Here is a 53,505-nt window from a genome sequence, read left to right as displayed (position 1 = left end):
GTCCGCGATCTGCGGGTTGCGGGCCAGCACCGGACCGTGCATGTACGTGCCGAACACGGTGTCGTTGAACGCGCCCTCGGTGCCGTCCCCGGTGCCGTTGCCGTTGCCGAAGCGCACCTGCGCGAACGGGCGCGCCGTGGGGCCCAGGTGGGTGATGCCCTGGTGGTTCTCGAACCCGGTCAGCGGGGGCAGGCCGAGCTGCGGGTTGATGTCCGCGAGGACGTCGCCCACGCAGCGGGCGCCCTCGCCGCGCACCGACACCACGTCGAGCAGGCCGAGACCGGGCTCGCGCTGGCCGAGGTCGTTGATGAACTCGTGGCCGAGGATCTGGTAGCCGGCGCAGACCGAGAAGACGATCGCGCCGTTCTCCACGGCCCGGTGCAGCCCGCCGTCACGGCGCAGCCGCTCGGCGGCCAGCCGCTGCGGGCGGTCCTCGCCGCCGCCGATCAGGTAGATGTCGCCGGAGGTCGGGATCGGCTGGTCGCTGCGCACGTCGAGCCGCGCCACGTCCAGGCCGCGCTGCCGCGCCCGGCGCTCGACGACGAGGACGTTGCCCTGGTCGCCGTAGGTGCTGAGCAGGTCCGGGTAGATCCAGACGACCCGCAGCTGGTTGTCGCTCACTTCAAGTCCCCTGAGGTGTCGTGGTCAGTTGCCGACGCGGCGGCGCAGGTCCTGGAACGCGGTGTAGTTGGCGATGACCTCGATCCGGCCCGGCGGCGACATCTGCACCGCCTGGTCGAGGTTCTCGCACACCTGGAACTGCTGGTTGGCGACCTCGAGGCGCACCGCCAGGTCCAGCTTCCGGTCGCCGATGACGCAGATCGGGTGGCCGGTCAGCCGGGTGTAGTCGACGTCCCACAGCCAGGAGGTGTCGGTGCCGTCGGCGGAGCGCGCGTTCACCGACAGGATCACCGGGGTGGGCGGCGGGTCGATCAGCGAGAACGTCTCCAGCCAGCCCGCGGGGTTCTTCGCGAGCAGCAGCCGCAGGTCACGGCCCTCGAACTGGACCACGTCGTAGCGGCCGGCCACGGCCTGCACCTGGTACATGCGCTCCAGGGCCACCTGCGGCGGCACGCCGAAGACGGCGGCGACGGCGGCGGAGGACGCGGCGTTGGCCTTGTTGGCGCGGCCGGGCAGCTGGAGGTGGATCGGCCACGCGGAGCCGTGCGGGTCGAGCACGTGGTCGCCGGAGAGCGCCCAGCTCGGGGTGGGGCGGCGGAAGCCGCACTCGCCGCAGAACCAGTCGTCGCCGGGGCGCTGCATCACACCGCCGCAGGACGGGCAGGACCAGGCGTCGTCCTTCCACATCTGGCCGGCGGCCACCCAGATCACGTTGGGGGAGGAGGACGCGGCCCACACCACCAGCGGGTCGTCGGCGTTGGCCACGACGACGGCCTTGGAGCCGGCCAGGCCCTCGCGCCACGCCTCCGCGAGCATGCGGGTCTCCGCGGCGCGGTCGAGCTGGTCGCGGGAGAGGTTGAGCAGCGCGATGCACTTCGGCTCGGTGGCCTGGGCGACGCCGACGAGGTACTTCTCGTCGACCTCGATGACGCCGTACCGGGCGTCCGCTCCGGCCGCGAGGGCCGAGGTGATGCCGGCCGGCATGTTGGCGCCGAGCGCGTTCGAGACGACCGGGCCGGCCGCCTTGAGCGCCTCGGCGATGAGCCGGGTGGTGGTGGTCTTGCCGTTGGTCGCCGAGACGAGCGTCACGTCCAGGTGCTGGGCGAGCCGGGCGAGAAGATCGGGGTCGAGCTTCAGGGCCACCCGGCCGCCGATCACCGAACCGCTGCCGCGCCCTGCGGCGCGGGATGCCGCTGCGACCGCCTTGCCGGCGGTCACGGCCAGCTTGGCCCGCGGCGTGAGCGGGTCCGAGTTGCCTGCCATCAGTTCTCGATCCTCCTTGCGTACGCGCCGCGTCTGTGCCTGACGGCCACGTGGTGTGGGCTCAGCCTATCGAGATCCACTCACCCTCCAGTACCGCGGCTCCGCCGTGGACGGGGCGGGGATGCAAGGACCGTACCCTTGCCGCCATGCGACACGGCTCCCTCCCCGGCGTCCACGGACGCGTCCGGCCCCTCACCCTGCTCGGCGACCCCGTCCTGCACACGCCGTGCGGGGAGGTCACCGACTTCGGTCCGGAACTGGAGGATCTGGTGGAGGACTTGTTCGCGACGATGTACGCGGCGCAGGGCGTGGGCCTGGCCGCGAACCAGATCGGGGTGCCGCTGCGGGTGTTCGTCTTCGACTGCCCGGACGACGAGGACGTACGGCACCTCGGGCACGTGGTGAACCCGCGGCCGGTGGTGACGGACGGGGTGGTGGTGCGCGGCCCCGAGGGCTGTCTGTCGCTGCCGGGCCTGGAGGCGGGGACGGAGCGGTACGACCACGCGGTGGTCGAGGGCGTCACGGTGACCGGGGAGCCGGTCACCGTGCACGGCACGGGCTTCTTCGCCCGCTGCCTCCAGCACGAGAGCGACCACCTGGAGGGCACGGTCTACGCCGACCGTCTGGCCGGCCGCCGTCACCGCAAGCTCATGCGCCAGGTCGCGCGCGCCTCCTGGCACCGCCCCGCCTGAGCCGGGTCCCGGCCCGGGGTCAGAAGCCCGGGCCTCCCACCTTGTCGCCGGCCGCGGCCAGCCGGCCCCACAGCAGGTCGGCCAGGCCGCGGACCAGCTCGGCGCGGGAACAGGGGCGCTCGCCCAGCCACCAGTCGCCGGCGGCGTGCATCATGCCGACGATGCCGTGGCCCCACACCCGGGCCAGCTGCTGGCTGCCGGGGCCGAGGTCGAGACGCTCCTCGATCACCTGGGCCAGCTCCTCGCCCATCCGGCGCAGCAGCGGCGCCGAGTGCTTGCCCACGTCGAAGCCCTGGTCGCCCGGCGAGCCCTCCGCCGGATGCATCAGGAAGCGGTAGACCTGGGGCCGCGCCTCGATCGCCGCCAGGTAGGTGTCCAGCGTGGCCTCGACCCGCTCCCGCCGCTCCGCGGGGGCGTCCAGCGCGGCCCGCAGCGAGTCCAGCAGGGCGTCGGTGTGGCGTTTGGCGAGGGCGGCGTAGAGTCCTCCCTTGTCGCCGAAGTGCCGGTAGAGGATGGGCTTGGTGATGCCGGCCTCCGCGGCGATGGCGTTCATCGAGGCCCCGGGACCGTCGCGCAGCACCACTCGGTCGGCGGCCTCCAGCAGCTCGCGCCGGCGTCGGTCGGCGGATTGCTGCTGCTCGGTCCGCTGTGTGGTGTCCATGAGCTCTCCCCACCCGTGCTGGTTCGGTGACGCCTGCGCAAACTAACACTGATCACGGCGCCGACATCGAACGGGATGCCGACCTGCCTGGGGAGTTGACTTTTCCTACTTGCCGGTAACAGACTGTGGTTACCGCAAGTAACATGCACGTGCGCCGCGCTGGAGGGGTCATGGCCGAGTTCACCATGGAGCTCAACGACGAACAGAAGGAGGTGCGGGACTGGCTGCACGGCTTCGCCGCCGACGTCATCCGCCCCGCCGCCGCCGAATGGGACGAGCGTGAGGAGACTCCCTGGCCGGTCATCCAGGAGGCGGCCAAGGTCGGCATCTACTCCCTGGACTTCTACGCCCAGCAGTACTTCGACGCGACCGGCCTCGGCATCCCCATGGCCATGGAGGAGCTGTTCTGGGGCGACGCGGGCATCGCGCTGTCGATCGTCGGCACCGGCCTCGCCGCCGTCGGCGTCCTCGCCAACGGCACCGAGGAGCAGATCGGCACCTGGATCCCCCAGATGTACGGCGACGTGAACGACGTGAAGGTCGCCGCCTTCTGCTCCTCCGAGCCCGACGCCGGCTCCGACGTGGCCTCGATGCGCACCCGCGCGGTCTACGACGAGGCCAAGGACGAGTGGGTCCTCAACGGCACCAAGACCTGGGCGACCAACGGCGGCATCGCCAACGTCCACGTCGTGGTCGCGGTCGTCGACCCCGAGCTCGGCTCCAAGGGCCACGCCTCCTTCATCGTCCCGCCGAACACCCCGGGCCTGTCCCAGGGCCAGAAGTTCCAGAAGCACGGCATCCGTGCCTCGCACACCGCCGAGGTCGTCCTCGACGACGTGCGCGTCCCCGGCTCCTGCCTCCTCGGCGGCAAGGAGAAGCTGGACGAGCGCCTCGCCCGCGCCCGCGAGCGGGCGAGGACCGGCGGCGAGCGCGTGAAGAACGCCGCGATGGCCACCTTCGAGGCGTCCCGCCCCGCCGTCGGCGCCATGGCCGTGGGCACCGCCCGCGCCGCCTACGAGGTCGCGCTCGACTACGCCAAGACCCGGGAGCAGTTCGGCCGCCCGATCATCGACAACCAGGGCGTCGCCTTCCAGCTCGCCGACATGCGCACCCAGATCGACGCCGCCCGCCTGCTGGTGTGGCGCGCCTCCTGGATGGCGGTCAACGGCAAGCCGTTCACCGCGGCCGAGGGCTCGATGTCCAAGCTGTTCGCCAGTGAGACCGCCAAGAAGGTCACCGGCCAGGCCATCCAGATCCTCGGCGGCAACGGCTACACCCGTGAGTACCCGGTGGAGCGCATGCACCGCGACGCCGCGATCTACACGATCTTCGAGGGCACCAGCGAGATCCAGCGCCTGGTCATCGCCCGCACCCTCTCGGGCATGCCCATCCGCTGAACCGCCCGTGCGGGGGCGGTCCGGTCCGCCGGGTTGCCCCCGCACGGCCGCCGGGCCAACCTCGGGGTGACCGACGCCTCGGAGGACGCGATGACACGTACGGCCCGTGACCTGCTGAAGACGATCACCGCGGAGCTCGCCCCCGACCCGCGCTCCAACCCCCTGGTCCCACTGATTGCCGCCGGCCGGGCGGACCGGGAGGTCCTCGCCGCACTGGCCCTCGAGCAGATGCGGGTGATCCCCGCCGACCGCCGCGCCTTCCTCCACCTGGCCGTGCGGTCCTCGGCCGAACCGGAGGCCGACGCCTACTTCACCGCCCTGGCCGACGGCGAGGCGATCGCCCAGCGGAAGCTGCCCGCCTTCGCCGCGGCCTGCGGCGTCGACGAGACCCGCGCCGCCGCGTACACCCCGCTCCCCGGCTGCCAGGCCTACCCCGCCTACGTCGCCTGGCTGGCCCTCAACGCCGCCCCCGCCGACGCCGTCCTGGCCGTCAGCGCCAACTTCTCGGCCTGGGGCGGCTACTGCGCCACCATCGCCGGGGCCCTGCGCGCCCACTACGGCTTCGACGACGAGGCCTGCGCCTTCTTCGACTTCTTCGCCGAACCGGCCCCGGACCTGGACCGCACCGCCGAGCGTGCCGTGCAGGCGGCGCTGGACGCCGGCCGCCTGGACGAAAGCCGCGCCCGCGACCACGGACACCTGCTCCAGAGCTACGAAGCGCTGTTCTGGCGGACCCTGGAGCGGCCGGCCTGACCTCCTACGGCGTGGTGCCGCTGCTGTGGGCGATGCACGCCACGTCGATACGGTCGGCGAGCTTCGCGAGTTCGATCGTCAGCGCGGCGACCGTGTCCTCGTCGAGCCCGCCCTCGCCGGCCTCGACGAGCCGGACCCACCGGCCGCCCACCGTGCGCAGCAGCTTGCTGACGTCGGCGGCCGCCACCTGAAGGGTGCCGCGGTCGTCGACGATCAGAGGCAGTGTCACTTCGCGGTTCACAGTCGGGATCGTAGCCGTGCGGGCGTCACGCGCCGTGCCAAACCGTGGTGATGTTGCAGAACTCGCGGATTCCGTGCCCGGACAGCTCACGCCCGTAGCCCGACCGCTTCACCCCGCCGAACGGGAACGCCGGATGGGACGCCGTCATGCCGTTGACGTACACGCCGCCCGCCTCGAGATCCCGTACGAACCGGTCGATCTCGGCCTCGTCGCGCGTCCACACGTTCGAACTCAGCCCGAACGGCGTGTCGTTGGCGATGAGCACCGCTTCGTCCAGATCGTCCACGCGGTACAGCGTGGCGACCGGGCCGAAGGCCTCCTCGCGGTGGATGCGCATCTCCCGGTCGATCCCGGCCAGCACGGTCGGCGGGTAGAACCAGCCCGGCCCGTCGGGGCGTTCGCCACCGCACAGCACCGTGGCGCCGGCCCGCACCGCGTCGTCGACCAGCTCCTCCAGGTCCTTGCGGCCCTGTTCGCTGGAGAGCGGGCCGACGTCGGTGTCCTCGTCCATCGGGTCGCCGACCCTCAGCGCCTTCATGCCGGCGACGAAACGCTCGGTGAAGGCGTCGTAGACGTCCGTGTGCACGATGAACCGCTTGGCGGCGATGCAGGACTGGCCCGCGTTCTGCGCCCGGGCGGTCACCGCGACCTCGGCGGCGCGGTCCAGGTCGGCGGAGGGCATCACCACGAACGGGTCGCTGCCGCCCAGCTCCAGCACCGTCTTCTTGATCATCTCGCCGCACGTCGAGGCGACCGCCCGCCCGGCCGGCTCGCTGCCGGTGAGGGTGGCCGCCTTGATCCGCTCGTCGTGCAGCAGGTCGTCGACGGCGGCGGAACCGATCAGCAGGGTCTGGAAACAGCCCTCGGTGAAGCCCGCGCGGTGGAACAGGTCCTCCAGGTACAGGGCGGTCTGCGGCACGTTCGACGCGTGCTTGAGCAGCCCGACGTTGCCCGCCATCAGGGCGGGCGCGGCGAACCGGATCACCTGCCACAACGGGAAGTTCCACGGCATCACCGCGAGCACCGGGCCCAGCGGCCGGTAGCGCACCAGGACCCGGGAGGCGCCGGAGTCCTTCACGTCGGACGCGTCGGGCTCCTCGTCGGCGAGCAGCTCGGCCGCGTGGTCGGCGTACCAGTGCATCGCCTTGGCGCACTTCGCGGCCTCGGCGCGGGCCTGCGTGATCGGCTTGCCCATCTCGGTGGTGATCACCTTGCCGACGGCGTCCTGGTCCTCGTCGAGGATCTCGGCGGCGTGGTGCAGCAGACGGGACCGCTCCTCGAAGGTGGTCGTCCGGTACGTGCGGAACGTGGCCTCCGCGAGCTGGAGCCGGCGTTCCAGCTCGTCCTCGTCCATGGGGTGGTACGTCTTGACGGTCTCGCCGTTCACCGGATTCACCGTGGCGATGTGCATCACTGGCCTCCATGGGACGGGCTGCGCTCTGACGACCTTCCCGCGCGCCGATGGGCCGCGCAACGCGGGAGGGCCCCTAGAGCGAGTGCTCCGCCAGGCGGTCCAGAAACGCGGTCTGTGCCGACACGATCAGCTCACGCGCCCGGTCGAGCGGGAACCAGGCGACCCGGTCCAGCTCCGGGAACTCCGCCGTCCGCCCCGACCTGGGCGGCCACTCCATGGTGAACGTGCCGGGCACGACCGACGCCGGGTCCAGATCGGCCTCCACCGCCCACGCGGTGACCACCTTGCCGCCCGACTGGCGTACCTCCCCGAGCGGCACCGCCTCCCCGTCCGGCGGGGGCAGCCCCAGTTCCTCCTCGAACTCGCGGCGCGCCGCGTCCCAGGCGGGCTCGGCGGGGTCGTACTCGCCCTTCACCACGGTCCACGCCCCGGCGTCCCGGCGCGCGAAGAACGGGCCGCCCATGTGGCCGAGCAGCACCTCGACGTCCTTCCCGGTGCGCCGGAACAGCAGCAGGCCGGCGCTGCGGGCCGTCGTCACGGCCGCACCTCGGGGTGGGCGGCGAGCAGGGTCTCGACCGTGTCCGCCTCCTCCGGGCGCTTGTCCTCGCGGTAGCGGATCACCCGGGCGAAGCGCAGGGTGACGCCGGCCGGGTAGCGGCTGGAGCGCTGGAGGCCGTCGTAGGCGATCTCCACGACGAGTTCGGGGCGCACGGTCACCGTGGAGCCGCTCTCGTCGACCGCGATCTCCCGCAGCCGCTTCGTCTGCCACTCCAGCAGCGCGTCGGTCAGGCCCTTGAAGGTCTTGCCGAGCATCGCGAAGCCGCCGTCGGCGGTGCGCGCGCCCAGATGCAGGTTGGACAGCTTCCCGGTGCGCCGGCCGTGGCCCCACTCGGCGGCCAGCACCACCAGGTCCAGCGTGTGCACCGGCTTGACCTTCAGCCAGGACGCGCCGCGCCGCCCCGCGCTGTACGGGGCATCGAGGCCCTTCACCACGACGCCCTCGTGGCCGCGCTCCAGGGTCTCCGCGAGGAACCGTTCCGCCGCGTCCACGTCGTCGGGGCCGTCCACCACGGTGCGCCGCACCCGCATCGGTTCCGGCACCAGCCGGGCCAGCTCGGCGTGGCGCTCGGTGAACGGCAGGTCCAGCAGGTCCCGGCCGTCCACCGACAGCGCGTCGAAGAACACGGGGGAGACCGGCGTCTCCCGGGCGGCCGTCGCCACATCCACCCGGGACCCGACCCGTCCGGCCGTCTCCTGGAAGGACCGCGGGCGCCCGGCGTTGTCGAAGGAGATGACCTCCCCGTCCAGGATGAACCGCTCCCCGGCCAGCTCCCGTGCCGCCGCGGTCACCTCGGGCAGCCGGTTCGTGATGTCGTCGAGGGTACGGGTGTGCACCCGCACGGTGTCGCCGTCGCGGTGCACCTGGACCCGGATGCCGTCGAGCTTCTCCTCGACCGCGCAGGCGCCCAGCTTCCCGACCGCCTCCGCGACCGAGGAGGCGCTGTGCGCCAGCATCGGCTGCACCGGACGCCCGACGGTGAGCCGGAACCGCTCCAGCGCCTCGGGCCCGTCCGCCAGCAGCGCCCCGGCGACCGGCTGGAGGGACCCCGCGAGCATCACCGCCCGCCGAACGTCCGCCGGCGCCGCGCCGGTCGCCTGGGCCAGCCCCTCCACCGCCACCGCGTCCAGGGCCCCCTGGCGCACCTCGCCGGTCAGCAGCCCCGTCAGGAACCGCTGCTCGGCCTCGGTGGACGCGCCCAGCAGCTCGCCGACCAGCAGGGCACGCTCGGCCTGCGAGCCCGGCCCCGACACCTTCGCGAGCCGGGTCAGCAGCGCGTCCACCTCGCGCACCGTCAGGGACGGCTCGGCGGCGGGCGGGACCGGGCGGCTCAGCACCTTCCAGCCGACCCCGATCCGCCCCTGCGGCAGCCGGCCCGCCAGATACGGGATGACGACCGGGACGTCGTCCGGCCCCGCCTCCCGGAACAGCTCGGCGAGCAGCGCGGTCTTCCGCGACCGCGCCGAGGTGGCGGCCACCTCCTGCGACACCTGGGCCAGCCGGGACAGCAACATGCAGTCATGGTGCTACGGGGGTGTGCGTTTCACACCTCCGGAACCGGCCGGTGCCTTCGGGCCGGGTGCTGCTTGCGGGGCGGGTGGTGCCTCGGCACCGGGCTCCCCCCGGACCGGGTGCTGCCCTCCGGACCGGGTGCTGCCCTCCGGGCTGGGTGCTTCCCCCCCCCAGGCCGGGTGCTCCCCCCCCGGGGGCCGGGCGGTGCTTCCGGAACCGGCACTGACTTCGGACCGGACGGTCAGGCGTCGAGCGCCGCGTCCAGGTCCGCCATCCGCAGGTCGCCGACGATCGCCGCCGCCGCGCGGTAGCCGCCGCTCGCCGCGTGCACCACCTGCTCGGCGAACCCGATCGCGTTGCCGGCCGCCCACACGCCCGGCACGCTGGTCAGCCCGGTCGGGTCGATCACCGGGTACGTCCCGAACGGCGTCTCGTTCATCTCCGCGCCCAGCCGCTCCAGCAGCCCGGTCTGCGGCACCGGACGCGGGGCGACGAACAGCACCGACCGCGGGTGCACGGCGCCGTCGGCCATGCGCACCCCGGTGAGCCGGTCGTCCTCGACCACCAGACCGGCGACCTCGCCCGGCACCACGTCCACCCCGGCCGCCGCCAGCCGGCGCAGGTCCAGGTCGGACAGCTCCTCCTCGGCGACCCGGTGCAGGAAGAACGTGACGTCCTTCGACCAGCGGGACACCATCAGCGCCTGGTGCACGCCCGCCGCGCTCGACGCCAGCACCCCGAAGGGCTCGTCGCGCACCTCCCAGCCGTGGCAGAACGGGCAGTGCAGCACGTCCCGCCCGAACCGATCCGCGACCCCGGGGACGTCCGGCATCTCGTCCTTCAGCCCGGTCGCCACGATCACCCGCCGGGCGCGCACCTTGCCGCCCTGTTCCAGCGCCACCGTGAAGTCCTCATCGAAGGCCTCGCCCCGGGCCACGTCCACCACCCGGTCCCGGACCAGCTCCACGCCGTAGGCCGCGATCTCCTCCCGGCCCAGCGCCAGGAACTCGGCCGGCGGCATCCCGTCCCGGCTCAGATAGCCCTGCATGTGCGCCGCGGGCGCGTTGCGCGGCTCGCCCGCGTCGACCACCAGCGTGCGGTGCCGGGCCCGCCCCAGCACCAGCGCGGCGGACAGCCCCGCCGCTCCTCCGCCCACCACGACCACGTCGTAGCGGCTGTCCGTACGGTCCTGCTCGGTCATCGTGACCACCTCCACGGCCGACGGTCGCTCCGGACCCCGCGGATTGACAAACAAGTTTGCCGAACCTGCAATAGCCGCATGGTGACGGACGACGTTCTCGCGGAAGTGGGCCCCCGGCTGCGCCGGATCCGGAAGGACCGGGAGGTGACGCTCGCGGCGCTGGCGGAGGCGACCGGCATCTCCGTGTCCACCCTGTCCCGGCTGGAGTCCGGGCAGCGCAAACCCGGCCTCGATCTGCTGCTGCCCATCGCGCAGGCCCACCAGGTGTCGCTGGACGAGCTGGTCGGCGCGCCCCCGGTGGGCGATCCGCGGGTGCGCGCCCGGCCGATCGAGCGCGGCGGGCGCACCCACTGGCCCCTCACCCGGCAGCCCGGCGGGCTCCAGGCGTACAAGGTGCTCGAACCGAAACGGAAGCTGGAGCCCGACCCGCGCACCCACGAGGGCTACGAGTGGCTGTACATCCTCTCCGGGAAGCTGCGGCTGGTGCTGGGCGATCACGACGTGGTGCTGACGGCGGGGGAGGCGGCCGAGTTCGACACGCGCGTGCCGCACTGGTTCGGGTCGACGGGGGAGGGGCCGGTGGAGTTCCTCAGCCTCTTCGGGCCGCAGGGCGAGCGGATGCACGTGCGGGCGCGGCCGAAGAAGGGGTGAGGAGCGGTCCGGGGGCGGCGGGACGGTTCCCATGAGGCAAGCGACCGCTTAGTATGCGGGGACCCGGTCAGCGAAGACGACGTTCACCGTCCCGTGGAGGCCCCGCATGCAGGCATGGCAAGTGCACGAACTCGGCGAGCCGGGCGAGGTGATGCGCCTCGCCCACGTCGAACGGCCGACGCCCGGCGAGGGGCAGGTGCTGCTCCGGGTGCGCGCCGCCAACATCAACTTCCCCGACGCCCTGATGTGCCGGGGCCAGTACCAGGTCAGGCCGCCGCTGCCGTTCACGCCCGGCGTGGAGATCTGCGGCGAGACCGAGGACGGCCGCCGCGTGATCGCCAACCCCGCGCTGCCGCACGGCGGTTTCGCCGAGTACGCCGTCGCGGACGCCGCCGCGCTGCTGCCTGCGCCCGACGCGCTGGACGACGCCGAGGCCGCCGCCCTGCACATCGGCTACCAGACCGGCTGGTTCGCCCTGCACCGGCGGGCCCGCCTGGAGGCGGGCGAGACCCTGCTCGTGCACGCCGCCGCGGGCGGGGTCGGCAGCGCCGCCGTGCAGCTCGGCAAGGCGGCCGGCGCCACCGTCATCGGCGTGGCGGGCGGCGCCGACAAGGCCGCCGTGGCCCGCGAACTGGGCTGCGACGTGGTGATCGACCGCCGTGAGCAGGACGTCGTCGCCGCGGTCAAGGAGGCCACCGGCGGACGCGGCGCGGACGTCGTCTTCGACCCGGTCGGCGGCGAGGCGTACACCCAGTCCGCCAAGACCGTCGCCTTCGAGGGCCGCATCGTGGTCGTCGGCTTCGCGAGCGGCGCCATCCCGAGCCCCGCCCTCAACCACGCCCTGATCAAGAACTACGCGATCCTCGGCCTGCACTGGGGCCTGTACAACACGAAGAACCCCAAGCTGGTCCAGCACTGCCACGAACAGCTCACCGAACTCGCCGCCCGGGGCGCGATCAAGCCGCTGGTGAGCGAGCGCGTGCCGCTCGCCGGGGCCGCCGACGCCGTGCAGCGCGTCGCCGACGGCGTCACCACCGGCCGGGTCGCCGTCGTGCCCGCCGCGGAGAACGGAGCCGCGGCATGACCGACGCCGACGAACTGCGCCGCCGCACCCGGGAGCTGCTCACCGCGCACCCGCCCGCGCAGACGGACCGCCTGGACTTCCTGCGCGCCCGCTTCGACGCCGGACTCGCCTGGGTGCACTTCCCCGAAGGGCTCGGCGGGCTCGGCCTGCCGCGCTCCCTCCAGGCCGTCGTGGACGCCGAACTGGAGGCCGCCGGCGCCCCCGACAACGACCCGCGCCGCATCGGCATCGGCCTCGGCATGGCCGCCCCGACGATCCTCCAGTACGGCACGGACGAGCAGAAGACGCGCTTCCTGCGGCCGCTGTGGACCGGGGAGGAGGTCTGGTGCCAGCTCTTCAGCGAACCCGGCGCCGGCTCCGACCTGGCCGCGCTGGGCACGCGCGCGGTCCGGGAGGGCGACACCTGGACGGTCAACGGGCAGAAGGTGTGGACCTCCAGCGCCCATCTCGCCCGCTGGGCCATCCTCATCGCGCGCACCGACCCGGACGTGCCCAAGCACCGCGGCATCACCTACTTCGTGTGCGACATGACCGACCCCGGCGTCGAGGTGCGGCCACTGCGGCAGATCACCGGTGAGGCCGAGTTCAACGAGGTGTTCCTCACCGACGTCCGCATCCCCGACGCCCACCGCCTCGGCGATGTCGGCGACGGCTGGCGGGTCGCCCAGACCACCCTGAACAACGAGCGCGTCGCCATCGGAGGCATGCGGCTGCCCCGCGAGGGCGGCATGATCGGCCCGGTCGCGAAGACCTGGCGCGAACGCCCCGAGCTGCGCACCCACGACCTGCACCAGCGGCTGCTGAGGCTCTGGGTCGACGCGGAGGTCGCCCGGCTCACCGGCGAACGCCTGCGCCAGCAGCTCGTCGCGGGACAGCCCGGCCCCGAGGGAGCCGGCATGAAGCTCGCCTTCGCCCGCCTCAACCAGGAGATCAGCGGCCTGGAGGTGGAACTGCGCGGCGAGGAAGGCCTGTTGTACGACGACTGGACCATGCGCCGCCCCGAACTGGTCGACTTCACCGGCCGCGACGCCGGCTACCGCTATCTGCGCTCCAAGGGCAACAGCATCGAGGGCGGGACCAGCGAGGTCCTGCTGAACATCGTCGCCGAGCGCGTCCTGGGCCTGCCCGCCGAGCCGCGCACCGACAAGGACGTCGCCTGGAAGGACCTCGCCCGATGAGCGATCTGTTGTACTCGGAGGAGGAAGAGGCGCTGCGCGCCGCCGTCCGGGACCTGCTCACCGACCACTGCGACACGACGTCCGTGCTCGCCCGCGCCGAGTCGGACGCCCCGCACGACCCGGCCCTGTGGAAGACCCTCGCCGACGGCATGGGCCTCGCCGGGCTGCTGGTCCCCGAGGACCGGGGCGGACAGGGCGCCACGCACCGCGAGGCCGCCGTCGTCCTGGAGGAGCTGGGGCGCGCGGTCGCCCCCGTGCCGTATCTGACCAGCGCCGTGGTGGCCACCGAGGCGCTGCTGGCCTGCGCGGACGCCGGTGACCTGCTCGACGGCCTGGCGTCCGGACGTGTGGTCGGCGCGCTCGCCGTCGGCCTGCACACCGCCCCTGGCGCCGCGTTCGCCGCCGTCCGCGCGGACGGCGGCGCCCTGCACGGCGAGTTGACGGGCATCGCGGACGCCGCCGTCGCCGACGTCCTGCTGGTGCCGGCGGACGACGGCGGGCTGTACGCGGTGACCGCCGACGCGGTCACCGTCACCCCGCAGACGTCCCTCGACCTCACCCGCCCCCTCGCCCGCGTCACCCTCGACGCCGCCCAGGGCCGACGCGTCGGCGACGCGGAGCCCGCCGTGCGGCGCGCCCTGCGCGCCGGTGCGGGACTGCTCGCCTCGGAACAACTCGGCGTCGCCGAGTGGGCGCTGACCGAAACCGTGCGGTACTTGAAGGACCGTAAGCAGTTCAACCGTCCCGTCGGCGGGTTCCAGGTGCTCAAGCACCGGCTCGCCCAGCTGTGGCTGGAGGTCGTCAGCCTGCGCGCCGCCGCGCGGGCCGCCGCCGACGCCCTCGCGACGGGCGAGGACACGGACGTGTCGGTCACCGTGGCCCAGGCCTACGCCGCTCCGGTCGCCGTCCGCGCCGCCGAGGAGGCCCTGCAACTGCACGGCGGCCTCGGCATGACCTGGGAACACCCGGTGCACCTGCGCCTGAAGCGCGCCAAGGCCGACTCGATCGCCTACGGCACGGCGGGCGCCCACCGGGAAGCGCTGGCGGACCTGGTGGACCTGCGCGCGCCCTGACGGGTTCCATACCGGCGGCCCGTCTTCTCCCACGAGGGGACGGGCCGCCGGTGTCCGGGTGCGGCGCGCGAATGAACAGGCGACGGCGAACCGGCCAACTCCTCGCACGTCTCTGCTCCTTGGCCGTCACGGGACCCCATACTCGCTGGGACCCCGTACGGCACCTCAGGGAGGCAGAGCATGGCCCTCACCACCCGTCGCAGAGCCCTCACCGCCCTCGGCGTCGCCCTCACGAGCCCGGCCGCCCTCCCCGCGGCCCAGGCCCTCGCCGGCCAACACCCGCACCGCCCGCGCCCGTTGTGGCGCGCCCACGCGCACAACGACTACGAGCACCCGCGCCCGCTGTTCGACGCCCTCGACCACCGCTTCGGCAGCGTGGAGGCGGACGTCTACCTCGTCGGCGGACAGCTGCTGGTCGCCCACGACCCCGAGGACCTCGACCCCGCCCGCACCCTGGAGTCGCTGTACCTGGACCCGCTCGCCGCCCGCGTCCGCGCCAACCGAGGCACGGTGTACCGAGGTGACCGCGGCTCGCTCCAGCTGCTGATCGACCTGAAGACGGAGGGCGCGTCGACCTACGCGGAACTCGACCGCCGACTGCGCCGCTACAAGCACCTGTTCACGACGTACGCCCACGGCAGGGTGCTCCGCGGGCCCGTCACCGCCGTCGTCTCCGGCGACCGCGCCGCCCGCGCGCCCATGGAGGCCCAGCGGGTCCGCCACGCCTTCTACGACGGCCGCCTCACCGACCTCGGCGGCCCGGCGCCGGCCTCGTTCGCGCCGCTCATCAGCGACAACTGGACCCTCAACTTCACCTGGCAGGGCGTCGGCGCGTTCCCCGAGGCGGAACGCCGGAAACTGCGCACGCTGGTGGGCACGGCCCACGCCCGGGGGCAGCGGGTGCGGTTCTGGGCCACCCCGGACGTGCCGGGTCCCGCCCGTGACGCGCTGTGGACGGAACTGGTCGCGGCGGACGTCGACCACCTCAACACCGACGACCTGGCGGGCCTTGAAGCGTTCCTCGACGCCCACAGGAAGGTGTGACACCACACGTTCGGCGGACAGGTCAGCCGCCCGGACGAACCCTCCGCTACGCCACACTTGCGGCCGAACGCCGCGAAACAGGTGTGGCGGAGGAGGTTGACGATGGCCATTTCCATCTCTGTGGTGCTGCTGCTCTCGGTCCTGGCGGTGATCTTCCTGCGCAACGGCGGGCTGAAGATCTCGCACGCCCTGGTCTGTCTGCTGCTCGGCTTCTACCTGGCCAGCACGAGCATCGCCCCCACGATCCACAGCGGCCTGACGGCCACGGCGGACATCGTCAGCAGCCTGCGGCCGTGAGGGCGGAGCCCTCACGGCCGGGTTGAGGGGCGGCTGCTGGTCACCGCCGGGGCGGTGAGGGGGCTCGGGGACGGCCGGTCCGGCCGGGGCGGCGCCGGGACGGTGCCCCCGCGGGCGCGGGACGCGCGCGGAGTTTCCCGGTCGCTGGAACACGGGTGTCGGCCCTGGCCGACGAGGGGCCGGAGTTCCGCAGCCGCCGTGCGGCCCAGCCGCGTGTGGTCCGGCATCCGGGACGCCCCGGGGCGACCTCGCGACGGTGTCAGCCCCGTTCCGCCACCGCTGCCGGGTCGTCGAGGACCGCGCGGACTACCGAGTGGGCGGCGCCCAGCAGCGGGCCCTGAGGGCCCAGGGCGGAGACGGAGACCGGGCAGGACGGGCCCGCCGTGCGCCGGGCCAGTTCCGAGCGGAGCGACGGCAGCAGCCAGGGCGACAGCCCGGACAGCGCGCCGCCCAGCACCACGTTCTCGGGGTCCAGGAGGTTGACCGCCCCGGTCAGGGCGATGCCCAGGGCCGTGCCCGCGTCGTGCAGGGCGCGTCGTACCGCGGCGTCGCCCTGTTCGGCGCGGCCCGCGAGCAGGCCGACCCGGTCCTCGCCGGGTTCGAGGCCGGCCGCGCGCAGCACCGCCTCCTCGCCCGCGTACTGCTCCAGGCAGCCCCGGCCGCCGCAGGCGCACGACGGGCCGTCGGGCCACACCGGCACATGGCCCAGTTCGCCCGCGAACCCCCGGTTGCCGTGCAGCACCCGCCCGTCCACGACGACCGCCGCGCCGATGCCGATCTCGGCCGAGACGTGCAGGAAGTCGCGCGGGGTGTCCTCGCCGAGCCACAGTTCGGCGAGCGCGCCGAAGTTGGCCTCGTTGGCCACCGTCAGCGGCAGCTTCTCGGGGAGCAGCGGGCCGAGGTCCGTGTCGAGCCAGCCGAGGTTCGGCGCGCGGACGACGGTGCGGGCGTCGCGGGCCACCAGGCCGGGGACGGCGACCGCGAGCCCGGCCGGCCACAGCCCCTCGCTCTCCGCCTCGGCCGTCACCCGGTGGATCAGCTCGGTGAGTTCACCGAGCACGGGCTCGGGGGAGCGGTCACGGTTCGGCACATGCCGCACCGCCCGCGCCCGGACCTCCCCGCGCAGGTCGACCGCGCACACGGCGAGGTGGTCGACGCCGACCTCCGCGCCGATGCCGGCCGCCCCCCGCCCGCTGACCGCGAGGGCGGAGCCGGGGCGGCCGACCCGCCCGGGCCGCTCAGGGCCCAGTTCCTCCAGCAGCCCCGTGCGGATGAGTTCGTCGACCAGCGTGGACACCGCCGCGCGGGTCAGCCCGATGCGGGAGGCGACGGCGGCCCGGGACAGCGGCCCGTCGTCCCGGACGGTGTGCAGCACCCGCGACAGGTTGCGGCGGCGCATGCCCTGCTGGGTGTCGGGCAGGGCGCGCCCCTGACCTGCCGGGCGGGCCTTGTGCGGCGGTGCGCTCATTCCTCCGTCAATCCTCGGTTCGGTGCCGTCCGCACCCGGCGGACGACCACGGCTCCCACGGTGGACGTCCCCGGGCGGACGTCCCACGGCGGCCGGCAGGCAGGTGGCCGCCGTGGGGCGGTGCCTGCCGGGCGTCAGCTGTCGCCCGGGGCGCGCTCCAGCAGCGGGGCCGCGTCGGAGAGTACCCCGGCCAGCCGGGACAGGGTCTCCTCGTCCCGCTCCACCGCGTCCAGCACCGGCCCCCGCGCCGTCCCCCAGCGGCGGGCCACCGCGGCCGGGTCCTCCCCGGTGAGCAGCCCGGCCGCCTGGGCCGCCGCGCCGAGCGCGACCAGCTCCTTCGCCTCGGGCACCTGCACGGGCCGCCCGGACAGCCGCCGTACGGTCTGCTGCCAGGCGGTGCCGCGGGCGCCCCCGCCGATCAGCAGCAGGGGCGCCGACGGGTCGGCGTCCTGGTCGAGGACCAGGTCCAGCGCGGCGAGCAGGGAGTACACGGCGCCGTCGTAGGCGGCCTGGAGCAGCTGGCCGCCGGTGGTGTCGTGGCGCAGGCCGTGCAACAGCCCCGAGGAGTGCGGGAGGTTGGGGGTGCGCTCGCCGTCCAGGAAGGGCAGCAGCGTGACGCCGCGGCCCGGCTCGACGGCCTCGCGGTCCAGGCCGAGCAGGGCGGCGACCCGGTCCACGGCGAGCGTGCAGTTGAGCGTGCAGGCCAGTGGCAGCCAGTCGCCGCGCGCGTCGGCGAAGCCGGCCACGGTGCCGGTCGGGTCGGCGGGCCGGTGCTCCGACACCGCGTACACGGTGCCCGAGGTGCCGAGGCTCATCACCGGGGTGCCGGGGCGCACCCCGAGGCCCAGCGCGGCGGCGGCGTTGTCACCCGTCCCGCACGCCACCAGCGTGCCCTTGGAGAACGGCAGGTCGTGGCCGTCGCGCACGGTCCCGGCGACCTCACCGGGACGCACCACGCGCGGCAGCAGCGCCGGGTCGAGCCCCACGTGCGCGAGGATCTCCTCGTCGTACGCCTCCGTGCCCGAGGCCCACCAGCCGGTGCCCGAGGCGTCGCCGCGGTCGGTCGTGCCCTGCCCGGTGAGCCGCTCGGTGAGGTAGTCGTGGGGCAGGCGGACCGACTTCGTGGCGCGCACCGCGTCCGGCTCGTGCTCCGCCAGCCAGGCCCACTTGGTGACCGTGAAGGACGCGGTGGGCAGGCTGCCGGTGCGCTGCGCCCAGAACTTCGCGCCGCCCAGCTCCTCGACCAGCCGGCTTGCCTGCGGGGCGGACCGCACGTCGTTCCACAGCAGCGCCGGGCGGACCGGCTCCCCGTGCCCGTCCAGCGTGACCAGGCCGTGCTGCTGCCCGCCGATCGACACCGCCGCGGCCTCGTGCGCCGCCTCGCCGCACTGCCGGAGCGCCTCGGTGAGGGCGTCCCACCACTGACGCGGATCGCTCTCCCGGCCCGCGCCGGAGGTCACCGTGTGCGGCGCCTGGCCGCTCGCGACGACCCTGCCGGTCGCCACGTCGACGACCAGGGCCTTGGTGGACTGGGTGGATGTGTCCACGCCGACGACGAGCGGACCCTCGGCTGCTGACATCGGTCTCTCCCTCTCCTGCGACCCACTTCCGCGTCCCGGCGGGGTGTGTCTCTTCCCAGAAATGTTCCTGCATACTAATTTGTAAACCGCCATGACGAAATAGTCTCAGCGAGCAAGGAGCCGCGGCATGAGCTACCAGCCCACCCCCGAGGACAAGTTCACGTTCGGCCTGTGGACCGTCGGCTGGCAGGGACGGGACCCCTTCGGCGACGCCACCCGCGGCGCCCTCGACCCGGCCGAGTCCGTCCGCCGCCTCGCCGAGCTCGGCGCGCACGGCGTGACGTTCCACGACGACGACCTCATCCCCTTCGGCTCGAGCGACAGCGAGCGCGCCGAGCACGTCAAGCGGTTCCGCCAGGCGCTGGACGAGACCGGCATGAAGGTCCCGATGGCGACCACCAACCTGTTCACCCACCCGGTGTTCAAGGACGGCGGCTTCACCGCGAACGACCGTGACGTGCGCCGGTACGCGCTGCGCAAGACCATCCGCAACATCGATCTCGCGGTCGAGCTCGGCGCGCAGACCTATGTCGCCTGGGGCGGCCGGGAGGGCGCCGAGTCCGGCGCCGCCAAGGACGTCCGGGTCGCGCTGGACCGGATGAAGGAGGCCTTCGACCTGCTCGGCGAGTACGTCACCTCCCAGGGCTACGACATCCGCTTCGCCATCGAGCCCAAGCCGAACGAGCCCCGCGGCGACATCCTCCTGCCGACCATCGGCCACGCCCTCGCCTTCATCGAGCGCCTGGAGCGCCCGGAGCTGTACGGCGTCAACCCGGAGGTCGGCCACGAGCAGATGGCCGGGCTCAACTTCCCGCACGGCATCGCCCAGGCGCTGTGGGCGGGCAAGCTGTTCCACATCGACCTCAACGGCCAGTCCGGCATCAAGTACGACCAGGACCTGCGCTTCGGCGCCGGCGACCTGCGCGCCGCGTTCTGGCTGGTGGACCTGCTGGAGACGGCCGGCTACGAGGGCCCGCGCCACTTCGACTTCAAGCCGCCGCGGACCGAGGACTTCGACGGCGTGTGGGCCTCGGCGGCCGGCTGCATGCGCAACTACCTGATCCTCAAGGAGCGCGCGGCCGCCTTCCGCGCGGACCCGGAGGTGCAGGAGGCGCTGCGCGCGGCGCGTCTGGACCAGCTCGCCCAGCCGACGGCGGCCGACGGCCTCCAGGCGCTGCTGGACGACCGCGCCGCGTTCGAGGACTTCGACCCGGACGCGGCCGCCGCGCGGGGCATGGCCTTCGAACGGCTCGACCAGCTGGCGATGGACCACCTGCTGGGCGCACGGGGCTGACGCCCTTGGCCGGGGTCCGTCCCTTTTTTGGGGGCGGGCCCCGGCCGACAACCGTCGGCCGGGTGTTCGCCGGGTGGGCGGCGGTCGGCGGGGCGCACGCCGATACGCGGAGCGCGTTTTTGGTCGCCGGTGCAGCGTCGCGCCCCCGTGCGTCAGGGACGGGGGCGCGACGCTGTTCGGTGGACCTGGGGTGTGCGGCCACGTGTGTGTGAGGGCGCACCCAGTGCGCCGGGTGTGCGCGGCGCGTGAGCTCGGCTTGCGGAGAGCGGAGCGTTCCGCGCGGGTGCCACGACTGGCGGGCGGTTTCACCGCCGTCTTCTCGCGCGGGCGCGGGCGCGCGGCGACGATGTGTGCATGGCCACGCCACCGGTACCGCCCCAGCAGCCGCCCGGCCCGCCGCACGACGCGCCCCCGCCGCACGGCGGAGGCTTCGGTCCGCCCGGCGACGACGGCGGGGGAGGTGGGCCAGGCCGTGGCCCGGGTGGCCGACGCCGGCTCGTGATTTTGCTGCTCGCCGTGGTCGTGGCGGCGCTGGTCGTCTCGCTCGCCGTGCTCGTCACGTCGGACGAGGACGGCCCGGACACGGAGCCCACCGAGACCGCCACGGGAGGCCCGTCCCTGGATCTCCCGTCGGAGTTCCCGACCGGGCTGCTGCCCTCGGACTTCCCCACGGAACTGCCCTCGGGCTTCCCGACCGAGCTGCCCAGCGACTGGCCGAGCGGCCTGCCCACCGCGCTGCCCAGCGGGCTGGAGTCGCTGCTGCCGGGGCTCGACGGCGTGGACGCTCCCTGACGCACGAGACCCGACGCGTTCCGCGGGTACCCCTGCCGTGTGAGGTGGGTCACCATGGTGAGGGAGGAGGCCGTGGGCCGCCGCGAGACCTTAGGGGGCGCATCTCAGGGACGTCTCAGGGTGGCGGCCAGGAACCGCCGCCGACGCGGACCCGTTTTCAGGTCAGAGAGCGGCAGTGGCCGCGAAGGAGGCGACGTACATGTCGAAGAACGCGAAGATCGCCGCGGGGGGTGTGGCGGTCGGGCTCATCCTGCTCATATGGCTGCCCTGGTGGGCCTCGCTCCTGATCATCCTGGGAGTCCCGGCGGCCGCCTACCTCGCCCTGGACCCGTCCCAGCGGCGACGCCTGCGGCGGAACACCCGCAAGCAGCTGGGCCGCTGAGGCGGGGCACGCACGGACGCGTCGGCGGAGGGGAGGACGCCGGAGGCACCGGCCGCCCCGAAGCGCGCGCGGTGATGCGCGTCCCGCCGCGCACCCGCCGGCGCGGGGCGCCCCGCGCGTCCTGCCGCGTACCCCGCCTCACAGCGGCCGTACGGCCATCTCGTCCAGCGCCTTGAGCAGCCCCGGCAGTTCCGGTCCCCGCCCGACCGGAAGCACCTCGCCGGGTTCGTCGTCGAGGAGGACGAAGGCGATGTCGTCCGTCCGCGCGACCAGCGACCACCCGGGGCCGTCCGCGCGCAGCGTCCGCGCACCGCCCGGTGCGAAGGACGACCGCACCCGGCCCAGCGGCGGCGGCGAGTCGACGTAGGCGCGTGCCTCGGCCAGCACCCTGCGGATACCGCCGTGCCCGCCCGCCGACGCTCCCGCGCGCTCACCGCTCGCCGGGCTGCTCGCCTCGCCGCTGCCCGCGCCCTCGCCGGCGCCCGTCGGCGCCGCATCCGGCGTCGGGAACGCCGAGTCGTCCACCTGCTCGCGCCACGTCGCCCACTGGAGCGCGATCTCGTCGGCCCCCAGACGCCGCTGGGCCGGCCCCCACACCTCCGCGTCCGGCGGCGACAGCGGCGGCATGTCCGCCACGTCGGGGGAGGGGTCGTGCGGCGCCGGCACGTTCGGCGCCGCCACGGCCACCGCGAGGGGCCAGCCGGGCAGCGCGGCGACGACCGTGCGCTCGTCCGGCGACAGATCGTGCTCCATGCCGCAGTCCCAGGACGCGATCGCCACCGCGACCAGCGAGACGTCGTCGACGACCACGGTCCACCGGGCGCCGTCCCCGTCCTGGCCGAGCACCAGCCCGTAGCCGTCGGCCACGGGCGGAAGGCCGAGCGCCGCGCACGCCTCGGGGTAGTCGTCGCCCAGCACGCTGGGGAACTTCGCGGGCGTCAGCAGCGCCGCCGTCAGCACGTAGAGCGCGTCGTCGTCGGCGGCGACGGCTTCCTGGTCCGTCCCGGCCATCCCAGCCTCCCCATCGGTTCGTCCGTCGGCGCGCACCCTATGCCGACCCCGCGCCCGTTGTCACGACCCCGCACCCGCGCCCGGAGCTGCAGGTTTCCGGCCGGACGGGGCGAAACGGCCCTCCGCGCGGAACTGTTCGCGGACTCTGCACGAAAGCCCCGCAGACACGCGACACGCCTCAGGCGTCCCGTACCGCCAGCGCCAGGAACCGCGTGTCCTCGTCGACGTACGACGTCATGCGCCAGCCCGCGCTCGTGAGCAGCGCCCGCAGGTTCGGCTCGGCGCGCAGGTCGTCCGGGGTAAGTTCACGCCCCTGGCGTGCGGCGAGGGCGGCCCGTCCGACCGGGTGGAACAGCGCGAGCACCCCGCCGGGCCGCACCACGCGCCGGATCTCCCGCAGGTTCTCGGCCGGCTGCGGCAGATGCGCGATCAGCCCGGCCGCGAACACGGCGTCCAGCGAGGACGCGCGCAACGGCAGCCGCGCCACGTCCGTCAGCAGCAGCGCCCCGTCCCGGTCCCGGCCGGCCCGCGCCGCCTCCCGCAGCATCGCCGGGGTCAGGTCCGCGCCCAGCACCACCCCGGACCGGCCCACCGCCGCGCGCAGCGCGGGCAGCGCCCGCCCGGTGCCGCAGCCCGCGTCCAGCACCCGGCCGCCCTCGCGCAGCCCCAGCTCGGCGACCGCGGCGGCGTAGGCCGGGCCGTCGTCGGGGAACCGGCGGTCCCAGTCGGCGGCGCGGGCGCTGAAGAACTCCTGCACATGTGTGTGGTCGTCGCTCATGCACCGCATGATCCCTCACCGGAACCGGCGACACCGTGTGCGCACGTTCGAGCGTGATGCGGTCGTACCCCGCCACCGGTGCGTCAACTTCGCGCCGCTTTCGAAACGCGCCCCCTCGGTGCGCCCGCGCCCCCTAGCGTCCCCGGGTCATGGGACACCTGGACCACGCCACCCTCGGGTGGCTCACCCCCGTGCTGTCGTACGCGATGGCCTGCACCGGCGCCGCCCTCGGGCTGCGCTGCACCGTCCGCGCGCTCGCTGCCACCGGCCGCGTGCGCCGCAACTGGCTGCTCACCGCCGCCTCGGCGATCGCCACCGGCATCTGGACCATGCACTTCACGGCCATGCTCGGCTTCGGCGTGAGCGGCACCGACATCCGCTACGACGTGCCGCTCACCCTGGCCAGCCTGGTGGTCGCCATGCTGTTCGTCTGCGCGGGCGTGTTCGCCGTCGGCCGTCACCCCGGCCGCGTCCAGGCCCTGCTGCTCGGCGGGCTCACCACCGGTCTCGGCGTCGCCGGCATGCACTACCTGGGCATGGCGGCGGTCCGGCTGCACGGCGAGGTGAGCTACGACCCGGTGCGCGTCGCGCTGTCCGTGCTCATCGCCGTCGTCGCCGCCACGGCCGCGCTGTGGGCGGCCCTCGCCATCCGCTCCCCGGCCGCCGTCACCGTCGCCTCCCTGATCATGGGCGCGGCCGTCAGCAGCATGCACTACACCGGCATGTACGCGGTCGGCGTGCGGGTCACGCCCTCCGGCGAGCCGCTGCCCGGGGCGAGCGCCATGTCGTTCGTCTTCCCGCTCGCCGTCGGCCTCGGCGCCTACCTCTTCGTCACCTCCGCCTTCGTGGCGCTGTCCCCGGCGGCCGGGGAACGCCACACGTCCGCCTCCGCCCGCCGGCCGGCCGGGCATCCCGTCCCCTGACCGCCGTCCCCTGACCACCGTCCCCGCGGCCCGCCCCGCACGACGCCCCTACGAGCGAGGAGTCCATGCGCACACCCCGGAGGACCCCGAGCGCCCGCGCCGAGGCGCCGCCCCCGCCTCCCGTCCGCGGGCGGCGCGCCCACGCCGGTCCGCCCGCCGACGAGGGACCGCTGTCCCCGGCGGACCCGGCCGGGACGGGCGCACCGCGTCTGCGCGGCCCGTCCGGTCCCCGCACCGTCCGCGCCAAGATCATCTGCCTGCTGATGGTGCCGGTCGTCTCCCTGCTCGCCCTCTGGGGGTACGCCACCGTGACCACCGCCCAGGACGTCGCCCGGCTGCGCCAGGTGCAGCGCGCCGACGCCGCCGTGCGCGCCCCGGTCGCCGAGGCCCTCACCGCGCTCCAGGCCGAGCGGGCCGCCGCCGTGCGCCGCGCGTCCGACACGGCGGCCGTCGGGGACGCGGAGCTCACCCGTCTCGCGCAGCGCACCGACCGGGCCGTCGCCCGTCTGCGGCTCGGCGAGGACCGTACCGTCGCCGACGGACATGCGCTGCCCCGCGCGGCCGCCGAGCGGCTCGACGCCTTCGTCACCGCGGCGGAACGGCTGCGTCCGCTGCGCGCGGAGGTCCGCGAGGGCCGCGCCGGCTGGGCCCGGACGTACGAGCGGTACACGGACGCCATCGCCGGGGCCTTCGGCGTGGGCGGCGCCCTCACCGGCGTCCAGGACGCCGAACTCGGCGCCCACGCGCGCGTGCTGCTCGAGTTCTCCCGCGCGGGCGAGGCCCTCGCCCAGGAGGACGCGATCCTGGCCGCTGCCCGGCTGCACGGCAGCCTCGCCGGGGACCGCCTGCGCCTGTTCACCGGGGCGGTCGAACTACGCCGCACGCTCACCGCCTCCGCCACGCCCGACCTGCCCGAAGCCGCCCGCACCGCGTGGGGCACGCTCGCCGACAGCCGCCCCTACGCCGTCCTCTACACGGCCGAGGACAAGATCCTCGCCGCCGACCCGGGGACACGGGCCGCGGAAGCCGTGCCCCGCGCCACCTGGGACGCGGCGCACGCCCGGGTGCAAGACGAGCTGCGGACCGTCGAGCAGCGGGCGGCGGAGTCGGTCGCCGGGCGCGCCGACCCCGTGGAGCGCGGCCTGCTCGGGCCGGCCGGTGCGGCCGTGCTGTTCGGCCTCCTCGCCGCCGGGGCGTCCCTCGTCATCTCGGTCCGCATCGGACGCGGCCTGGTGATCGAGCTGGTCGCCCTGCGCGACGACGCCCTCGACATCGCCCACCGCAAACTCCCCGCGGCCATGCGGAAACTGCGGGGAGGCGGGGAGATCGACATCCGGGCGGAGGCCCCGCACGGACCGCCCGCGCAGGACGAGACCGGCCAGGTCGCCGAGGCCCTCGGCACCGTCCACCGGGCCGCGCTGCGCGCCGCCGTGGAACGGGCCGAACTGGCCGGCGGGATCAGCGGGGTCTTCGTCAACCTCGCCCGCCGCAGCCAGGTCCTGGTGCACCGTCAGCTCAGTCTGCTCGACAGCATGGAACGCCGCTCCGACGACCCGGACGAGCTGAGCGATCTCTTCCGCCTCGACCACCTCACCACCCGCATGCGCCGTCACGCGGAAAGCCTCATCATCCTCTCCGGCGCCGCCCCGGGCCGCGCCTGGCGCAAGCCCGTGCCGCTGACCGACGTGGTGCGCGCGGCCGTCTCCGAGGTGGAGGACTACGCGCGCGTGGAGGTGCGGCAGCTCGCCGAGACGTCCGTCGCGGGCGCGGCCGTCGCCGACCTCACCCACCTCCTCGCCGAGATCATCGAGAACGCGGCGCAGTTCTCGCCGCCCCACACCCGGGTGCGGGTCACCGGCGAGCCCGTCGGCAACGGCTACGCCGTCGAGGTCGAGGACCGCGGCCTGGGCATGGGCAAGGAGGCCCTCGCCGAGGCCAATCGCCGCATCACCGAGTCCGAGGCGCTCGACCTGTTCGACAGCGACCGGCTCGGCCTCTTCGTGGTCAGCCGGCTCGCCGCCCGCCACGCGATCAAGGTGCACCTCAAGACCTCCCCCTACGGCGGCACCACCGCGGTCGTCCTGCTCCCCACCGCGCTGCTCGGCGAACACGCCGAGCAGGAACGTCCCGGCAGGCCGGACGGGACACCCGCCGGGGACCAGCCGGACCCGCGCGAGCCCGCCTCCGTCCCGCACCCCGGGCCCGCCTCCGTCCCGCACCCCGGGCCCGCCCACGGCCCGCGCCGGCCCAGGGCGGTCGCCGCCCCCGACACCCGGCGCGCCCTGGTGGCCCCCGTCGCCGACCCGCCGCCGGACCACCGCGCCCCAACGCACCCCGTGCCGCACGCCGACGCGGACGCCGCACCCCGCAGTCCTCAGGGAGCCGCCACCTTGCGCCTGCACCGCCCGGAGGAGCCGGCCGGCTCCGACGACCTGCCCCGCCGGGTACGCCAGGCCAGCCTGGCGCCCCAGCTCCGCGACGGCCGCACGGACACGCCCGGGCCCGCACGGGGCGACGGCCGGGACGACGACCGCACCCCCGAACTCGTACGGGACCGCATGGCGGCCTACCGCGACGGCTGGACGCGCGGCGGCGGCCGGCCGCCCGGCGCCGCCCGCGGCACGGAGAGGCCCAGCACCGAAGGAGACCCCGCATGATCCAGGAACCGCGCACCGGCGCAGGCCGGCGCTCCGGCGAACTCGACTGGCTGCTCGACGACCTGGTGCTCCGCGTCGCCGACGTACGGCACGCCGTGGTGCTGTCCGGCGACGGACTCGCCATGGGCGCCTCCGGCGGCCTCGGCCGCGAGGACGCCGAGCACCTCGCCGCCGTCGCCTCCGGTTTCCACAGCCTCGCCAAGGGCGCGGGACGCCACTTCGGGGCCGGCGGCGTACGCCAGACCATGGTCGAGATGGACGACGCCTTCATGTTCGTGGCCGCCGCGGGGGAGGGCTCCTGCCTCGCGGTGCTCACCTCCGTCACCGCCGACATCGGCCTCGTGGCCTACGAGATGGCACGGCTCGTCCGGCGCGTGGGCGAGCACCTGGACACCGCGCCGCGCGTCGCCGCCCGGCCGCCGGCCGGATGAGACGAGGAAGCGGTCCGAGCAGATGACCGACGACACGACCGGCGCCCCGCGCGAACCGGGCAGCCAGTGGTACGACCACGAGGCCGGCCCGCTGGTCCGGCCCTACGCCGTGACCGGCGGGCGCACCGCACCAGGACCCTCCGGCGTGCGCTTCGACCTGATCGCCCTGGTCACCCTGGACCCCACTGCGCCCGCCCACGACGACCCCGCGCTCGGCCCCGAGCACCGCGCGCTGATCGACCTGTGCCGCCCGGAGACCCAGTCCGTCGCCGAACTCGCGGCCGGCGCCGATCTGCCCGTCGGCGTCGTCCGGGTCCTCCTCGGCGACCTGCTGGAGCGAGGCCTCGTCGCCGTCAGCCGGCCCGTACCGCCCGCCCAGCTGCCCGACGAACGGGTGCTCCGCGAGGTGATCGCGGGCCTGCGAGCGCTGTAGCGGGCCACACGGGCGCTGTGGCGGGCCACACGGACGCTGTGGCGGGCCCCGCGGTCGCCCACGTCCTGACGGCACGACAGCCGTGTCGCGCCCCATCGGTGAAAGACCGACGAAAGAGCCTTGCACCACCTTCACGAAAGAAGCGAACGATGGCCTCCGAACACCCCGACGCCCCCGCCGGCGAGACGACGGCTCTGGCGCTGAAGATCCTGGTCGCCGGCGGTTTCGGCGTGGGGAAGACCACGCTGGTGGGCGCGGTCAGCGAGATCCGGCCGCTGCGCACCGAGGAGATGCTCAGCGAGGCCGGGCGGACGGTGGACGACACCGACGGCGTCGACCACAAGGTCACCACGACCGTCGCCATGGACTTCGGCCGCATCACCATCCGCTCCGGGCTCTCCCTGTACCTCTTCGGCACCCCGGGGCAGGACCGTTTCTGGTTCCTGTGGGACGAACTGGCGCAGGGCGCGCTCGGCGCGGTCGTCCTGGCGGACACCCGGCGGCTGGAGGACTGCTTTCCCGCGGTCGACTACTTCGAGCACCGGAAGATTCCCTTCGTCGTCGCCGTCAACTGCTTCGCCGGAGCCCGGCGGCACGACGCGCGCAGCGTCTGCCGGGCGCTCGACCTCGACCCCGGAACGCCGGTGGTGCTGTGCGACGCCCGCGAACGCGCGTCGGGCAAGGAGGTGCTCATCCAGCTCGTCGAGTACGCCGGGCGCATGCACACCGCCCGGCTGCTCGACTCGGTGGGATGACCGCGGCGGGAGCCGGTCCGCCCGGCGCCCCGCCAGCTGTCAGTCCGCCACGCCCTTTTCGGCCAGCACCTTGTCGACCCGGACCCGGACCAGCAGCTCCCCCGGCACACCGTTGCGGGCGCCGAACTCCTCGGCGCGGTCCTCGCCCATGTACCGCGCGCCGATCCGGGCGGCCCAGTGCCGCAGCTCCCCGGGATCCTCCGAGAGACGCGCCCGGCCCTCCAGGATCACGTACGCGAAGGGCGGCCGGTCGTCGTCCACGCAGAGGGCGATCCGCCCGTCGCGGGCCAGGTTGCGCCCCTTCACGGTCGCCGCGCCGGTGTTGAACACCACCTCGTCCCCGTCGAGCACGAACCAGACCGGCGCCAGGTGCGGACGCCCGTCGGCCCGGACGGTGGCCAGTTTCCCGGTGCGGGTGCCGTGCGAGACGAACGCCCGCCACTCTTCCTCGGTCATCTTGTGTCCCATGGCTCTCATCTTCCTTGCCCGTCGCCCGGTCGTGGGTAAGGCTGGCTGAGGGACCCTCTCGACCGGAGGGGACGACACGGGGCACACGGGGACAACAGGGGGAGACACACGACATGGGGCAGAACCAGGGACTCGACTGGCTGCTGGACGACCTGACCCAGCGCGTCGAACACGTACGGCACGCGCTGATCCTTTCCAACGACGGCCTGGTGACGGGGGCGAGCACGGGCCTGCGCCGCGAGGACGCCGAGCATCTGGCCGCCGTCTCGTCCGGGCTGCACAGCCTCGCCAAGGGCTCGGGGCGGCACTTCGGCGCGGGCGGGGTGCGCCAGACGATGATCGAGTTCGACGAGGCGGTGCTCTTCGTCACCGCCGCCGGCTCCGGAAGCTGCCTGTGCGTCCTGAGCGGCGCCGAGGCCGACATCGGGCACATCGCCTACGAGATGACGCTGCTCGTCAACCGGGTCGGCGAACATCTGGATGTCGACACCCGCCGACCGGAACCAGGTGCGGGCGCCTGACCAGCGCTTTCGCCGTTCCGGCGAAGGTTGTCCACAGGGTCGCCACGCAACGTGACGGAACGGCTACCGTCTTTCCCGGAGCGGGCGCGACCGGCGTCCGCCCTCCATACGCACGGGGGAGACGAGCATGTCCCGACAGCGGACGACCACCACCACGACCACCACGCGGCGATCCGTCACGGCCTTCGACACGAGTGTCCGGCCGGTCGTGGCGACGGACGACACCTGGGTCACGACCGGCCGCGCGGCCCGCGAGCTCGGCCTGCGACGCACCGAGTTCGACCTGGGCGTGCGACTCGGCCGCATCCGCACGGAGCCCGGCAGGACGCCGGGGGAGCGGCGGGTCGCGCGGGCTGAGATCGAACGGCTGCGCGCCGGACCGGGGTTCCCCGAGACGCTGCGCCGCAGCGTGCACGCCGTGGGGACCGCGGAAGGCGCCGCGCTGCTGGACGTGGCGAAGACGAGGTTCACCCGGCTGGCGAGGCTCGGCCTGCTGGTTCCGGTGGCGTTCCACCTCAATCGCTACCGTGCCGTGGTCTGGCTCTATCTCGCCGACGAGCTGCGGCTGTTCGGCGGCGACGAGAAGAACGCGCCGCTGCTGACCGGGCGTACGCCCGAGGGATTGCGCGGTCTGCTGGACTCCGGTATCGACCTGCGGCCCCGCAACTGGCGCAGCAGGCACCTCGGTTTCCTGCTCCGGGAGGACGAGGACCCCTGGGCCCGCGCGGGCGCGGTCGCGTCGTTCCTCGACCCTCTGCACGTGGCGCAGGTGGTGCGGGACCCCTACGACCGGTCCCACCTCAACGGGTTCCGCCGCCGGCCGCCCGGCGGGGCGAGCCCGGACTCGCCGGGGGCGCGGATCGCGGCGGACCTCATGACGGCGTGCGACCCGGACGAGATCGCGTGGCTGCGGGCCGACCTGGCACGCCTGGTGGACGAGGCCCGGGCCCATCGCCCGGCACCCCGGCCGCCCGCGTCCCGCGGGCCGGTGCTCTCACCCGCTCCGTCCCGACCCGCGCCCCCGGCCCGCCCGGACGCTCCGAACACCCCGGCCGCCACCGACCGTGTCGGACGCCGAGGTCTGCTCGCCCGCTGGCGCCACCGGACCGCCCGCACCGTCCGGACCGTCCGAGGCGCCCGCACCGTCCGAGCCGCCCGGACAGGGCCGCGCCCGTGAGCGGTCGGTGTGCCCGGTGACGGGGCGCGTCTCACCTCACAGCGCCCGGAAGAGTCCTTCCTGGACCACCGAGACCAGCATGCGGCCCTCCCGGTCGTAGATCCGTCCGCGCGCCAGCCCGCGGCCGCCCGTAGCGATGGGCGACTCCTGGTCGTACAGGAACCACTCGTCCGCCCGGAACGGCCGGTGGAACCACATGGCGTGGTCCAGCGACGCCATGTCGAACCCGCGCGGACCCCACAGCGGCTCCACCGGGATCCGCACCGCGTCCAGCAGCGTCATGTCGCTGGCGTACGTCAGCGCGCAGGTGTGCACCAGCGGATCGTCGCCGAGCGGCCCGACCGCGCGCATCCACACCGCGCTGCGCGGCTCCGCGCCCTCGATCTCGTCCGGCTTCCAGCGCAGCCGGTCGACATAGCGGATGTCGAAGGGCTGGCGGCGCGCCATCCGCTCCAACTGCTCCGGCAGCGCGCCCAGATGCTCCCGGATCTCCTCCGCGACCGTCGGCAGCGACTCGGGGTCCGGCACCTCGCGGGCCGGCGGCAGCTGGTGCTCGAAACTCCCCTGTTCAGGCTTGTGGAAGGAGGCGGTCAGATTGAAGATGGTCCGACCCTGCTGCACGGCGGTGACCCGGCGGGTCGTGAACGACCTGCCGTCCCGCACGCGCTCCACCTGGTACACGATCGGCACCCCGGGCCGGCCCGGGCGCAGGAAGTACGCGTGCAGCGAGTGCACCGGGCGGTCGCCCTCCGTGGTACGGCCGGCGGCGACCAGCGCCTGGCCCGCGACCTGTCCCCCGAAGACCCGCTGCAAGGACTCCTGCGGGCTGCGGCCGCGGAAGATGTCGACCTCGATCTGCTCCAGGTCGAGCAGATCGACGAGGCTCTCGGCCGGGTTCGTCATGGGTGCGTCTCTCCTGTGCTCACAGCTGGCCGACGGCGGTGACCCGCACGACGGCACGGCCCTCCGCGTCGGAGGCGGTCAGGTCGACCTCGGCGCTGATGCCCCAGTCGTGGTCGCCGTTCGGGTCGTCGAAGATCTGGCGGACCCGCCACAGCCCGTTCTCCGGCTGCTCGTCGAGGATCAGCAGCTTCGGGCCGCGGGCGTCCGGACCGGTGCCGAGTTCCTCGTACTCGTCCCAGTACTTGTCCATCGCCTCGCCCCACGCGTCCGCGTCCCAGCCGGACTCGCCGTCCAGCTCGCCCAGTTCGTCCACCTGGTCGAGGGCGGCGAGCTCCACCCGCCGGAACATGGCGTTGCGGACCAGGACCCGGAAGGCGCGCGCGTTCGCCGTGACCGGCTTGACCTGGTCGGCCTTCTCCTGGGCCTCCTCGGCGGTCATCTCCTCCGGGTTGGCGAGCTGCTCCCACTCGTCCAGCAGGCTGGAGTCGACCTGGCGCACCGTCTCGCCCAGCCAGGCGATCAGATCCACCAGGTCCTCCGACTTCAGGTCGTCGGGGACGGTGTGCTCCAGCGCCTTGTAGGCGCTCGCGAGGTAGCGCAGCACGATGCCCTCGGTGCGGGCCAGTTCGTAGTGGGACACCAGCTCCGTGAAGGACAGCGCCCGCTCGTACATGTCCCGGATCACGGACTTCGGCGACAGCGGATGGTCGCCGACCCACGGGTGGGACTTGCGGTACGTGTCGTACGCGTGGAAGAGCAGCTCCTCCAGCGGCTTCGGGTAGGTGATGTCCTGGAGGCGCTCCATGCGCTCCTCGTACTCCACCCCGTCGGCCTTCATCGCGGCGACCGCCTCGCCGCGCGCCTTGTTCTGCTGGGCGGCGAGGATCTGCCGCGGGTCGTCCAGCGTGGACTCCACCACGGACACCATGTCCAGCGCGTACGACGGCGACTCGGGGTCCAGCAGCTCGAACGCGGCCAGCGCGAACGTGGACAGCGGCTGGTTGAGCGCGAAGTCGTGCTGGAGGTCGACGGTGAGACGCACGATGCGCCCCTCCGCGTCGGGCCGGTCGAGCTTCTCGACGATGCCGCCGTCCAGCAGCGACCGGTAGATGGCGATCGCCCGCCGGATGTGGCGCAGCTGCTGCTTGCGCGGCTCGTGGTTGTCCTCCAGCAGACGGCGCATCGCCTCGAAGGCGTTGCCGGGCCGGGCGATCACCGACAGCAGCATGGTGTGGGTGACGCGGAAGCGGGAGGTCAGCGGCTCCGGCTCGGACCCGATGAGCTTCTCGAAGGTCTGCTCGCTCCACGCGACGAAACCCTCGGGGGCCTTCTTGCGCACCACCTTGCGCCGCTTCTTCGGGTCGTCGCCCGCCTTCGCCAGCGCCTTCTCGTTCTCGACGACGTGCTCCGGCGCCTGGGCCACCACGAAGCCCTCGGTGTCGAAGCCGGCCCGCCCGGCGCGCCCCGCGATCTGGTGGAACTCCCGCGCCCGCAGCGTGCGCACCCGGTTGCCGTCGTACTTGGTGAGCGCGGTGAACAGCACCGTGCGGATGGGCACGTTGACGCCCACCCCGAGGGTGTCGGTGCCGCAGATGACCTTCAGCAGACCCGCCTGCGCCAGCTTCTCCACCAGCCGCCGGTACTTGGGCAGCATGCCGGCGTGGTGCACGCCGATGCCGTGCCGCACGTAACGGGACAGGTTGCGGCCGAACTTGGTGGTGAAGCGGAAGCTGCCGATCAGGTCGGCGATCTTGTCCTTCTCCTCCCGCGTGCACATGTTGATGCTCATCAGCGCCTGCGCCCGCTCCACCGCCTGCGCCTGGGTGAAGTGCACGATGTACACCGGCGCCTGCCGGGCCTCGAGCAGATCGGTCAGCGTCTCGGTGAGCGGCGTGTACCGGTACTCGTACGACAGCGGCACGGGCCGGGTCGCCGAGCGGACGACGGCGGTGGGCCGGCCCGTGCGCCGGGCGAGGTCCTTCTCGAAGAAGGAGACGTCGCCGAGCGTCGCCGACATCAGCACGAACTGCGCCTGCGGCAGCTCCAGCAGCGGGATCTGCCAGGCCCAGCCGCGGTCCTGCTCCGCGTAGAAGTGGAACTCGTCCATCACGACCTGGCCGACGTCGGCGGCCTTGCCGTCGCGCAGCGCGATCGACGCCAGTACCTCGGCGGTGCAGCAAATCACCGGGGCGTCGGCATTCACGGACGCGTCGCCGGTGAGCATGCCGACGTTCTCGGTACCGAAGATCTTGCACAGCTCGAAGAACTTCTCCGAGACCAGCGCCTTGATGGGGGCCGTGTAGAAGGTGACCTCGTCGCGCGCCAGCGCCGCGAAGTGGGCACCCGCGGCGATCATGCTCTTGCCGGACCCGGTGGGCGTCGAGACGATCACGTTCGCCCCCGACACCACCTCGATCAGGGCCTCCTCCTGGTGCGGATAGAGGGTGAGGCCGCGCTCCTGCGCCCACGACTCGAAGGCTTCGTACAGGGCGTCGGGGTCTGCGGTCGGCGGCAGCTGATCGATGAGGGTCACCACCCCATCTTGCCTGCCCGCCCACCCGATGCGGGAATCGGCTGTCGGCTCGAAGATCGCTACCGCTACGCTGTGTCGCCGGCGCAGCGTCAACGTCCCCGGTCAACCGGGCGGCGGCGAAAGAGGAATGGGGCGGGCACAGGCCATGATGGGACCAGCACACTCACTGTCGGGCGCCGCGGCCTGGCTGGGGGTGGGGGCGGCGACGGCCGCGGCCGGACGCCCCATGCCCTGGCCGGTGCTGCTGGCCGGTGCGCTGATCTGCGCCGGCGCCGCGCTCGCCCCGGACCTGGACCACAAGGCCGCCACCATCTCGCGGTCCTTCGGCCCCGTCTCCCGCTGGCTGTGCGAGATCGTCGACAAGCTGTCCTACGCGGTCTACAAGGCGACGAAGAAGCCGGGCGACCCCCGTCGCTCGGGCGGTCACCGCACCCTCACCCACACCTGGCTGTGGGCGGTCGCCATCGGCGCCGGCACCTCCGCCCTGGCGATCACCGGCGGCCGCTGGGCGGTCCTGTTCATCCTCTTCGTGCACATGGTGCTGGCCATCGAGGGCCTGCTGTGGCGGGCGACGCGCGGCTCCAGCAGCGACGTGCTGGTGTGGCTGCTGGCGGCGACCAGCGCCTGGATCATCGCGGACATTCTCGACCAGCCCGGCAACGGCGCCGGCTGGCTGTTCACCGAGCCGGGCCAGGAGTACCTGTGGCTCGGCCTGCCCATCGTCCTGGGCGCCCTGGTGCACGACATCGGGGACGCGCTGACCGTCTCCGGCTGCCCGGTCCTGTGGCCCATACCCGTGGGCCGCAAGCGCTGGTACCCGGTCGGCCCGCCGAAGGCGCTGCGGTTCCGCGCCGGCAGCTGGGTGGAGCTGAAGGTGCTGATGCCGGTGTTCATGGTGCTCGGCGGGGTGGGCTGCGCGGCGGCGCTCAACGTCATATAACGGCGGCGCCTCCGCACGCCGGCGGTGTGCGGGACGGGCGGCCGTCGGTCAGCCGCCGCCCTCACCGCCGTAGCGGCGCTCGAAGCGGGCGATGCGGCCCTCGGTGTCCACGGTCCTGGCCTTGCCCGTGTAGAACGGGTGGCTCTCCGAGGAGATCTCCACGTCCACCACCGGGTAGGTCTCGCCGTCGTCCCACTCGATGGTCTGCTCGCTGGAGGCGGTGGACCGGGTGAGGAAGGCGTATCCGGCGGCCCGGTCGCGGAAGACGACCGGGTGGTACTCGGGGTGCTTGTCCTTCTGCATGGGTGCTCCTCGGGCGGCTGCGGGGTCAGCCGGGGAGGCTGTCCTCGTCCACGATGTGCACGGCGGCCTCCTCGGCGGAGGCGGCGGCGCCGTCGATGCCGACGTCGCCGGCCACCAGCGCCTCCTCGTCGTCCTCGTGCGCTCCTTCGTCGGGGGCGACGAGCCGGCCGGAGCGTGCCGCACCGACCTCGTTGTCCAGGAGTTCCCCGTCGGTGCCGGTGGAATCACCGAGGTCGTCGCCGTCCGGCACGGGCAGGTCCGGCAGCTCCTCGGCCAGCCGCTGGTCGAGGGTCTCGCCCTCGTGCCGCTCGGCGGCGGTCACGCCGTAGTGCTCCACGGCCCAGGGCCGCTCGGGAGGGGACCAGCCCCGGTCGAGGGGGTCGGCGACACCGTCGGTCTCCAGCGTGTCCTCGGCGTCCAGCAGTCCGGCGTCGTCCTGGATCTCGGACGCGTCGGGCTGGTAGACGTCGTCTCCCCAACCGTCACCGCTGTTCACGGACACCTCCAGGGGGTGGGGCGGGCCGCGTCGCCCGCCGTGGCCCGCACGGGCCGACTCCACGGGCACCGAGCCCGTTCGGACCCGCTCCGGTACCCGGACGCTCCTCCCCGAGCCGATGCCTGCTTCCAGCCTTCCACCGGATCTCCCGACCCCGCAACGCCACACGGGGTGACCGGCACACGCCGGCCCGCTGTCCTGGGGAGAGGCGGCGCCCGCCGAGGGGCCGCACCGCAGGCGCCATGGTGTGTCGGCGCGCCGGTTGACGGGCCTCCCCGGCAGGCGGGCGGGCCCGGCGCGGGACAGCCCGCCTCGGGGATACCGGGGTGACCCCCCGACCGCACCCCAGCGGCAGCGTCTCCTCAGCCGTGCCAGCTGCGCCACAGCGCCGCGTAGGCGCCGTCCGCCGCCACCAGGTCGTCGTGGCTGCCCAGTTCGCTGATGCGGCCGTTCTCGACGACGGCGATGACGTCCGCGTCGTGGGCCGTGTGCAGGCGGTGGGCGATGGCGACGACGGTCCGGCCGTCGAGGACGCGGGCCAGGGAGCGTTCCAGGTGACGCGCCGCGCGCGGGTCGAGCAGCGAGGTCGCCTCGTCGAGGACCAGCGTGTGCGGGTCGGCCAGCACCAGCCGGGCCAGCGCGATCTGCTGCGCCTGCGCCGGGGTGAGCGCGAAGCCGCCCGAGCCGACCTCCGTGTCCAGTCCGCCGTCCAGCGCCCGCGCCCAGCCGTCCGCGTCGACCGCGCCGAGCGCCGCCCACAGCTCGGCGTCCTCCGCGTCGGTGCGGGCGAGCCGCAGGTTGTCGCGGAGGGAGCCGACGAAGACGTGGTGCTCCTGGTTGACGAGGGCGACGTGGGAGCGGACCCGTTCCGCGGTCATGCGGGACAGTTCCGCGTCGCCGAGGGTGACGCGCCCCTCCCGGGGCGCGTAGATCCCCGCGAGCAGCCGGCCCAGCGTGGACTTGCCCGCGCCCGAGGGACCCACCAGGGCCATCCGGGTCCCCGGAGGCACCTCCAGGGACACCTCGCGCAGGACGTCGACGCCCTCCAGGTAGCCGAAGCGCACGGTGTCCGCCCGCACCCGGCGCCCCTCGGGCGTGACCGCCGGGTCCCCGGCGTCGGGCTCGATGTCCCGCACGCCGACCAGCCGGGCCAGCGACACCTGCGCGACCTGGAGCTCGTCGTACCAGCGCAGGATCAGCCCGACCGGGTCCACCAGCATCTGCGCGATCAGCGCGGCCGTCGTCAGCTGGCCGACGCCGATCCACCCCTGGAGCACGAACACCCCGCCGATCATCAGCACCGACCCGAGCACCGTGACATGGGTGATGTTGACGACGGGGAACAGCACCGAGCGCAGCCACAGCGTGTACCGCTCCCAGGCCGTCCACTCCCGCACCCGCCGGTCCGTGAGCGCCACGCGGCGCGGGCCGAGGCGGTGCGCCTCCACCGTGCGTCCGGCGTCCACGGTCTCGGCGAGCGCGGCGGCCACCGCCGCGTAGCCGGCCGCCTCCGAGCGGTACGCGCCCGGCGCCCGGCGGAAGTACCAGCGGCACCCGGCCACCAGCAGCGGCACGGCGACCAGCACCGCCGGCGCCAGCTCAGGCGCGGTGACGACCAGGCCGCCCAGCAACAGGGCCGCCCACACCACGCCGATCGCCAGCTGGGGCACGGCCTCGCGCATGGCGTTGCCCAGCCGGTCGATGTCGGTCGTGATCCGCGACAGCAGGTCACCGGTGCCGGCCCGTTCCAGCACGCCCGGCGGCAGTCCGACCGACCGCACCAGGAAGTCCTCGCGCAGATCCGCGAGCATCCGTTCGCCGAGCACCGCCCCGCGCAGCCGCACCTGCCGCACGAACCCGGCGTGGACCACCAGGGCGGCCACGAACAGCGTCGCCGTGAACCCCAGACGCAGCTCCCGCTCGCCCGACGACACCCGCTCCACGAGCCCGCCCAGCAGGTACGGGCCGACCATCGAGGCGACCACCGCCACCGTGTTGACGGCGACCAGCAGCAGGAAGGCCCGCCGGTGGCGGCGCAGCAGCTCGGCCACGTACGCGCGTACGGTCGCGGGCGCGCCCACGGGCAGCGTGCCGGCCGCCGTCGGGGCCGCCGGGTCGTACGCCGGTGGCGCGACGCCGATCATGCCGTCTCCTCGATCTCTTCGAGTTCTTCGATGTCGTCGAGCCGGTCCAGCTCTTCGAGGCCGTGCGGGACCTCGTCCGCGCGCAGTCCGCCGTCGCCGTGGCCGGCGTGGAGTGCGGCCGCCGTCGCCGTCTCCTCCTCCGTCTCGCGGGTCACCACGGCCCGGTACCGGGGCTCGGTGCGCACCAGCTCCCGGTGGCCGCCCACCGCGACGACCGTGCCCTCGTGCAGGAACACCACCCGGTCGGCCCGGTCAAGCAGCAACGGGGACGAGGTGAACACCACGGTGGTGCGCCCGGCCCGCAGGTCCCGCACGCCCTGGGCGATGCGCGCCTCGGTGTGCGAGTCGACGGCCGAGGTCGGTTCGTCCAGGACCAGCACCTCCGGGTCCGTGACCAGCGACCGGGCGAGCGCGAGCCGCTGACGCTGCCCGCCGGACAGCGACCGGCCGCGTTCGGTGATGCGCGCGTCCATCGGGTCCTCGGCGCCCAGCGACCCCTGGACCAGCGCCGCCAGCACGTCCTGGCACTGCGCGGCCTCCAGCGCCGCTCGCGGGTCCACCGCGCCGGACGCGGGCACGTCGAGCAGCTCCCGCAGCGTGCCGGAGAGCAGCACCGGGTCCTTGTCCTGCACCAGCACGGCCGTACGGGCGCTGTCCAGCGGCAGTTCGTCCAGCGGCACCCCGCCGAGCAGCACGGACGTGCCCTCCTGCGCGTCGGACGTGCCTTCCTGCGTGGCGTGCCCGCCGAGCCGTTCGGCCAGCCGTCCCGCCGCGTCCGGGTCCCCGCACACCACGGCGGTGAGCGACCCGGACGGGGCGCACAGTCCCGTCTCCGGGTCGTACAGGTCGCCCGCCGGGGTCTCGGCGGCGCGCGTGCCGGCGGTGTCGGTGGCCCGCTCCAGCGACAGCACCCGCGCGGCCCGCCGGGCCGAAGGGCGCGAGAAGGAGTACGCCATCGCGATCTCCTCGAAGTGCCGCAAGGGGTAGGTCAGGAGCATCACCGAGCTGTAGACGGTGACCAGTTCACCGACGGCGATCCGGCCGTCGAGGGCCAGACGGACGCCGTACCAGACCACCGTGATCAGCAGCAGCCCCGGCAGCAGCACCTGGACGGCGGCGATCAGCGACCACATCCGCGCGCTGCGCACGGCGGCGTGGCGGACCTCCTGCGACGCGCGCCGGTAGCGGTCGAGGAAGAGATCCTCACCGCCGATGCCGCGCAGCACCCGTAGTCCGGCGACGGTGTCGGAGGCCAGCTCGGTGGCCCGTCCGGCCTTCTCGCGCTGGACGTCGGCCCGCCGGGTGGCCTTGGGCAGCAGCGGCAGCACCGCGAGCGCCAGCACGGGCAGGGCGGCGGCGACGACCACGCCGAGGGCGGGCTGGTAGACGAGGAGGCCGACGGTGACCGCGACGACGGTGACCGCGGCGGCGGTGAACCGCGACAGGGCCTCGACGAACCAGCCGATCTTCTCCACGTCACCGGTGGAGACGGCGACGACCTCGCCCGCGGCCACCCGCCGGGTCAGCACCGAGCCCAGCACGGCGGCCTTACGGCCGAGCAGCTGCTGCACGCGGGCGGCGGCGGTGATCCAGTTGGTGACGGCCGTACGGTGCAGGAAGGTGTCGCCGACCGCGTTGCCCACGCAGGCCAGCGCCATCAGCCCGCCCGCCAGTGCGAGCCGGCCGCCGGAACGGTCGGCCGCGGCCTGGACGGCGACGCCGACGCAGAACGGCAGCGAGGCCACGGACGCGAAGTGCAGCAGGCCCCAGGCCAGCGACTTCAGCTGTCCGCCCAGCTGGTTACGGAAGAGCCACCACAGGAATCGAGGGCCCGAGCGGGCGTCGGGCACGCCCGGATCGGGATACGGAAGGTCGTGAATCTGCATGGCGTCCCAGTGGCTCGGAGCAGGGGCCGCCGCCGTCCTCGGACGGCGGCAGCAAACCGTGACAGGTTGGCTCCGCCGCCCGCCCACGGGCAACCGGTTTTTCCCGGCCACGGCCCGCTCCCGACCGGCGGACCGCCGACCCGCGGCCGGCCGTTCACCGCCGGCGGGATCTTCGATGCCCGTCGCGCGAGGTGAGCCCTCGTCCGGCCACCCGGGCGGTCAGCCTCCGACCCCGCCCGGCCTCCCGGCCGCCCTCTCCTCGCACGGCGGGCCCGACGGGCCGTCGACCAGCGTGTTCAGCAGCTCTCCCAGCTGCTCCCGCTCCCGTTCCCCCAGCGGAGCGAGAATCTCCGCCGCGGCCGCCCGCCGTGCCGTGCGCAGCTCGCGGAGCGTCTCGCGGCCCTCGTCGGTCAGCTCGATGCGGATCACGCGCCGGTTGGCCGGATCCGGGACCCTGCGCACCTTGCCGTGCGCCTCCAGCCCGTCGACCAGCGTGGTCACCGCGCGGGGCACCACCTCCAGCCGCTCCGCGAGGTCGGCCATGCGGGGAGGCGAGCTGTAGTGGGCGAGGGTGCGCAGCAGCCGGGACTGGGCAGGAGTGATGCCGAGCTCGCGCCGCTCCAGATGGCGTTTCTGGATGCGGTACACCCGGCGGGTGAGCCGGAGCAGCTGCTCGGCGAGCAGGCCGTCGGGGTCGGGGTCGGGGGCGGGCGCGGCGGTCATGCGGGAATATTATCAGGATGACGTTCATTGTGAGTACAGGTAACAATGAACACTGCTCGTGAATCCGTACACCCGAAGGAGACCATGCACCCCGATCACGCACCCGCATGGACGCCGCCCGCCGAGGCCGAGCAGGAACCCCGGCAGGTGCGGCGCATTCTGCGCCTCTTCCGTCCCTACCGTGGCCGCCTCGCGATCGTCGGACTGCTCGTCGGGGCGTCGTCACTCGTCTCGGTCGCCTCGCCGTTCCTGCTGAAGGCGATCCTCGACGTCGCCCTGCCCGAGGGCCGCACCGGCCTGCTCAGCCTGCTCGCGCTGGGCATGATCCTCAGCGCCGTGCTCACCAGCGTCTTCGGCGTCCTCCAGACGCTGATCTCCACGACCGTGGGCCAGCGCGTCATGCACGACCTGCGCACCGCCGTCTACGGGCGTCTTCAGCGCATGTCGCTCGCCTTTTTCACCCGGACCCGCACCGGCGAGGTGCAGTCCCGCATCGCCAACGACATCGGCGGCATGCAGGCCACGGTGACCTCCACGGCCACCTCCCTGGTCTCCAACCTGACCAGCGTGGTCGCGACGATCGTGGCGATGCTCGCGCTCGACTGGCGGCTGACGGCCGTCTCGCTCGCGCTGCTGCCCGTCTTCGTCTGGATCAGCCGCCGCGTCGGCAACGAACGCAGGAAGATCACCACCCGGCGGCAGAAGCAGATGGCCGCGATGGCGGCCACGGTCACCGAGTCGCTGTCGGTGAGCGGCATCCTGCTCGGCCGCACCATGGGCCGCTCCGACTCGCTGACCGCCGCCTTCTCCGAGGAGTCGGAGCGTCTGGTCGACCTTGAGGTGCGGTCGAACATGGCCGGCCGCTGGCGGATGGCGGTCATCACGATCGTCATGGCCGCCATGCCGGCGGTCATCTACTGGACGGCCGGCCTGGCCGTGCACTCGGGCGGCCCGGGGGTGTCCATCGGCACCATCGTCGCCTTCGTCTCGCTCCAGCAGGGCCTGTTCCGCCCGGCGGTGAGCCTGCTCTCCACCGGCGTGCAGATCCAGACCTCGCTCGCCCTCTTCCAGCGCATCTTCGAGTACCTCGACCTGCCGATCGACATCACCGAGCGCGAGAATCCGGTGCGCCTGGAGCGCGTGAAGGGCGAGGTCCGCTTCGAGAACGTCTCGTTCGGTTACGACGGCAAGGGCGGCCCGGTCCTCGACGGCATCGACATCACCGTCCCGCCGGGCGGCAGCCTCGCCGTGGTCGGGCCGACCGGCGCCGGCAAGTCCACGCTCGGCCACCTGGTGCCGCGGCTGTACGACGTCACGGGCGGGCGGGTCACCCTGGACGGGGTGGACGTGCGCGACCTCGACTTCGACACCCTGGCCCGCGCGGTGGGCGTCGTCTCGCAGGAGACGTACCTCTTCCACGCGTCGGTCGCGGACAACCTGCGCTTCGCCAAGCCCGACGCCACCGACGAGGAGCTGCACGCGGCGGCGAAGGCCGCGCAGATCCACGACCACATCGCGGCCCTGCCGGACGGGTACGACACCGTCGTCGGCGAGCGCGGCCACCGCTTCTCCGGCGGGGAGAAGCAGCGGCTGGCGATCGCCCGGACCATCCTGCGCGACCCTCCGGTGCTCGTCCTCGACGAGGCGACCAGCGCGCTGGACACCCGTACCGAGGCAGCGGTGCAGGCCGCGATCGACGCGCTGTCGGCCGACCGCACCACCCTCACCATCGCCCACCGGCTGTCCACCGTGCGCGGCGCCGACCAGATCGTGGTGCTGGACTCCGGGCGCGTGGTGGAACGCGGGACCCACGAGGAGCTGCTGGGGCGCGAGGGGCGGTATGCCGCCCTCGTGCGACGGGACGCCCGGCTGGAGCCGAACCCCCGACTGGAGCCGACAAGCTGAAAATATGCCGGATTTGTGACGATATGCGGGTTACCGTGCCCGCATGCAGACGAACACTCCGTCACGGAACTCGATCCGACTGACGCGCCGCGGCCGCTTCGCCCTGGCGACGCTCGGGGCCGTCGTGGCCGGCACCGCCGTGGCGGTGCCGCTGCTGATCATGGGCGACGACGAGGAGCCCCGTCCCGAGACCCTGGTCGTCCCCGCGGGATGGCGGGCGGCCCAGGTCTACGCCGCCATCGACAAGACTCTCGACCTGCCCGCCGGCACCACCAGGAAGTCCCTCGCCAAGGCCGGCCTGAAGCTGCCGAACGAGGCCGACGGCAACCCTGAGGGCTACCTCTTCCCGGCCACGTATCCGCTCCCGGAGAACGCCACCCCGCAGAAGCTGCTGGCCCGCATGGTCGACACGGCCAACCAGAAGTTCAACGGCGCCCCCGTCGCCGCCGGCGCGCAGCGCAACGCGATGAACGTCTACCAGGCGGTCACCGTCGCCAGCATCGTCCAGGCCGAGGCCGCCACCCAGGCCGACATGGGCAAGGTGGCCCGGGTGATCTTCAACCGGCTGGAGCGCGGCATGCCGCTCCAGATGGACTCCACCGTCGACTACGCCCTCCACCGCACGAAGGCGCGCACCACCCCCGCCGACACCGAGGTCGACAGCCCGTACAACTCCTACCGGCGCATGGGACTGCCGCCGACCCCGATCGACAGCCCCGGGGAGGACGCCGTGCGCGCCGCGATCAACCCCACCCCGGGCGACTGGCTGTACTTCGTCACGGTCCGGCCAGGGGAGACCCGCTTCACCGCCGACCTCGCGGAGCACCAGCGCAACGTGGCGGAGGCGGAGGCCGAACGGAACAAGGCCGCGGAGAAGTCCGCGCAGCCGTCGCCGACGTGACCGCCGCTCAGGCCGCCGCCGGCTCCTCGGCCAGCAGCCGCCGGATGTCCCGCACGGCCGCCCGCCCGGCCCGGTTGGCGCCGATCGTGCTGGCCGAGGGGCCGTAGCCGACCAGGTGGATCCGTGGGTCGGCGACCGCCCGGGTGCCCTCCACGCGGATCCCGCCGCCCGGCTCCCGCAGCCGCAGCGGCGCGAGATGGTCGATCACCGGCCGGAACCCGGTCGCCCACAGGATCACGTCCGCCGCGGCCCGGCGCCCGTCGTCCCACACCACACCCTCGGGCTCGATCCGGTCGAACATCGGCAGACGGTCGAGCACCCCGTCCGCCAGCCCCCGCCGGATCGCGTCGTTCAGCGGCAGCCCCGTCACGGAGACCACGCTGCGCGGCGGCAGCCCCTGCCGGACGCGTTCCTCGACGAGGGCCACGGCCGCCCGGCCCGCGTTCTCGTCGAAGGGCTCCTCCCGCCAGACGGGCGGCCGCCGGGTCACCCACGTGGTGGCCGCCGCGTACGGCGCGATCTCCAGCAGGTGCTGGGTGCCGGACGCGCCGCCGCCCACCACGACCACCCGCAGCCCGGCGAACGCCTCCGGACCGGGGTAGTGCGCGGTGTGCAACTGCCGTCCGCGGAAGGTCTCCTGACCGGGGTACCGGGGCCAGAAGGGCCGGTCCCAGGTGCCGGTCGCGTTGATCAGCGCGCGGGTCGCCCAGGTGCCGTGCGAGGTCTCCACCAGCAGCCGTCCGCCGGACCCCTCCCGTACCGCGTGCACGTCCACCGGACGGCGCACCCGCAGGTCGAACGTCCGCTCGTAGCGGTCGAAGTACGCGCCGATCACCTCGGAGGACGGCCGCAGCGGATCGGCGTCCGTCAGCTCCATCCCGGGCAGCGCGTGCATCCCGTGCACCTTGCCGTACGTCAGCGAGGGCCAGCGGAACTGCCAGGCGCCGCCGGGGGCGGGGGAGTGGTCCAGGACCACGAAGTCGCGGTCCGGCGCGAAGCCGTTCCGCCGCAGGTGATAGGCGCTCGACAGTCCGGCCTGCCCGGCGCCGATGACGACCACCTCGACCTCGCGTACATCGTTCACGCTTCCACCAACACCCCGGGTGTGGTGGATCTTCCCGCTCGGGCTCCTTCGGGAAGCACGCCGTGTGCGTCAGGATGGGCGCATGTCCGACGCCTTCACCACCCGAGTCCTGACCCTCACCACCGGCTCCGCCGAGCGGGTCGTCGACATCACCGGCGACTGCGAGGCCTTCCTGCGGGAGGCGGCGGCCGGCCGGGACGGCCTGCTCAACGTGTTCGTGCCGCATGCCACGGCCGGCATCGCGGTCATCGAGACCGGCGCCGGCAGCGACGACGACCTGCTCTCCGCGCTGCACACCCTGCTGCCCGCCGACGACCGCTGGCAGCACCGGCACGGCAGCCCCGGCCACGGCCGCGACCACGTCCTGCCCGCCTTCGTCCCGCCGCACGCCACGCTTCCGGTGATCGACGGCCGCCTGGAGCTGGGCACCTGGCAGTCGGTGTGCCTCGTCGACACCAACCGCGACAACCCCGACCGAAAGGTGCGCCTGAGCTTCCTCGGCTGAGGCGGACGCCCGTGCGTACGGCTGACGCCCGCGCGCACCGCTGAACGCCGGTGGGCGCCGTTGAACGCCGGTGGGCGCCGTCGACGCCCGTCAGCTGAGCGCCCGCACCACCGTGACCGGACAGTCCGCGTGGTGCAGCAGCGCCTGGCTCACCGAACCGAGCAGCATTCCGGCGACCCCGCCGTGGCCGCGCGCCCCGGCCACCACCAGCTGCGCCTCGCGCGTCGCCTCCAGCAGCGTCTGCCGCACCCGGCCCCGCTCGACGCGCTGCTGGACGGCGACCTCCGGATGCGCGGCCGTCCAGGGCTCCACCACGTCGTCCAGCAGTCGCCGGTGGCGCAGTTCGAGCTGATCGAGGTCCACCACCACGCTCAGCGGGTCACCGGGGTCCTCGTACGGCGTGGACTCGCTCCAGGTGTTCCAGACGTGCATGGCCGTCAGCGGCGCCCCGCGCAGTTCCGCCTCCCTGAACGCGAACGACGCGGCGGCGTTCCCGGCGGGCGAGCCGTCCGCGGCCAGCAGCACGGGACCCCCCGGGTCGGGCCGCCCGCGCACCACCATGAGCGGGCCGTGCCCGTGCGCCGCCAGCTGCATGCTCGTCGAGCCCAGCAGCAGATCGCCGAAGAGGCTCCGGCCGCGCCGCCCCAGCACCGTCAGCACCGCGTGCCGCGACTCGGTCCGCAGCACGGTCAGGGCGTCACCGGACACCACGGTGCGAGTGACGTCGAGTCCCGGGACGCGCTCGTGGATCCGCTGCTCGGTCTCGGCCAGCACCCCGTGGATCATCGGATCCAGGTCCGCCGGGCGGGCGAACGCGTGCACGATGCGCAGCCGGGCCCCGCGCAGCCGCGCCTCCCCGGCCGCCACGTCGGCGGCGGCGAGGCTGGAGGGCGAGCCGTCCACGCCGACGATCACCGTGTCGTCCACCACACACTCCCGTCCCCGGAAGGTGCCACCGAGTACCCGCGCCGTCGGTCCGCTACGCGCCCGATTCCCCCCTTTGTCCTCTGCGTGCCGCTGACCTGCGGCGATACGGCGTCCCCCGAGATCCTTGCCGCGATCCCGGCAGCTGTCCATCCGTGACAGCACCCATGTTCCGGCCGAACGGCGGGATGGCACCATTGCGGCGGTGGGGGTCACCACCCGGTGCCGTGCGCCGGTCCGTTCGGCCCCGCACATCGGACGACATGAGAAGAAGACGGAAGGGGACGGGCTGTGCCTGCTCCACGGATGAGCGCGACACCGCTGCCGGGCATCGGTGTGAAATACGACCTCACCACGCGTGAGCACGAGCACCTGTCCGTCATCGCGCACCGCGACGGCGCCCGGACGGTCAACGTCTACCGCTCCGACGACCCCGACGCCTGCGCCCGCTCGCTGCGCCTCAGCGTCGCCGAGTCGGCCGCGCTCATCGACGCGCTGATGCCCGCCCACCACAGCCCGAACCTGCTGCACACCACCGACCTCGGGCTCGTCGCCGAACGCATCGAACTGTCCTCGGTCTCCCACTGGAACGGGCGGCTGCTCGGCGAGACCCGGATGCGCACCGACACCGGAGCGTCCATCGTCGCCGTCCTCCGGCGCGCGGAGGCGATCCCGTCGCCCGCGCCGGACTTCCGGCTCGCCGGCGGGGACACCCTGATCGTCATCGGCACCCGCGAGGGCATCGACGCCGCCGCCGAGATCCTCGGGCGGGAGTGAGCGCGTGCACTCTTCCGCGATCTTCCTGATCGAGTTCGGTGCGATCATCCTCGGGCTCGGTCTGCTCGGCCGCCTGGCCGGACGCCTCCAGTTCTCGCCCATCCCCCTCTACCTGCTGGCCGGCCTCGCGTTCGGCGAGGGCGGCCTGCTGCCGCTCGGCGCCAGCGAGGAGTTCGTCGCGATCGGCGCCGAGATCGGCGTGATCCTGCTGCTCCTCATGCTCGGCCTCGAGTACACGGCCAGCGACCTCGTCTCCAACCTCAAGACGCAGTACCCGGCCGGTCTCGTCGACATGACGCTCAACGCCCTGCCCGGCGCCGCCCTCGCCCTGCTCATGGGCTGGGGCCCGGTCGCCGCCGTGGTGCTCGCGGGCGTCACCTGGATCTCCTCCTCCGGCGTCATCGCCAAGGTCCTCGGCGACCTCGGCCGGCTCGGCAACAGAGAGACCCCGGTCATCCTCAGCATCCTCGTGTTGGAGGACCTGGCGATGGCCGTCTACCTGCCGATCGTCACCGCCCTGCTGGCAGGCGTCAGCCTCGCCGCGGGCAGCGTCACCCTCGCCATCGCACTGGGCGTCGCCGGCCTCGTGCTCTTCGTCGCCGTCCGCTACGGCCGCGTCATCTCCCGCTTCGTCTCCAGCGACGACCCGGAGAAGCTGCTGCTCGTCGTGCTCGGACTGACCCTGCTGATCGCCGGCATCGCCCAGCAGCTCCAGGTGTCGGCCGCCGTGGGCGCGTTCCTCGTCGGCATCGCCCTGTCCGGCGAGGTAGCGGAGGGCGCGCACAACCTGCTCGCCCCGCTGCGCGACCTGTTCGCCGCGGTGTTCTTCGTCTTCTTCGGCCTGCACACCGACCCGGAGTCCATCCCGCCGGTCCTCCTCCCGGCGCTCGGCCTGGCCGTCGTCACCGTCCTGACGAAGATCGCCACCGGCTGGTGGGCGGCCCGCCGGGCCGGCATCTCCGCCAAGGGCCGCTGGCGCGCGGGCGGCACCCTCGTGGCGCGCGGCGAGTTCTCCATCGTCATCGCCGGGCTCGCCGTCACCGCCGGCATCGAGCCCCAGCTCGGCCCGCTCGCCACCGCGTACGTCCTGGTCCTGGTGGTGCTCGGACCGCTCACCGCCCGCTGGACCGAGCCGATCGCGATGCGCCTGGCCGGACGCGCCAAGCCCGCGCCCGACAGCGTGCCGGCCCCGCTCGCCACGCCCGCCGCGGAGACGCTGGAGCCGGTGGAGGACGGCGGCCGCGACCGCTGACTTCCGCCGACCGACCCGTGCGCACGGCCCGGACAGCCCCGCGAGGGAGCTGCCCGGGCCGTCGCGCGTTCCGGGACGTCAGTCGGTCAGCCGCACCGGCATCAGCAGCGAGAACGTGTGCTCGTCGTCGGGCCGGCGGATCACGAGCGGGGCCGTGGGGGCGCCGAACTCCAGGACGAGCCGGTCACCGGCCGCCGCGGCGAGCGCGTCCAGCAGGAACACCCGGTTCACCGCGACGAGGTCCGGGCCGTCGGCGCCCTCCGGAGCAGTCACGACCCGGCCGTCCTCCGTCACCTCCAGCACCGTCAGCTCGTACGCCGGCCCGCCGTCCTCGTGCAGCCGGACCGGACCCGTGCGCACCGCCTCCGTGAACGCCGGCACGTCCACCTCGGCGCGGCGTCCGGCGGGCAGCCGCACCAGGCGCCGGTAGTCCGGGAAGTCCTGCTCCAGACACCGGCCACCGGTCCGGCGGTCACCGGCCTCCAGGGTCACGCGGCCGTCGTCCACGACGAGGCGCACCTCGTCCTCGCCGTCCAGCAGCGCCCGCATCGCGTCGGCGAGCGGCAGCGGCACGGTCGCCTGCACACGGCCGCCCCCGTGCCCGCCGGCGGCGGTGCGCGCCACCGCCATCCGGTAGCGGTCGGTGGCCACGGCGTGCAGCGCGTCGCCCTCGGCGTCGAGATGGACGGCGGCGAGCACCGGCAGCTCGGGGTCGGTCCCGGCCGCGAAACGGACCGCGTCCAGCGCGGCGGCCAGACCGGGACCGGACACGGACAGCCGGGCGGCGGTGCGGGGTGAGGTCATGAGGGGGTTCTCCCTGTCGTCGAGAAGGTCCACAAGCGCGGAGAACTCGGCACGGGCGGCCGACAGCCCCTCCTCCAGCCGGCGCAGATGCGCCCGGAGGAGCCCGCGTACGAGATCGGTGTCGGCGGCCGTCCAGCCGGCCAGGAGCAGCCGGACGTCCGCCAGCGGCATGCCGGCGCGGCGCAGCCGGGACAGCACCCGGGCCTCGCCGAGCTGCTCCGGCGCGTACCAGCGGTAGCCCGTGACCGGGTCGACCTGGTCGGGGACCAGGACACCGGCACGGTCGTAGAACCGCAGGGCGCTGACGCCCAGCCCGCTCTCGCGGGCCATCTCACCAATGCTGCGCATCTCGCTCTCCACACCTGGGACCCTGCCGCCTCGACCAGGTCGAGGGTCAAACCCCGCCTCCCCGACGCGTACGGCCGACCGGGTGACGATGTCACCCCCGCGGGCGGAGCTGGAGCCCACGGCGTACCACCGGCGCACGGCGGCGCGTTGCTCCGGCATGGACAGCACTGAGACGGCGCGGCGCCTTCTCGGGCACGGCGCCGTGAGCCGGCCGTACGCGCAACTGACCGGCGGCCACGTGGCGAACACACCGATCTACGCGGAACTCGTCGCGGAGTGGCGGGCGAAGGGCCACACCGTCCCGGGGCACCTGGACGGGCTGTGGGCGTCCTTCGCCGTCGTGACCGCGAACGACCGCGGCCCGGCGCCCCACGTGCCGTTCCGCGTGCCCGTCCCTCTGCTGGGACCTGGGACGTCCGAGGCCATGTCCGACGAGACGCCCGACGAGACGTCCTCCGTGGGGGTCGCAGAGGCGCCCGAGGAGGAGGCCGCAGTGGAGCTCGAGGCAGGAGGGGCCGCTGAGGTGTCCGAGGAAGCGTCGTCGGAGCCGGACCTCACCAGCAGTCCGAACTCCCCTGATCCGCGCTGACCGGCGCGAGCACCGCGAGCGTGCCGGTCGCCCGGCGCAGCGCGCGCTCCAGCGGTTCCGCGGCGTGCAGGGTGCCGGAGCCGTCCGGCGGGACCAGCCACTCCAGCCGCCCGGAGGGACGGTACGGCGGCGGCACCGCGATCCAGGACCCGCGCCCCACGTGCCGTACCCCGAAGCCGACCCACTCGCTGCCCGGGTCGGGCGGCAGGAAGAAGCCCACCCGGCGTGCCGTGACGTCCACCAGCGTCGGCCCGGGCAGCTCGAGCGGATCGCTCCACAGCAGGTCCAGGGCCAGCAGCCCGAGCCGGTCGGGCACGCTCAGCACGTCCCAGTACCGGCCCGCCGCGAGCAGGGCCGTCCCCTCGCCGCGGTCCCACTGGCGTTTGCACTCCTGCGGGTCCGTGGCCGCCGCGGCCAGCCATTCGACGGCCTGCTTCCACCTCATGTCGTGCATGTCCCACCCCGGGCACGGTCGGGCGCGCCGCTGCGGACGCGTGCGATAGCGCCACATGGTGGTGCATATATCTGTTCTCCGGAAGGGGTGGGGGGCGCCCGCTTTTCCGGCCATGCGGGGGAGCGGAAGCGGGACACCCCCGGACCGGGGACCCGGCCGGGGGTGTCTGTGCCGTCGGAGAAGGGCCGCGATCGCCGGCCCGCGGACCTCAGTCGCCGCTTCCGCCGCTCTCGCTGTCGCGCTTCCTCAGCCGGGCCGCCTCCTTGCGGACCTCGGCCTGGGTGGCGCGCTCCCGCTCCAGCCACTCGGGGCGCTCCTGCTTCAGCGCCTCGATCTGCTCGGTGGTGAGCGGCTCGGTGACCCCGCCACGGGACAGGCCGGAGATCGAGACGCCCAGCTTGGCCGCGACCACCGGCCGCGGGTGCGGGCCGTCGCGCCGCAGGTCCCGCAGCCACTGCGGGGGATCGGTCTGGAGCGCGTTCAGTTCCGCGCGCGAGACCACGCCCTCCCGGAACTCGGCGGGGGTGGCCTCGAGGTACACACCCAGCTTCTTCGCCGCGGTCGCGGGCTTCATCGTCTGGGTGCTCTGGTGCTGCGTCATGGCGTCCAGGGTATCGAGCGCGTGCACGGCCGCCGACCACGGCCGGTAACCTGGCCAGGTGACCGGCCCGGAAGTGTCCCCCTCGTTCCGCCTCGTGTACGTCCCCGGTGTGATGCCCGACAAGTGGGTGCGCGTCTGGAACGAGCGGCAGCCCGACGTCCCGCTGACCCTCACCCAGGTGCCCGCGGAACCGGCGCACGGGATGCTGCTGGACGGCGAGGCCGACGCGGGCCTCGTCCGGCTCCCCGTCGACCGTACGGTGCTCAGCGCCATCCCCCTCTACACCGAGCAGACGGTCGTCGTGGTCCCCAAGGACCACCTGGTCACCGCCGCCGACTCGGTGACCGTCGAGGACCTCGCGGACGACATCGTGCTGCACCCCCTCGACGACGTGCTCCCGTGGGAGTCCCTGCCCGGCCGCCCCGCCCTGGAACGCCCGGCCACCACCGCCGACGCGATCGAGCTGGTCGCCGCCGGGATCGGCGTGCTCGTGGCGCCCCTGTCGCTGGCCCGGCTGCACCACCGCAAGGACCTCACCCACCGCCCCCTGGAGGACGGGCCCGCCTCGAGCGTGGGCCTGGCCTGGCCGGAGGCGGCGACCACGGACCTGGTCGAGGACTTCATCGGCATCGTGCGCGGCCGGACCGTCAACAGCACCCGCGGCCGCCGGCCGCAGCCCGCGCAGGACAAGCAGGAGAAGCGGAGGAAGGACGGCGCCGCGCAGGGCGACGCCGGACACCGCCGGCAGCCGTCCGCCGGGGCCGCGGGCCGCACCCGGCGGGGAACCGGCGGCAGGACCGGCGGGAAATTCGGCGCCGGAACGGCGAAGAACCCGCGGCGGGGCAAGCCCCGCCGCAGGTCCTGAACCGCGGGCCGCGGACGCGTCAGCGCACCGTGCCGGAGGGCGACGGCGCCGGGGAGGCCGTGTTGAGGTCCTCCAGCTCCTTCGGGATCTGCAGGGCGAGCACCGGCGCGCCCGCCTGCGGCGCCGGCGGCGTCACCTGCTCGTTCGGCAGCTTCGGCGGGCTGGTCTGCTGGAAGTTCACCTGCTCCTGATTGACCAGACCGGTCTTCTCCAGCACCGTGATGTGGTCGAGCACGGTGTCGTTGGCCTGGTCCGCCAGCTGCCGGACCAGCGTGTTGCGGGTGGTCGCCCGGATCTTGGCGATCACGGGGAAGATCTGGCCGTGCGTGATGCGCATGATGTTCACGGCCGTGGAGTCGAACTCCTTGCCGCTGGTGGCCTTCACTGTCTCCACGAACCCCTGCTGCTGCGGCGACGCCTGGTTCGGCAGTGTGATGCCGAGCTCCAGGGAGATTTTGCGGCAGCTGGCGTCCAGCCGGCCGTGCCCGACCACCAGGTGCTCACCCGCCTCCTTCATCTCGGGCGTCGTACCCCGCTCCATCGCCAGCAGCCCCAGCGGGTGCTCCCACAGTCCGGCCGCGCGCACCTTCACCACGAAGTCACGGTCCGCCTCGGTCAGCGGGCCGTAGTTCGTGTTGGCCACCACCCGGTCCTGCTTGGTGGATGTGGTCTGTACGCCCAGCATGGTGGGATAGGCGAGCGCGGTGAGGGTCAGAATCATGGCTCCGCCCACGAACGCGGTTCCTGCCGTGCTGCGCGAGATGCGCATCGTGCCTCCTGGGTTGAGAACGGCCCAACACCAGGGAGTACGGACGCAGAGCGCGTAACAATCACCGTTCTGGAAAGAATTTTGGGCCGCTTCGGGACACGGGCCTCGCGTGCCGCGCCCGCCGGGCTCCCGGACCGGTGCAGGTCAGCCCCGGCGGGCGGTTCCGGTCAGCCCCGGCGGGCGGTTGCGGTGAGCCACTCCCAGGCCGCCCGGGCCGTGAACTCCGCCTGACCGCCGCGCAGCAGCAGGCCGGCCGTGGCGAACTCGGGCGCGTCGGCCTGCTCGGCGACATACGGGACGGCGATGCAGCGCATCCCGGCCGCGTGCGCGGCGGCCGCGCCCGGCGCCGCGTCCTCGACCACCACGCAGTCCGCCGGGTCCGCGCCCAGCCGCCGCGCCGCCTCCAGGAACACGTCGGGGGCCGGCTTGCCGTGGGCGACCTCGTCGGCCGACACGACGGTGCGCAGATGCGCGTCCAGCCCGGTGCCCGCGAGGATCGCCCCGATCGCGTCGGCCGAGGAGCCCGACGCCACGGCCGTCGGGACGCCCTCGTCCGCCAGCCGCTCCACGAAGGCGCGCATCTCGGGGAACACCGTCGTCCTCGTCCGGGCCAGCTCCAGGTAGTGGCGGTTCTTGACCGCGACCAGCTCGTCCACCGACGCCGACAGTCCGAACCGGCGGCGCCAGTCGGCGACCGTCTCGCGGGTGCTGATGCCGACGTACCGCTCGTGCTCCGCCCAGCTGAAGTCAGGGACGCCGTACGCGTCGAGCGTGCGGCGCCCCGCCTCGTAGTAGTTCGGCTCACTGTCCACGAGCGTTCCGTCGAGATCGAAGACGACCGAGAGGCTGCCCAGTGCGCGCATGCGTCCAGCATGGCAGGGGCCGGGTGCGCCGTCCGGACAGCGCACCCGGCTAGCCCCGCGCCGCCCGGCCGATCGACTCCACCAGCGGCAGCAGCCGGTGCGGCACGCGCTCCCGCAGTGCCACCTCGGTACGGGTGCGGACCACGCCCGGCATCCCGATCAGCTTCTGGATCACGTCCTCCAGGTGGGCGTTGTCCCGGGCCACCACCCGGGTCAGCAGGTCGCCGCCGCCCGTGATGGAGAACGCCTCGACGATCTCCGGGACCGCGGCCAGCGCGTCCCCCACCTCGTCGAGATGCCCCTGGGTGACCTCGATGTGCACGAACGCCAGCACGGGGTGGCCCAGCGCGGCGGGGGAGAGGGCGGGGGCGGTGCCGGTGACCACGCCCTCACGCTCCATGCGGTCGAGCCGCGCCTGGAGCGTGCCGCGCGCCACGCCGAGGATCCGCGCGTACTCGCGGACGCTGGTGCGCGGCTGCTCCAGCAGCAGGCGCAGGATGCGGGTGTCGAGTTCGTCCACGGCCACGAGGTCGTCGCTCCGGAGTCGGCCATTGGCACGGAGATGGCCCAAGAGATGCCGCGAAGACCGTACCAATGGCTCACTCTGCGACGGCTCGGTTGAGCC

The 53,505-nt window shown here is 73.9% G+C and carries 55 protein-coding genes (1 of these 55 cut by a window edge); 27 read left to right on the top strand and 28 right to left on the bottom strand.

Annotation, left to right across the window (positions count from 1 at the left end):
• Positions 1-621, bottom strand: partial view of a type 1 glutamine amidotransferase gene (locus ACFOSY_RS22330; RefSeq protein WP_006135201.1) — the 5' portion only. It extends 108 nt beyond the left edge of the window; only the first 621 of its 729 coding nucleotides appear in the window; the start codon lies at positions 619-621; the stop codon falls past the left edge of the window.
• Between the two features lie 24 nt (positions 622-645).
• Positions 646-1,884: a Mur ligase family protein gene (locus ACFOSY_RS22325; protein ID WP_006135200.1), complete on the bottom strand. Its 1,239-nt coding sequence runs from the start codon at positions 1,882-1,884 to the stop codon at positions 646-648.
• 146 nt (positions 1,885-2,030) lie between these two features.
• Between ACFOSY_RS22325 and def the strand changes: the two genes are divergently transcribed.
• Positions 2,031-2,576, top strand: coding sequence for a peptide deformylase (gene def / locus ACFOSY_RS22320; protein WP_394309625.1), 546 nt, complete (start codon positions 2,031-2,033; stop codon positions 2,574-2,576).
• A 19-nt stretch (positions 2,577-2,595) separates the two neighbouring features.
• On the opposite strand, the gene ACFOSY_RS22315 is transcribed toward def, so the two are convergent.
• The gene (locus tag ACFOSY_RS22315; RefSeq protein ID WP_394309623.1) at positions 2,596-3,237 is read right to left on the bottom strand and encodes a TetR family transcriptional regulator; all 642 of its coding nucleotides are present in this window, start codon (positions 3,235-3,237) and stop codon (positions 2,596-2,598) included.
• A 170-nt stretch (positions 3,238-3,407) separates the two neighbouring features.
• Here ACFOSY_RS22315 and ACFOSY_RS22310 point away from each other — a divergent pair, with 170 nt between their 5' ends.
• Together ACFOSY_RS22310 and ACFOSY_RS22305 are read left to right on the top strand one after the other, a co-directional pair.
• Complete coding sequence (locus ACFOSY_RS22310) at positions 3,408-4,634, top strand: acyl-CoA dehydrogenase family protein (RefSeq protein WP_394309621.1); 1,227 nt, start codon at positions 3,408-3,410, stop codon at positions 4,632-4,634.
• 90 nt (positions 4,635-4,724) lie between these two features.
• The gene (locus tag ACFOSY_RS22305; protein ID WP_394309619.1) at positions 4,725-5,387 is read left to right on the top strand and encodes a transcriptional regulator; all 663 of its coding nucleotides are present in this window, start codon (positions 4,725-4,727) and stop codon (positions 5,385-5,387) included.
• A gap of 4 nt (positions 5,388-5,391) precedes the next feature.
• Here the strand turns inward: ACFOSY_RS22305 and ACFOSY_RS22300 are convergent, their stop codons facing one another.
• The 5 genes from ACFOSY_RS22300 to ACFOSY_RS22280 all read right to left on the bottom strand — a co-directional run bounded on the left by ACFOSY_RS22300 (position 5,392) and on the right by ACFOSY_RS22280 (position 10,314).
• A complete protein-coding gene (locus ACFOSY_RS22300; RefSeq protein WP_006135192.1) occupies positions 5,392-5,628 on the bottom strand; it encodes a DUF6213 family protein in 237 nt (78 codons plus the stop codon).
• A 25-nt stretch (positions 5,629-5,653) separates the two neighbouring features.
• Positions 5,654-7,039, bottom strand: a complete 1,386-nt coding sequence (locus ACFOSY_RS22295) for an NADP-dependent succinic semialdehyde dehydrogenase (RefSeq protein ID WP_394309617.1) — start codon at positions 7,037-7,039, stop codon at positions 5,654-5,656.
• 76 nt (positions 7,040-7,115) lie between these two features.
• Positions 7,116-7,580, bottom strand: a complete 465-nt coding sequence (locus ACFOSY_RS22290) for an NUDIX domain-containing protein (RefSeq protein ID WP_394309615.1) — start codon at positions 7,578-7,580, stop codon at positions 7,116-7,118.
• Positions 7,577-9,115, bottom strand: coding sequence for an ATP-dependent DNA ligase (locus tag ACFOSY_RS22285; RefSeq protein ID WP_394309614.1), 1,539 nt, complete (start codon positions 9,113-9,115; stop codon positions 7,577-7,579). The genes ACFOSY_RS22290 and ACFOSY_RS22285 overlap by 4 nt, the downstream gene beginning before the upstream one ends.
• 239 nt (positions 9,116-9,354) lie before the next feature.
• On the bottom strand, positions 9,355-10,314 hold the full coding sequence (locus tag ACFOSY_RS22280) for an NAD(P)/FAD-dependent oxidoreductase (protein ID WP_394309612.1): 960 nt from the start codon (positions 10,312-10,314) through the stop codon (positions 9,355-9,357).
• Positions 10,315-10,392: 78 nt separating this feature from the next.
• On the opposite strand from ACFOSY_RS22280, the gene ACFOSY_RS22275 reads away from it, so the two are divergent.
• The 6 genes from ACFOSY_RS22275 (at position 10,393) to ACFOSY_RS22250 (ending at position 15,641) form a co-directional block, all read left to right on the top strand.
• Positions 10,393-10,965 carry a helix-turn-helix domain-containing protein gene (locus ACFOSY_RS22275; RefSeq protein WP_031016430.1) on the top strand — a complete coding sequence of 191 codons (573 nt, stop codon included), beginning with the start codon at positions 10,393-10,395 and terminating at the stop codon, positions 10,963-10,965.
• A 106-nt stretch (positions 10,966-11,071) separates the two neighbouring features.
• Positions 11,072-12,049, top strand: a complete 978-nt coding sequence (locus tag ACFOSY_RS22270) for an NADPH:quinone oxidoreductase family protein (RefSeq protein ID WP_394309610.1) — start codon at positions 11,072-11,074, stop codon at positions 12,047-12,049.
• Positions 12,046-13,227 carry an acyl-CoA dehydrogenase family protein gene (locus ACFOSY_RS22265; protein WP_394309608.1) on the top strand — a complete coding sequence of 394 codons (1,182 nt, stop codon included), beginning with the start codon at positions 12,046-12,048 and terminating at the stop codon, positions 13,225-13,227. The genes ACFOSY_RS22270 and ACFOSY_RS22265 overlap by 4 nt, the downstream gene beginning before the upstream one ends.
• Positions 13,224-14,300 carry an acyl-CoA dehydrogenase family protein gene (locus tag ACFOSY_RS22260; RefSeq protein WP_394309606.1) on the top strand — a complete coding sequence of 359 codons (1,077 nt, stop codon included), beginning with the start codon at positions 13,224-13,226 and terminating at the stop codon, positions 14,298-14,300. The genes ACFOSY_RS22265 and ACFOSY_RS22260 overlap by 4 nt, the downstream gene beginning before the upstream one ends.
• 180 nt (positions 14,301-14,480) lie before the next feature.
• Positions 14,481-15,344 (top strand): phosphatidylinositol-specific phospholipase C/glycerophosphodiester phosphodiesterase family protein, encoded by an 864-nt coding sequence (locus tag ACFOSY_RS22255; RefSeq protein WP_394309604.1) that lies wholly within the window; start codon positions 14,481-14,483, stop codon positions 15,342-15,344.
• A gap of 102 nt (positions 15,345-15,446) precedes the next feature.
• Entirely contained in the window at positions 15,447-15,641 is a 195-nt protein-coding gene (locus tag ACFOSY_RS22250; RefSeq protein ID WP_006135180.1) for a hypothetical protein, read from the top strand.
• Positions 15,642-15,900: 259 nt separating this feature from the next.
• Here the strand turns inward: ACFOSY_RS22250 and ACFOSY_RS22245 are convergent, their stop codons facing one another.
• Both ACFOSY_RS22245 and xylB read right to left on the bottom strand, forming a co-directional pair.
• Positions 15,901-17,109, bottom strand: coding sequence for an ROK family protein (locus ACFOSY_RS22245; RefSeq protein WP_394309602.1), 1,209 nt, complete (start codon positions 17,107-17,109; stop codon positions 15,901-15,903).
• A 134-nt stretch (positions 17,110-17,243) separates the two neighbouring features.
• Complete coding sequence (gene xylB / locus ACFOSY_RS22240) at positions 17,244-18,689, bottom strand: xylulokinase (RefSeq protein WP_394309601.1); 1,446 nt, start codon at positions 18,687-18,689, stop codon at positions 17,244-17,246.
• A gap of 127 nt (positions 18,690-18,816) precedes the next feature.
• On the opposite strand from xylB, the gene xylA reads away from it, so the two are divergent.
• The 3 genes from xylA to ACFOSY_RS22225 all read left to right on the top strand — a co-directional run bounded on the left by xylA (position 18,817) and on the right by ACFOSY_RS22225 (position 21,157).
• Positions 18,817-19,983, top strand: a complete 1,167-nt coding sequence (xylA, locus tag ACFOSY_RS22235; protein ID WP_394309598.1) for a xylose isomerase — start codon at positions 18,817-18,819, stop codon at positions 19,981-19,983.
• Positions 19,984-20,337: 354 nt separating this feature from the next.
• Complete coding sequence (locus ACFOSY_RS22230) at positions 20,338-20,775, top strand: hypothetical protein (RefSeq protein ID WP_394309596.1); 438 nt, start codon at positions 20,338-20,340, stop codon at positions 20,773-20,775.
• Between the two features lie 199 nt (positions 20,776-20,974).
• A complete protein-coding gene (locus ACFOSY_RS22225) occupies positions 20,975-21,157 on the top strand; it encodes a hypothetical protein (RefSeq protein WP_394309594.1) in 183 nt (60 codons plus the stop codon).
• Between the two features lie 138 nt (positions 21,158-21,295).
• Here ACFOSY_RS22225 and ACFOSY_RS22220 read toward each other — a convergent pair whose 3' ends face one another.
• Positions 21,296-22,168: a hypothetical protein gene (locus tag ACFOSY_RS22220; protein ID WP_394309592.1), complete on the bottom strand. Its 873-nt coding sequence runs from the start codon at positions 22,166-22,168 to the stop codon at positions 21,296-21,298.
• A 178-nt stretch (positions 22,169-22,346) separates the two neighbouring features.
• On the bottom strand, positions 22,347-22,946 hold the full coding sequence (locus tag ACFOSY_RS22215; protein WP_394309590.1) for a class I SAM-dependent methyltransferase: 600 nt from the start codon (positions 22,944-22,946) through the stop codon (positions 22,347-22,349).
• A 149-nt stretch (positions 22,947-23,095) separates the two neighbouring features.
• Here ACFOSY_RS22215 and ACFOSY_RS22210 point away from each other — a divergent pair, with 149 nt between their 5' ends.
• The 5 genes from ACFOSY_RS22210 (at position 23,096) to ACFOSY_RS22190 (ending at position 28,145) form a co-directional block, all read left to right on the top strand.
• On the top strand, positions 23,096-23,869 hold the full coding sequence (locus ACFOSY_RS22210; RefSeq protein ID WP_394309587.1) for an MHYT domain-containing protein: 774 nt from the start codon (positions 23,096-23,098) through the stop codon (positions 23,867-23,869).
• 65 nt (positions 23,870-23,934) lie between these two features.
• Entirely contained in the window at positions 23,935-26,526 is a 2,592-nt protein-coding gene (locus ACFOSY_RS22205; protein WP_394309586.1) for a sensor histidine kinase, read from the top strand.
• Positions 26,523-26,957, top strand: a complete 435-nt coding sequence (locus tag ACFOSY_RS22200) for a roadblock/LC7 domain-containing protein (RefSeq protein WP_394309584.1) — start codon at positions 26,523-26,525, stop codon at positions 26,955-26,957. The genes ACFOSY_RS22205 and ACFOSY_RS22200 overlap by 4 nt, the downstream gene beginning before the upstream one ends.
• A gap of 22 nt (positions 26,958-26,979) precedes the next feature.
• Complete coding sequence (locus tag ACFOSY_RS22195; protein WP_394309582.1) at positions 26,980-27,390, top strand: DUF742 domain-containing protein; 411 nt, start codon at positions 26,980-26,982, stop codon at positions 27,388-27,390.
• Between the two features lie 149 nt (positions 27,391-27,539).
• Complete coding sequence (locus ACFOSY_RS22190; RefSeq protein WP_394309580.1) at positions 27,540-28,145, top strand: GTP-binding protein; 606 nt, start codon at positions 27,540-27,542, stop codon at positions 28,143-28,145.
• 39 nt (positions 28,146-28,184) lie between these two features.
• On the opposite strand, the gene ACFOSY_RS22185 is transcribed toward ACFOSY_RS22190, so the two are convergent.
• The gene (locus tag ACFOSY_RS22185) at positions 28,185-28,613 is read right to left on the bottom strand and encodes a PPOX class F420-dependent oxidoreductase (RefSeq protein ID WP_394309578.1); all 429 of its coding nucleotides are present in this window, start codon (positions 28,611-28,613) and stop codon (positions 28,185-28,187) included.
• 113 nt (positions 28,614-28,726) lie between these two features.
• Here ACFOSY_RS22185 and ACFOSY_RS22180 point away from each other — a divergent pair, with 113 nt between their 5' ends.
• Both ACFOSY_RS22180 and ACFOSY_RS22175 read left to right on the top strand, forming a co-directional pair.
• Positions 28,727-29,134: a roadblock/LC7 domain-containing protein gene (locus ACFOSY_RS22180; RefSeq protein ID WP_006135162.1), complete on the top strand. Its 408-nt coding sequence runs from the start codon at positions 28,727-28,729 to the stop codon at positions 29,132-29,134.
• Between the two features lie 127 nt (positions 29,135-29,261).
• A complete protein-coding gene (locus tag ACFOSY_RS22175; protein ID WP_394309575.1) occupies positions 29,262-30,311 on the top strand; it encodes a DUF6397 family protein in 1,050 nt (349 codons plus the stop codon).
• A 36-nt stretch (positions 30,312-30,347) separates the two neighbouring features.
• Here ACFOSY_RS22175 and ACFOSY_RS22170 read toward each other — a convergent pair whose 3' ends face one another.
• Both ACFOSY_RS22170 and ACFOSY_RS22165 read right to left on the bottom strand, forming a co-directional pair.
• Positions 30,348-31,214: an acyl-CoA thioesterase gene (locus tag ACFOSY_RS22170; protein ID WP_006135159.1), complete on the bottom strand. Its 867-nt coding sequence runs from the start codon at positions 31,212-31,214 to the stop codon at positions 30,348-30,350.
• Between the two features lie 19 nt (positions 31,215-31,233).
• Complete coding sequence (locus tag ACFOSY_RS22165; protein WP_394309573.1) at positions 31,234-33,747, bottom strand: DEAD/DEAH box helicase; 2,514 nt, start codon at positions 33,745-33,747, stop codon at positions 31,234-31,236.
• A 145-nt stretch (positions 33,748-33,892) separates the two neighbouring features.
• Between ACFOSY_RS22165 and ACFOSY_RS22160 the strand changes: the two genes are divergently transcribed.
• Positions 33,893-34,687, top strand: a complete 795-nt coding sequence (locus ACFOSY_RS22160) for a metal-dependent hydrolase (RefSeq protein ID WP_006135156.1) — start codon at positions 33,893-33,895, stop codon at positions 34,685-34,687.
• A gap of 48 nt (positions 34,688-34,735) precedes the next feature.
• Here ACFOSY_RS22160 and ACFOSY_RS22155 read toward each other — a convergent pair whose 3' ends face one another.
• From ACFOSY_RS22155 to ACFOSY_RS22135, 5 genes are all read right to left on the bottom strand, one after another.
• The gene (locus tag ACFOSY_RS22155) at positions 34,736-34,990 is read right to left on the bottom strand and encodes a type B 50S ribosomal protein L31 (protein ID WP_006135155.1); all 255 of its coding nucleotides are present in this window, start codon (positions 34,988-34,990) and stop codon (positions 34,736-34,738) included.
• A gap of 25 nt (positions 34,991-35,015) precedes the next feature.
• Positions 35,016-35,486 (bottom strand): DUF5709 domain-containing protein, encoded by a 471-nt coding sequence (locus tag ACFOSY_RS22150; RefSeq protein WP_394309570.1) that lies wholly within the window; start codon positions 35,484-35,486, stop codon positions 35,016-35,018.
• A 362-nt stretch (positions 35,487-35,848) separates the two neighbouring features.
• Positions 35,849-37,630 carry an ABC transporter ATP-binding protein gene (locus ACFOSY_RS22145; protein ID WP_394309568.1) on the bottom strand — a complete coding sequence of 594 codons (1,782 nt, stop codon included), beginning with the start codon at positions 37,628-37,630 and terminating at the stop codon, positions 35,849-35,851.
• Entirely contained in the window at positions 37,627-39,516 is a 1,890-nt protein-coding gene (locus ACFOSY_RS22140) for an ABC transporter transmembrane domain-containing protein (RefSeq protein ID WP_394309566.1), read from the bottom strand. The genes ACFOSY_RS22145 and ACFOSY_RS22140 overlap by 4 nt, the downstream gene beginning before the upstream one ends.
• A gap of 219 nt (positions 39,517-39,735) precedes the next feature.
• Entirely contained in the window at positions 39,736-40,239 is a 504-nt protein-coding gene (locus tag ACFOSY_RS22135; protein WP_394309564.1) for a MarR family winged helix-turn-helix transcriptional regulator, read from the bottom strand.
• 84 nt (positions 40,240-40,323) lie between these two features.
• On the opposite strand from ACFOSY_RS22135, the gene ACFOSY_RS22130 reads away from it, so the two are divergent.
• Together ACFOSY_RS22130 and mltG are read left to right on the top strand one after the other, a co-directional pair.
• Positions 40,324-42,144, top strand: a complete 1,821-nt coding sequence (locus ACFOSY_RS22130) for an ABC transporter ATP-binding protein (protein WP_394309562.1) — start codon at positions 40,324-40,326, stop codon at positions 42,142-42,144.
• 43 nt (positions 42,145-42,187) lie between these two features.
• The gene (mltG, locus tag ACFOSY_RS22125) at positions 42,188-43,045 is read left to right on the top strand and encodes an endolytic transglycosylase MltG (RefSeq protein ID WP_394309560.1); all 858 of its coding nucleotides are present in this window, start codon (positions 42,188-42,190) and stop codon (positions 43,043-43,045) included.
• 7 nt (positions 43,046-43,052) lie between these two features.
• Here the strand turns inward: mltG and ACFOSY_RS22120 are convergent, their stop codons facing one another.
• Positions 43,053-44,129, bottom strand: coding sequence for an NAD(P)-binding domain-containing protein (locus tag ACFOSY_RS22120; protein WP_394309559.1), 1,077 nt, complete (start codon positions 44,127-44,129; stop codon positions 43,053-43,055).
• Positions 44,130-44,211: 82 nt separating this feature from the next.
• On the opposite strand from ACFOSY_RS22120, the gene ACFOSY_RS22115 reads away from it, so the two are divergent.
• Positions 44,212-44,634 (top strand): secondary thiamine-phosphate synthase enzyme YjbQ, encoded by a 423-nt coding sequence (locus ACFOSY_RS22115; RefSeq protein ID WP_394309557.1) that lies wholly within the window; start codon positions 44,212-44,214, stop codon positions 44,632-44,634.
• A gap of 90 nt (positions 44,635-44,724) precedes the next feature.
• Here ACFOSY_RS22115 and ACFOSY_RS22110 read toward each other — a convergent pair whose 3' ends face one another.
• The gene (locus ACFOSY_RS22110; RefSeq protein WP_394309555.1) at positions 44,725-45,561 is read right to left on the bottom strand and encodes a universal stress protein; all 837 of its coding nucleotides are present in this window, start codon (positions 45,559-45,561) and stop codon (positions 44,725-44,727) included.
• Positions 45,562-45,864: 303 nt separating this feature from the next.
• Here ACFOSY_RS22110 and ACFOSY_RS22105 point away from each other — a divergent pair, with 303 nt between their 5' ends.
• The gene (locus ACFOSY_RS22105; RefSeq protein WP_006135137.1) at positions 45,865-46,335 is read left to right on the top strand and encodes a cation:proton antiporter regulatory subunit; all 471 of its coding nucleotides are present in this window, start codon (positions 45,865-45,867) and stop codon (positions 46,333-46,335) included.
• A 4-nt stretch (positions 46,336-46,339) separates the two neighbouring features.
• Positions 46,340-47,587 (top strand): cation:proton antiporter, encoded by a 1,248-nt coding sequence (locus ACFOSY_RS22100; RefSeq protein WP_394309553.1) that lies wholly within the window; start codon positions 46,340-46,342, stop codon positions 47,585-47,587.
• 78 nt (positions 47,588-47,665) lie between these two features.
• Here ACFOSY_RS22100 and ACFOSY_RS22095 read toward each other — a convergent pair whose 3' ends face one another.
• Positions 47,666-48,739, bottom strand: coding sequence for a DNA polymerase III subunit beta family protein (locus tag ACFOSY_RS22095; RefSeq protein WP_394309551.1), 1,074 nt, complete (start codon positions 48,737-48,739; stop codon positions 47,666-47,668).
• Positions 48,740-48,821: 82 nt separating this feature from the next.
• Here ACFOSY_RS22095 and ACFOSY_RS22090 point away from each other — a divergent pair, with 82 nt between their 5' ends.
• Positions 48,822-49,328, top strand: coding sequence for a hypothetical protein (locus tag ACFOSY_RS22090; protein WP_394309549.1), 507 nt, complete (start codon positions 48,822-48,824; stop codon positions 49,326-49,328).
• Here the strand turns inward: ACFOSY_RS22090 and ACFOSY_RS22085 are convergent.
• Together ACFOSY_RS22085 and ACFOSY_RS22080 are read right to left on the bottom strand one after the other, a co-directional pair.
• Entirely contained in the window at positions 49,294-49,782 is a 489-nt protein-coding gene (locus tag ACFOSY_RS22085) for a hypothetical protein (RefSeq protein WP_394309546.1), read from the bottom strand. The two genes, ACFOSY_RS22090 and ACFOSY_RS22085, sit on opposite strands and share 35 nt — an antisense overlap.
• Before the next feature lie 208 nt (positions 49,783-49,990).
• Positions 49,991-50,383, bottom strand: a complete 393-nt coding sequence (locus ACFOSY_RS22080; RefSeq protein ID WP_394309544.1) for a DUF5997 family protein — start codon at positions 50,381-50,383, stop codon at positions 49,991-49,993.
• Between the two features lie 58 nt (positions 50,384-50,441).
• Here ACFOSY_RS22080 and ACFOSY_RS22075 point away from each other — a divergent pair, with 58 nt between their 5' ends.
• Positions 50,442-51,248 (top strand): LysR family transcriptional regulator substrate-binding protein, encoded by an 807-nt coding sequence (locus ACFOSY_RS22075; RefSeq protein WP_394309542.1) that lies wholly within the window; start codon positions 50,442-50,444, stop codon positions 51,246-51,248.
• 19 nt (positions 51,249-51,267) lie between these two features.
• Here ACFOSY_RS22075 and ACFOSY_RS22070 read toward each other — a convergent pair whose 3' ends face one another.
• The 3 genes from ACFOSY_RS22070 to ACFOSY_RS22060 form a co-directional block, all read right to left on the bottom strand.
• Positions 51,268-52,017 (bottom strand): DUF4142 domain-containing protein, encoded by a 750-nt coding sequence (locus tag ACFOSY_RS22070; RefSeq protein ID WP_394309541.1) that lies wholly within the window; start codon positions 52,015-52,017, stop codon positions 51,268-51,270.
• A gap of 167 nt (positions 52,018-52,184) precedes the next feature.
• Complete coding sequence (locus ACFOSY_RS22065; RefSeq protein WP_394309539.1) at positions 52,185-52,880, bottom strand: HAD family hydrolase; 696 nt, start codon at positions 52,878-52,880, stop codon at positions 52,185-52,187.
• Between the two features lie 49 nt (positions 52,881-52,929).
• The gene (locus ACFOSY_RS22060; RefSeq protein WP_394309536.1) at positions 52,930-53,406 is read right to left on the bottom strand and encodes an Lrp/AsnC family transcriptional regulator; all 477 of its coding nucleotides are present in this window, start codon (positions 53,404-53,406) and stop codon (positions 52,930-52,932) included.
• Positions 53,407-53,505 lie beyond the last annotated feature (99 nt).

The sequence above is a fragment of the Streptomyces lusitanus genome (assembly GCF_042647945.1).
GTDB classification, from domain to species: domain Bacteria; phylum Actinomycetota; class Actinomycetes; order Streptomycetales; family Streptomycetaceae; genus Streptomyces; species Streptomyces pseudogriseolus.
This window is presented reverse-complemented; position numbering and strand designations above follow the sequence as displayed.

Bases quoted from the DNA above. Each gene is read 5' to 3' on its own strand.
- ACFOSY_RS22325 (WP_006135200.1), bottom strand. From the start codon at position 1,884: ATGGCAGGCAACTCGGACCCGCTCACGCCGCGGGCCAAGCTGGCCGTG.
- def (WP_394309625.1), top strand. From the start codon at position 2,031: ATGCGACACGGCTCCCTCCCCGGCGTCCACGGACGCGTCCGGCCCCTC.
- ACFOSY_RS22315 (WP_394309623.1), bottom strand. From the start codon at position 3,237: ATGGACACCACACAGCGGACCGAGCAGCAGCAATCCGCCGACCGACGC.
- ACFOSY_RS22310 (WP_394309621.1), top strand. From the start codon at position 3,408: ATGGCCGAGTTCACCATGGAGCTCAACGACGAACAGAAGGAGGTGCGG.
- ACFOSY_RS22305 (WP_394309619.1), top strand. From the start codon at position 4,725: ATGACACGTACGGCCCGTGACCTGCTGAAGACGATCACCGCGGAGCTC.
- ACFOSY_RS22295 (WP_394309617.1), bottom strand. From the start codon at position 7,039: ATGCACATCGCCACGGTGAATCCGGTGAACGGCGAGACCGTCAAGACG.
- ACFOSY_RS22285 (WP_394309614.1), bottom strand. From the start codon at position 9,115: ATGTTGCTGTCCCGGCTGGCCCAGGTGTCGCAGGAGGTGGCCGCCACC.
- ACFOSY_RS22280 (WP_394309612.1), bottom strand. From the start codon at position 10,314: ATGACCGAGCAGGACCGTACGGACAGCCGCTACGACGTGGTCGTGGTG.
- ACFOSY_RS22275 (WP_031016430.1), top strand. From the start codon at position 10,393: ATGGTGACGGACGACGTTCTCGCGGAAGTGGGCCCCCGGCTGCGCCGG.
- ACFOSY_RS22270 (WP_394309610.1), top strand. From the start codon at position 11,072: ATGCAGGCATGGCAAGTGCACGAACTCGGCGAGCCGGGCGAGGTGATG.
- ACFOSY_RS22265 (WP_394309608.1), top strand. From the start codon at position 12,046: ATGACCGACGCCGACGAACTGCGCCGCCGCACCCGGGAGCTGCTCACC.
- ACFOSY_RS22260 (WP_394309606.1), top strand. From the start codon at position 13,224: ATGAGCGATCTGTTGTACTCGGAGGAGGAAGAGGCGCTGCGCGCCGCC.
- ACFOSY_RS22255 (WP_394309604.1), top strand. From the start codon at position 14,481: ATGGCCCTCACCACCCGTCGCAGAGCCCTCACCGCCCTCGGCGTCGCC.
- ACFOSY_RS22250 (WP_006135180.1), top strand. From the start codon at position 15,447: ATGGCCATTTCCATCTCTGTGGTGCTGCTGCTCTCGGTCCTGGCGGTG.
- ACFOSY_RS22245 (WP_394309602.1), bottom strand. From the start codon at position 17,109: ATGAGCGCACCGCCGCACAAGGCCCGCCCGGCAGGTCAGGGGCGCGCC.
- xylB (WP_394309601.1), bottom strand. From the start codon at position 18,689: ATGTCAGCAGCCGAGGGTCCGCTCGTCGTCGGCGTGGACACATCCACC.
- xylA (WP_394309598.1), top strand. From the start codon at position 18,817: ATGAGCTACCAGCCCACCCCCGAGGACAAGTTCACGTTCGGCCTGTGG.
- ACFOSY_RS22230 (WP_394309596.1), top strand. From the start codon at position 20,338: ATGGCCACGCCACCGGTACCGCCCCAGCAGCCGCCCGGCCCGCCGCAC.
- ACFOSY_RS22225 (WP_394309594.1), top strand. From the start codon at position 20,975: ATGTCGAAGAACGCGAAGATCGCCGCGGGGGGTGTGGCGGTCGGGCTC.
- ACFOSY_RS22220 (WP_394309592.1), bottom strand. From the start codon at position 22,168: ATGGCCGGGACGGACCAGGAAGCCGTCGCCGCCGACGACGACGCGCTC.
- ACFOSY_RS22215 (WP_394309590.1), bottom strand. From the start codon at position 22,946: ATGAGCGACGACCACACACATGTGCAGGAGTTCTTCAGCGCCCGCGCC.
- ACFOSY_RS22210 (WP_394309587.1), top strand. From the start codon at position 23,096: ATGGGACACCTGGACCACGCCACCCTCGGGTGGCTCACCCCCGTGCTG.
- ACFOSY_RS22205 (WP_394309586.1), top strand. From the start codon at position 23,935: ATGCGCACACCCCGGAGGACCCCGAGCGCCCGCGCCGAGGCGCCGCCC.
- ACFOSY_RS22200 (WP_394309584.1), top strand. From the start codon at position 26,523: ATGATCCAGGAACCGCGCACCGGCGCAGGCCGGCGCTCCGGCGAACTC.
- ACFOSY_RS22195 (WP_394309582.1), top strand. From the start codon at position 26,980: ATGACCGACGACACGACCGGCGCCCCGCGCGAACCGGGCAGCCAGTGG.
- ACFOSY_RS22190 (WP_394309580.1), top strand. From the start codon at position 27,540: ATGGCCTCCGAACACCCCGACGCCCCCGCCGGCGAGACGACGGCTCTG.
- ACFOSY_RS22185 (WP_394309578.1), bottom strand. From the start codon at position 28,613: ATGGGACACAAGATGACCGAGGAAGAGTGGCGGGCGTTCGTCTCGCAC.
- ACFOSY_RS22180 (WP_006135162.1), top strand. From the start codon at position 28,727: ATGGGGCAGAACCAGGGACTCGACTGGCTGCTGGACGACCTGACCCAG.
- ACFOSY_RS22175 (WP_394309575.1), top strand. From the start codon at position 29,262: ATGTCCCGACAGCGGACGACCACCACCACGACCACCACGCGGCGATCC.
- ACFOSY_RS22170 (WP_006135159.1), bottom strand. From the start codon at position 31,214: ATGACGAACCCGGCCGAGAGCCTCGTCGATCTGCTCGACCTGGAGCAG.
- ACFOSY_RS22160 (WP_006135156.1), top strand. From the start codon at position 33,893: ATGATGGGACCAGCACACTCACTGTCGGGCGCCGCGGCCTGGCTGGGG.
- ACFOSY_RS22155 (WP_006135155.1), bottom strand. From the start codon at position 34,990: ATGCAGAAGGACAAGCACCCCGAGTACCACCCGGTCGTCTTCCGCGAC.
- ACFOSY_RS22145 (WP_394309568.1), bottom strand. From the start codon at position 37,630: ATGATCGGCGTCGCGCCACCGGCGTACGACCCGGCGGCCCCGACGGCG.
- ACFOSY_RS22140 (WP_394309566.1), bottom strand. From the start codon at position 39,516: ATGCAGATTCACGACCTTCCGTATCCCGATCCGGGCGTGCCCGACGCC.
- ACFOSY_RS22135 (WP_394309564.1), bottom strand. From the start codon at position 40,239: ATGACCGCCGCGCCCGCCCCCGACCCCGACCCCGACGGCCTGCTCGCC.
- ACFOSY_RS22130 (WP_394309562.1), top strand. From the start codon at position 40,324: ATGCACCCCGATCACGCACCCGCATGGACGCCGCCCGCCGAGGCCGAG.
- mltG (WP_394309560.1), top strand. From the start codon at position 42,188: ATGCAGACGAACACTCCGTCACGGAACTCGATCCGACTGACGCGCCGC.
- ACFOSY_RS22115 (WP_394309557.1), top strand. From the start codon at position 44,212: ATGTCCGACGCCTTCACCACCCGAGTCCTGACCCTCACCACCGGCTCC.
- ACFOSY_RS22105 (WP_006135137.1), top strand. From the start codon at position 45,865: ATGAGCGCGACACCGCTGCCGGGCATCGGTGTGAAATACGACCTCACC.
- ACFOSY_RS22095 (WP_394309551.1), bottom strand. From the start codon at position 48,739: ATGCGCAGCATTGGTGAGATGGCCCGCGAGAGCGGGCTGGGCGTCAGC.
- ACFOSY_RS22085 (WP_394309546.1), bottom strand. From the start codon at position 49,782: ATGCACGACATGAGGTGGAAGCAGGCCGTCGAATGGCTGGCCGCGGCG.
- ACFOSY_RS22080 (WP_394309544.1), bottom strand. From the start codon at position 50,383: ATGACGCAGCACCAGAGCACCCAGACGATGAAGCCCGCGACCGCGGCG.
- ACFOSY_RS22070 (WP_394309541.1), bottom strand. From the start codon at position 52,017: ATGCGCATCTCGCGCAGCACGGCAGGAACCGCGTTCGTGGGCGGAGCC.
- ACFOSY_RS22065 (WP_394309539.1), bottom strand. From the start codon at position 52,880: ATGCGCGCACTGGGCAGCCTCTCGGTCGTCTTCGATCTCGACGGAACG.